Origin of the sequence: Bradyrhizobium sp. CCBAU 11361 (assembly GCF_028128935.1) — a bacterium.
Classification (GTDB): Bacteria; Pseudomonadota; Alphaproteobacteria; order Rhizobiales; family Xanthobacteraceae; genus Bradyrhizobium; species Bradyrhizobium niftali.
Genome location: NZ_LBJZ01000189.1, coordinates 54,820 through 111,527, shown reverse-complemented (window position 1 = coordinate 111,527; position 56,708 = coordinate 54,820). Strand labels below are relative to the sequence as shown.

Below are 56,708 nucleotides of genomic sequence, written 5' to 3'. Positions count from 1 at the left end.
TCGCCTTCTATCGCGACATGAACGCGCCGGAGCGCCGGACGTTCTGGGCCTGCGCGGCGGGCTGGGCGCTCGACGGCATGGACTTCATGATCTATCCGCTGGTGATCGGCACTATCATCGCGCTGTGGAAGGTCGACGCGGCCTCGGCAGGTCTCGCCGGCACGGTGACGCTGCTGGCCTCTGCGATCGGCGGCTGGCTTGGCGGCTACCTCTCCGACCATATCGGACGGGTCAGGACGCTCCAGATCACCATCATCTGGTTCTCGTTCTTCTCGCTGGTCTGCGCCGTCGTGCAGAATTTCGACCAGCTCCTGATTGCACGCGCCGTGCTCGGCCTCGGCTTCGGCGGCGAGTGGGCGGCGGGCGCCGTGCTGATGGGCGAGGCGATCCGGCCGCAATATCGCGGGCGCGCCGTCGGCTCGGTGCAATCGGGCTGGGCGGTCGGCTGGGGTCTCGCCGTGCTGTCGCAGGCGATCCTGTTCTCGGTCTTGCCGGCCGAGTCGGCATGGCGCTGGATGTTCGTGATCGGCGCGCTGCCGGCGCTGCTGGTGTTCTACATCCGCCGCTCCGTCACCGAGCCCGAGATCGCGGCTGAAGCCCGGGCCAAGCAGGCCGCGAGCGGCGATCGCCCGGCGATCTGGGAAATTTTCTCCGGCCCGATCCTGAAGACCACGATCCTGGCCTCGCTGATGGCGACGGGTTGCCAGGGCGGCTACTACGCCGTCACCTTCTGGGTGCCGCAGTTCCTGACCAAGGAGCGGCACCTGTCGATCGTCGGTTCGACCGGCTATCTCTCGACGCTGATCATCGGCTCTTTCATCGGCTACCTCGTCGGCGCATGGCTCGCGGACCGCATCGGCAGGCGCAATCTGTTCCTGATCTTCTCGCTCGGGGCCATGGCCGTGGTGCTGCTCTACACGCAGCTGCCGCTGACCAACGAGATCCTGTGGGTGCTCGGCTTCCCGCTGGGCTTCTTTGCCTCGGGCTATTTCTCAGGGATCGGCGCGTTCCTGACCGAGCTCTATCCGACGCGGCTGCGCGGCTCCGGCCAGGGCTTCTGCTACAATTTCGGCCGCGGCGTCGGCGCGCTGTTTCCGTTCCTCGTCGGTGCGCTGTCGGCAACGACGTCGCTCGCGAACGCAATCGCGATGTTTGCGGTGGTGGCCTACGCGCTGTTCTTCATCGCCGCCTTCGCGCTGCCGGAGACGCGCGGTCGCGTGCTGCACGCGGACTGACTACTCGGCGTCATCCCGGGTGGCTCGAAGAGCCGAACTATGGTGCGCAATTGCGCACCTGAGGATCTCGAGATTGTGGCGCGAGATTCCGGGTTCGGTGCTGCGCACCGCCCCGGAATGACGGGAGAGTGGCTTACCGCCCCACCTGGTACGGCCCGCCTTTTTCCAGCGCCCTGGCGTAGGCCGGCCGCGCATGGATGCGCTCCAGGAACGCCATCGCCTTGGGATGGCCCTGCTCCAGCCCGCCGCGCGCTTGCGCGGCTTCGAGCGAGAAGCTCATCTGGATGTCGGCTGCGGTGAACTCGTTGCCGGCGAACCACTCGCTCTTGGCAAGCTCGCCTTCCCAGTAGTCCATGTGCTGCTTGAGCTGCGGATTGACCAGCGCGGTGAGCGCCTGGTTCGAGACCTTGCGCACCAGCGGACGAAGCAGCGCCGGCGCACGCTTCGGCATCAGCGTGAACAGCAGCTTGAGCAGCAGCGGCTGCATCGCCGAGCCTTCCGCGTAGTGCAGCCAGTAGGTGAAGCGCAGGCGCTCGGGCGTGTTCGGCGGCGGGATCAGCCGGCCGTTGCCGTAGGTGGCGACGAGATATTCGATGATCGCCCCGGATTCCGCGATGGTGTTGCCGTTGTCGGTAATGACGGGCGACTTGCCGAGCGGATGGATGGCGCGCAGCTCCTTCGGCGCGCGCATGTCCGGCTGGCGCTGATAGCGCACGATCTCGTAAGGCACGCCCAACTCCTCGAGCAGCCACAGCACGCGCTGCGAGCGGGAGTTGTTGAGGTGATGGACGGTCAGCATCGGTGAGTCCCCAGGCTAGGCGTGGTCAGTTGGCCGCGTTCGTGCCAGCCCGGGAACGCAATGTCGAGCCATCCGGACGGATATTTTCACCCGGGTATATTGACGTAAGCAATTTACCCGGGTATTAAAGAGCCAACGTCATCAATTATGGCAATGATTCCAATGCAAAGGACTTTCACAGCTTTTCAGGGCCAGCGCCGCCTGGCGTCCGGGCCCGCAGGAGAGGTCGCGCTGGTCGTCAAGCGGATCGCGCCACCGCCGAACGAGCCCATCATCATCTTCGAGGACTCGACGGGCCGATCGATCGACTTCGATCTGCGCGGCGGGGATCGCGAGGTGCTGGCGCGGGTGACGAAGCTCGTCCCGCCCCCGGTGGAGGAAACCCCACCGCCGGCCGAGCCGCGCGGGCGCGGCAGGCCGAAGCTCGGCGTGGTCGCGCGCGAGGTGACGCTGCTTCCGCGGCACTGGGAGTGGCTCAACGCGCGGCCAGGCGGCGCCTCGGTCGCGCTGCGCAAACTCGTCGACGAGGCAAGGCGTGCCAGCGGCGACAAGGACCGCGAGCGGCAGGCGCGCGATGCGGCCTATCACTTCATGTCGACCATGGCGGGCAACCTGCCGCAGTTCGAGGAAGCCTCACGGGCATTGTTCGCCGATGACCGGCGGCGCTTCACCGGGCTGATCGCGGACTGGCCGACTGACATCCGCGACCACATCGTCAAGCTCGCCTACAGCGACCGCGCGTAAACCGCGCGGCGCTTTCTCTCAACCCTATCGACGGCCGAAGCCGCGCCTCGCGCGGCAACGGCTTCGCACGCCCTGATGAAAGGCCAATCCATGTCCGCCGCCAAGCCGCTCTGGACAACATTCCTCCGCTTCCTCGCGCCCCTGATGCTGAGCAACGCACTGCAATCGTTGTTCGGCACCGTCAGCAACGTCTATCTCGGCCAGATGATCGGCGTCGACGCGCTCGCGGCGGTCTCGGCGTTCTTCCCGGTGATGTTCTTCCTGTTCGCCTTCGTCATGGGCCTGAGCACCGGCGCCACCGTGCTGATCGGCCAGGCGTTCGGCGCCGGTGAACACGGCAGGATCAAAATCGTTGTCGGCACGACGCTCGCGGTCGGCCTGCTGCTCTCGATCTCGATTGCGCTGGTCGGCGGCCTGTTGAGCCGGCCATTGATGATGGCGCTCGCGACGCCCTCAGACATTCTCGATCAGGCCTCCGCTTATGCGCGCATCATGCTGCTGACGATGCCGCTCGGCTTCGTCTTCCTGCTGATGACGGCGATGATCCGCGGTGTCGGCGATGGGCTCACGCCTCTGCTGGCGCTGGCGTTGTCGACCGCGATCGGCCTGATCCTGACGCCGATGCTGATCCGCGGCGCGTTGGGATTGCCGGCGGCCGGCATCGCCAGCCCGGCATGGGCGGCCGCGATCGCCAATGCGCTGACGCTGATTGCGCTGGCCGTCTATCTGCGGCGAAAGCAACATGCGCTTGCTCCCGATGCCGCGCTGCTGCGTCATCTGCGGCTCAACAGATCCGTACTCGGCAAGATTCTCGGCATCGGATTGCCGAGCGCGATCGGCATGGTGGTGATGGCGATCGCCGAGCTCGTGCTGCTCGGCCTCGTCAACGGCTTTGGCTCCGACGCCACCGCCGCCTATGGCGCCGTCAACCAGGTGATGGGCTATACGCAGTTCACGGCGATGTCGATCTCGATCGCGGTCTCGATCCTCGGCGCGCAGGCCGTCGGCGGCGGCGACAGAGCCCGGCTCGACGGCATCGTGCGCACCGGCCTCGCCTTCAACCTCGTCCTGACCGGCGGCCTCGTGGCGTTGATCTATCTCGCGCCACGCGCCGTGCTCGGCATCTTCATCACCGACGGCGCCGTGCTCGATCTGGCGAAGGAGTTGCTCACCATCGCCTTGTGGAGCTCGGTGCCGTTCGGCCTGGCAACGGTGTTTTCCGGAGCCATGCGCGCCGGCGGCGTGGCGCTGACGCCGATGCTGCTCTCGATCTTCGCGATTCTCGCGATCGAACTGCCGGCTGCGGTCATCCTGAGCCGCACGATTGGCCTGAAGGGCGTATGGGCCGCCTATCCGATCGTGTTCTGCGCCATGTTCATTTTGCAGATGGGCTATTACCTCCTGGTGTGGCGCAGGCGGGCGATCCGTCGTCTGATCTGACCGGATCATCAAGGTATTATGACCATCATTAAACGGTGGACCCGTGGCGCGCGCTGCGCCACAATGGATGAAAAGCCAGAGCAAAAGTCAGGTCAGGGAGAACGAATTTGACCCGCACCGCCCCGCAATTCCTGTTCGATTTCGGCAGCCCGAACGCCTATCTCAGCCATCTGGCGATCCCGGCGATCGAGCAGCGCATCGGCGTCAAATTCGAATATGTGCCGATCCTGCTCGGCGGCATCTTCAAGTCGACCAACAACAGGTCGCCGGCCGAGACGCTCGCCGGCGTCAAGAACAAGCGCGAATTCCAGGCGGTCGAGACCGAGCGCTTCATCAAGCGCTTCAAGGTCCAGCCTTACGTCTTCAACCCGCACTTCCCCGTCAACACGCTGAACCTGATGCGCACCGCGATCGCAGCGCAGCTCGAGGGCGTGTTCGAGACATATGTCGAGGCCGCCTTCCACCACATGTGGCGCGAGCCGAAGAAGATGGACGACCCTGAAATCGCGGCGAAGGCGCTGGCGTCCTCCGGCCTCGATGCGCAAAAGCTGTTCGCGCGCGCCCAGGAGCCCGAGGTGAAGGGCAAGCTGATCAAGAACACCGAAGAGGCGGTCGCGCGCGGCGCGTTCGGCTCGCCGACCTTCTTCGTCGGCAACGAGATGTTTTTTGGCAAGGAGCAGCTGCGCGAGGTCGAGGAGATGGTATCGGGAAAGTGATTCCCCGATCGTGCGCGGAACGAGCAATCTCCTCACCGTCGTCCTGGCCTAGTGGGCAATTGCGCAACTAGGCCAGGACGACGGCAAGAGAAAACAAGGACAATCCCATGCGTATCCTCGTGGTCGGCGCCGGCGCCATTGGCGGCTATTTTGGTGGCAGGCTGTTGCAGGCCGGCCGCGACGTCACCTTCCTGGTCCGGCCGCGCCGCGCCGCCGAGCTGGCGAGCGCCGGCCTCGTCATCAAGAGCCCGAACGGCGACGTGACGCTGAAGGCTCCGCCGACGGTCGAGGCCGACAAGCTCAAGGACAAGTTCGACGTCGTGCTCCTGAGCTGCAAGGCGTTCGATCTCGACGATGCCATCAAGTCGTTCGCAGCGGCGGTCGGGCCTGATACCGCGATCATTCCGATGCTGAACGGCATGAAGCATCTCGACACGCTCGATGCCAGGTTCGGCAAGGAGCGCGTGCTCGGCGGGCTCTGCGCCATCGCCGCGACCTTGAACGAGAAGCGCGAGGTGGTGCAGCTCCAGCCGATGCAGGCGATCAGCTACGGCGAGCGCGACGGCAAGCCGTCCGACCGGGTCAAGACGATCGACGAAGCCTTCAAGAGCGGCATCGTTGGTGCCACGGCCAGCCAGAACATCATGCAGGACATGTGGGAGAAGTGGGTGTTCCTCTCCTCGCTCGCGGCCTCCACCAGCCTGATGCGCACCTCCGTTGGCAACATTCTCGCCGCGCCCGGCGGCCGGGACTTTTTGCTGGGCATGCTGGACGAGACCAGCGCGATCGCCACCGCGTCAGGCTATCCGCCGGGTGGCCCGTTCTTCGAGCGGGTGAAGGGCAACCTCACCACCGAGGGCTCGCCGATGACGGCGTCGATGTTCCGCGACATCAAGGCCGGCCTGCCGGTCGAGGCCGATCACGTCATCGGCGATCTCATCGCACGCGGCGATGCCGCCAAGGTGCCGGTGCCGAAGCTGCGCATCGCGTATACGCATTTGAAGGCGTATGAGAAGCAGCGGGCGGGGTAGCGGCCAGCCACGCGCTCGGTGTCGTCCCGGACAAGCGTAAGCGCAGATCCGGGATCCATAACCACAAGATTACATCGTACGCGAAGTCGTCACTCCGAGTCCCCGTAACCACATCTTCCTGTGGGTATGGGTCCCGGACCTGCGCGCGCTTGAGGCGGGCTTGTCCGGGACGACAGCGGAGTTTACCGCTACACTTCCCGCACTACTGCAAATGCGCCAGATAATGCGCGACCGCCGTAATCTCTTCTTCGCTCATCGCATAGGCGACATCGGCCATCGCGGCGACGCCGCCGCCGACGCGCTGGCCGGCCTTGTAGTCGTGCAGCGCCTTCGCGAGATACTCCTCGCGCTGGCCGGCGAGGCGCGCGACGGCTTTGGTGCCCGCGTAGGTGTCCGTGTGGCATGAGGCACAGCGGCGGCCGGCGGCGACTTGTGCGCCTTTCTTCGACAGATCGGGGTCCTTGTCCTCCGGACCCTTCGGCGGCGCGAGCTGCGAAAAGTAAGCCCCTAGACTGCGGATGTCCTCGTTACCGATCTCCTCGACGATCGGCTGCATCTGGTCGTTCTTGCGCGAACCGGCGCGGAAGAACACGAGCTGCCATTGCAGGAATTGATCGGGCTGGCCGGCGAGCGAAGGAACGTTCTCGGTTTGCGAGATGCCGTTGTCGCCGTGACAGCCGGCGCAGGCGGCGGCCTTCTCCTTGATCGCCGCATTGTCGGCGGCGCTTGCGGAGAGAGCGCCGAGCGCGACGAGCGCAACCGTGCTGATTGCGTGCGAGATGAACTGCCGGCGCATGGTAGGGATTCCGATCTATCGAAGTCGTCATTCCGGGGCGCGCCGCTTGGCGCGAGCCCGGAATCCATAACCACGAATCGGGGTTATGGATTCCGGACTTCCGCGCAAGCGGCGCGCAAGTCCGGAACGACAGCATTGGACTGTGAAAAATGAACGAGGCTGCGGCCGTCACCCGGTCGCAGCCTCGTAAACGTGTCGCGCTACTTCTTGCTGTAGCTGATGCGATAGATCGCGCCGGCCCAGTCGTCGGCGACGAGGATCGAACCGTCCTTGGCGAGGATGATGTCGTTGGGACGGCCGAGATAGCCCTGGTCGCCCTCGATCCATCCGGAGGCGAACACCTCCTGCTTGGCGTTCTTGCCGTCGGGCCCGACGATCACGCGCATGATGCGGCCGCCCTGGTACTTGTGACGATTCCAGGAGCCGTGCTCGGCGATCAGGATGTTGTTCTTGTACTCGGCGGGGAATTGATCGCCGGTGTAGAACTTCATGCCGAGCGGAGCGACGTGCGCGCCGAGATTCAGCACGGGCGGCGTGAACTCGGAGCATTTGTGACCCATCGCGAACTTCGGATCGGGCAGGTCACCCTGGTGGCAATAGGGATAGCCGAAATGCTCGCCCATCTTCGAGATCATGTTCAGCTTGTCGCTGGGCAGATCGTCGCTGACCCAGTCGCGCGCGTTCTCGGTGAACCAGAACTTGCCGGTACGCGGATCGACGTCGCCGCCGACCGAGTTGCGAACGCCGAGCGCATAGATTTCGGCGTTGCCGGTCTTGGGATCGACGCGCCGGATCTGCGAGACGCTGGTCGGGGGGACGCCGACGTTGAAGGGCGGTCCGAACGGCAGGTAGAACCAGCCTTCCTTGTCGACCGCGATGTACTTCCAGCCATGCGCGGCATAGGAGGGCATGTCATCATAGACGACCTTGCCGTCGCCGAGCTTGTCCAGATTGGCTTCCGCGTTGTCGTAACGGATCAGCTTGTCGACCGCGATGACGTAGAGCGCGCCGTCCTTGAAGGCGAGACCGGTGGGCATGTTCAGCCCCTTCAGGATGGTCTTGACCTCCTTCTTGCCGTTGTTGTCCTTGATGGCATAGACGTTGCCGAGGCCGAACGAGCCGACGAACAGCGTGCCCTTGTCACCCCAGGCCATCTGCCGCGCGGCGAGCACGCCGGGCGCATAGACCTCGATCTTGAAGCCCGCCGGCAGCTTGATCTTCTTCATCATCGCCGCGAGCTCGGCCTCCGATGCGCCGGTCGGCGGACCCGACGGCGGCGCCAGGCCCTTCTGCGCCTCGGTCTCGTCGCCCAGGAACCAGTCGTCCGGCGGATGGGTCCAGAATTCCTTGGTGCCGGATTCGTACTTCTTCAGCTGCCGGTTCTTGTCCTGTTGCTGCGCATTGACAACGCTGGTCCCGGCAAGAAGGGCAACCGCTGCAAGCGCCAACACGGATCGATGGAACATCGATGTCATCGCGTCACTCCCCTAAGGCAGCCGTCAGGGCTGCACGTTATTTTGTTATGGCTAGTCGAGAGGCGAAGTTTTGAGTCCGCCCGGGAGGCAGACGCAAAAAGGTTAGCACATCTGCGAGCGGTGAGAAGCGCGTGGCGCGCACTGCGGTTGCGCTCAATAAGAATTGAGACGGATTTCTTCGGACGTTGGCACAGCAGACGCAATGATCTCGCTGCAACGCGGAATCAACATCGCGCGCGGCTGATTTTCAGGCAGCCGAAGGGGCGGTCACACAAAAAACGCGAAAACAACCCCATGCACAGTAGAACGGCAAAGACCATGTTGCGCCCGGTGACGGCACGCAGACATTTGATGCATCGAGCAAAACAGCAACAGCGGCGCTTACGAGGCGACGGGGTAAGGTCCGTCGTCGAACACCGTGTCATGATAGCCTTTCGACCCGACCTCGCGCGCCAGCGTGCTGCGAAAATCCCGTCCCGCACCGAGGCTTTGCAGCGCATGCGCGAAGTCGAATTCGGGCCGCCAGCTCAATTCGCGCCGCGCGCGATCGTTGACGTAGACGCGGTCGATCTGCGGAAACAGGCGCCAGCTATGCGCCGCATAGAGCTGCGCACAATCCGGATAGAGCTCGCGCACGACACCCGCCGCGTCGCGCGCCAGCGCCGCGAGATGGTGCGGCTCGAACGGACTCGTGGCCGACACGATGTAGCGGGCGAAGCCGATGTCGGGCGCGCGTTCGACGGCGAGCAGATGGGCGCTCACAGCGTCCGCTATATCCAGCCGGCGATAGAGCAGCTCGTTGGCCTGCGCGTTCTCCAACGTGTAGGCCGTGCGCATCGCCGGATCGTCGTCGTCTTCCGGAAAGAAGCGCGAGGTTCGCAAGATGAGGACGGGCAGGCCGCGCTCGCGGAAGAACAGCTCGCACAGACTCTCCGCCATCAGCTTGGTCGTGCCGTAGATGTTCTTCGGCACCGGCGGCAGATCCTCGGTGACCCACACCGCGGCCTGACCGGCCTCAGGGCGAAGCTGCGAGCCGAACGCGCTGGTCGTGCTGGTGAAGACAAAGCTGCGCACGCCGGCGCTTACCGCCGCCTCGAGCAGATTGAGCGTGCCGGTGACGTTGGTGTCGACGAAATCCTGCCTGCCGTGGGTCGCCACATGCGGCTTGTGCAGCGTCGCGGTGTGGATCACGGCGGTGACGCCGTCCATCTGGCGCCGCACGAAATCCGGATCGACGATGGAGCCGACGGCATCGGTGAAGGACGACGGCTTCAGATCGACCCCGCGCACAGGTGACCCGCGCCCGCGGAGCGTGCGGAGAAGGGCCTCCCCGAGATGGCCCGCGCTGCCGGTGACCAGAATTGTCATTGCAGACCCAATACAGCCGCCAGCGGCGTGGAAAACCACGGCCCGACCCGGTTTGGCTGGATGCTCTGGGAAAAATTGGAGCGGGCGAAGGGGCTCGAACCCTCGACCCCGACCTTGGCAAGGTCGTGCTCTACCACTGAGCTACACCCGCATCCTGTGTCGGTCGCATGACGCGCCGGCAACGGCTGTCGTATGCCAAAAGCGGGAGGGGAATGCAACAGCTACCGGCGGCATAGATTCGCAATCCGGGGCCCTATATGGGCCCCGAATGCGACCAAATCGCCCGAAAACGCTCCGGAACCGCCGAATCGGCCCTGACGGATTGAAATTCGGCCGTCCCGGCCCAATTTAGGAGCCGACAACGAAGCATATGCATTGGCGACGTGCTAAAGACCCGCCATTCCAGACATGACGAGGGGATCCCGTGACGATCATCGACCAGGGTAACGGAGCGGCGGGCCCGGCTGCGGCCGATCTGATCAAGGACACCACCACCCAGACCTTCGTGAAGGACGTCATCGAGGAATCGAAGCGCCAGCCGGTGCTGATCGATTTCTGGGCGGAGTGGTGCGGGCCCTGCAAGCAGCTCACTCCCGTGCTGGAAAAGGCGGTCAAGGCGGCCAAGGGCAAGGTCAAGCTGGTCAAGATGAACATCGACCAGCACCCGGCGATCCCGGGCCAGATGGGCATCCAGTCGATCCCGGCCGTGATCGCCTTCGTCAACGGCCAGCCGGCCGACGGCTTCATGGGCGCGGTGCCGGAGAGCCAGCTCAACGCCTTCATCGAAAAGCTGACCAAGGGCGTGACGGCGCCGGGCGAGCCCAATATCGCCGAGATCCTGCAAGAGGCCGAGGCGGTGCTCGCCGAGGGCGACGCCGCCGCCGCGGCGCAGATCTATGCCGAGGTGCTGCAGCACGATTCGACCAACATCGCGGCGCTCGCGGGCCTCGCCAAGTGCTACGCCGTCTCCGGCGCGATGGAGCAGGCCAAGCAGACGCTGGCCATGGTGCCGGAGTCCAAGCGCAACGACCCCGCCGTGAAGGCCGTGCAGACCGCGATCGATCTCGCCGAGCAGGCGGAGCAACTGGGGCCGGTGGCGGAGCTGGAACAGAAAGTCGCCGCAAACCCGCTCGATCATCAGGCACGCTTCGACCTTGCGACCGCGCTCAACGCGCAAGGCAACCGGTCGGCGGCGACCGAGCAGCTGCTCGCGATCATCAAGCGAGACCGCAAATGGAACGACGACGGCGCCCGCAAGCAGCTCGTGCAGTTCTTCGAGGCCTGGGGCGGCACGGATGATGCGACGATCGAGGGACGCAAGCGCTTGTCGACGATCCTGTTTTCGTGAGGGCCGCTATTTTTTGAGCATGATCTTGTCGGAAAACCGCTTCGCACTTTCCAGGATCATGCTCTAGCGCTAACACCGGCAGCGGGGACCAGATGCCGATCAACATCGAATATCGCGGGCCCGCCGACCTTCCGGAGATCATTCCGGTATTTCCATTGCCGGGCGCGCTCTTGCTGCCGCGCGGCCAGATGCCGCTCAACATCTTCGAGCCGCGCTACCTCGCGATGGTCGACGACTCTTTCCGAGACGGCCATCGCCTGATCGGCATGATCCAGCCCGATGTGGCGCATTCGCCGAAGAACTCCGACAAGCCGACGCTGTTTCGCGTCGGCTGTGTCGGCCGCATCACCCAGCTCGCCGAATCCGGCGACGGCCGCTACATCCTGGAGCTCACCGGCGTCTCGCGCTTCAAGATCGTCGAGGAGCTCGAGGTGCTCACCGCCTACCGGCAGTGCAAGGTGGATTTCTTCACCTATGTCGACGACTTCACCGCGCGGATGGGCGAGGACGAGGTCGATCGCGAGGCGCTGCTGTCGGTGCTGGCGGACTTCTTGAAGGCCAACAATCTCAAGGTCGACTGGGAGGGCGTCGAGAGCGCGCCCAACGAGGCGCTGGTCAACGCGCTGGCGATGATGTCGCCCTATGGCCCGGCGGAAAAGCAGGCCATGCTGGAAGCTCCTGACCTGAAGACCCGCGCCGAGATCCTGATCGCGGTGACCGAGATGGATCTCGCCAAGAAGCGCACCAGCGGCGATCCGCCGTTGCAGTAAAGGCCTGACTGCTCAGGCAGCGCGGACGGCTGCTCCGGCACCTCGCCGCAGCATTCTGGCGACGTCGGATGCAGGCATTGGCCGGCTGAAATAGTAGCCTTGCGTTTCGAGGCACCCCTCTTCGTGGAGGATATCCAGCTGCTCCTTGGTTTCGACGCCTTCGGCGGTCGTCGTCTTGCCGAGGCTGACCGCGAAACGAACCACCGCCCGCGCGAGATGATGCGCCTCTGCCCTCGCGCTGGACAGTTCGTTGACGAAACTGCGGTCGATCTTGATCTTGTCGAACGGGAACTTTTGCAGAAAGCTCAGCGATGAATAACCGGTGCCGAAATCGTCGAGGGCGATTCGCACACCGAGGTCGCGCAATTGGCCGAGCACTGCGAAAACAGCTTCGCTGTCATGCATGATCACCGTCTCGGTGACCTCGAGCTCGAGCCTGTGCGGCGCAACTCCCGAACTCGCCAGCGCGCCGATGACGACCTGAACAAGCTCCTTGCTCCTGAATTGAGCGGGAGACAGGTTGACCGCGATCCTGACATCCGCCGGCCATTTGGCGGCTTCCGCACAGGCGGTTCTCAAGACCCATTCTCCCAGCGGCACGATCAAGCCGGTCTCCTCCGCAAGCGGAATGAATTCGCCCGGCATGACCAGACCTTGCTGCGGGTGATGCCAGCGTAGCAGGGCCTCGAAGCCGTTGACCTTGCCGGTCGCGGGGCTGACGAACGGCTGGTAGTGGAGCTCGAATTGACGGCCGGCAATCGCAACCCGCATGTCGCGCTCCAGGTTGCGTCGCGCATGCATGAGCTCGTCGAGTTCCGGCTCGAAGAAACGGAATGCGCCACGTCCACCACTCTTGGCCGAGTAGAGAGCGAGATCCGCGCTCTTCATGATCACGTCGGAATCGTTGCCATCGCGCGGCGCGATGGCGATGCCGATGCTGGTGCCCACCGTGACCCGGTGATCGCCGAGATCGAACGGCTCACAAAGCGCCTTTCTGATGTTCTCGGCAAGGGCGGCGGCCTCCACGGCCGGGTTGGTCACGTAATCGATCACGGCGAACTCGTCGCCGCCCAGTCGAGCTATCAACGCGGTTTCCGTGGTGCATTCGCGCAACCGCGCAGCGACGGCGCGCAACAGGGAATCACCCGTCGGATGTCCTAGCGTGTCGTTGACTTCCTTGAAGCGGTCGAGGTCGAGCATGAGCACGGCCAGATCGAGGCCGCCATTGCGCGTAACTGCAATGGCATGCTCCATCCGCTCTCTGAGCAGCACGCGATTTGGCAAATCGGTCAACGCATCGTGTTGTGCCATATGAGCGATCTTGGCCTCGGACCGGCGTTGCTCGGTGACGTCAAGATGCGTGGCCACCCACCCGCCGCTGGCCATTGGCTGCCGCGTCACGCAGATCAACCGACCATCCGTGAACTCGTCGATTCTGCTCGAGACCGCATCGAACGGCAACGCGGCCAGCTTCGAGAGGAATTGCTCGGCAGCGCCTTCGCTGGTGTCGCTCTTGAGGATGCCGGTCGCGACGCGATGCCTGATGATGTCGGCGTGCGGTGTCCCGGTCTTCAGCAGTTCCGGCGGCAGCCGATAGAGTCGGGCATAACGCTCGTTGCAGACGACAAGCCGCTTCTCGGCATCGAACATGCACAGGGCCTCGACCATGTTGTTGATGGCCGTATCGAGCCTGAGTTTCTGGTCCTGGATTGCCTGTTGCGAATCTTCCACCTGTTGCCTGGCGAGCGAGAGCTCACTGATGATTTGCTCGAATCGGCTGGTTCTGGTCGCAAGGCGGCGATCCGCCAGCACGCCGACGAAGCTCATCCCGAGCACCGACAGGGCCACGCCCGCAATTGCCACGGCGAGGAAGGTCGGAGAAAGCGACAATGTATCGCTTGCCAGCGTAGGGTCTGGAACGATCTGCACGGCCCCCATGGCCGTGAAATGATGCGACACGATGGCGAGCGTCAGCAGCAGCGCCGCAGCAAAGGTCCCCCGCTTGTCCTTGCGGCCCAGGGCAACGGCGAGCGCAGCGTAGCCCAGGACCATGCCGAGGACGATCGAGATCAATACCAGCCCCGGCGACCAGGTCACACGACCCGGCACCTCGAGGGCCCACATGCCGATATAGTGCATGCTTGCAATGCCGGCGCCGATAATGCCGCCACCGGCAGCTGCGCGCCACCGGCCGGAATTGTTGACTGCAACGCCAAAACCGCCTGAGGTCAGGATCATCGCCGCGGCGAGCGACAGCGCCGTCAGGACGAGGCCGTAATTGGTCGAGACGCCGGGCTCGTAGGCGAGCATTGCGACAAAATGCGTTGCCCAGATTCCGTAGCCGATGGCGGCGCCGGCAATCGCAATCCAGATCACCCGCGCCCAGGCTCGCGAGGCGACCGCACGATGAAAGATGCTGACCGCAACGATACTTGCGACGAAGCAGACCAGGCCGGCAAGCAGGACGAGACGCCAATCGTGCTCGACCGTAAGGCAGGAATAAACACGGAACATCCAATACCGCTCCCCTCGTCCATATCGCGATGGTGGATCGGCTAAACGCTGATCGCGTTAATTTTGTGCAACGCCTGATTGCGTGCTTACCAGCGGGTTAACGCTGCCTGTGGAATTTACGGAAATTTGCGTTTGAGGTGTCGCGCCATCGACGGCAGGCGGACGTGCGCAGTGATCGGCAACGAACGTCTAGAGGTGAGTGCGGATACGCTTGCGTCCGGTGATCATCGCGCGGATCAAGTTCTCGCGCTGGAGAATCCCCATCAGCACCACGCCCACGACGTGCAGCACGACCAGGACGATGACCGCGTCCGATGAATAATGGTGGGTGTCTTCGACCCACCAGACGCCGAAGAAGGTGACGGTTACCGACATCGCTCCCGTGATCGTCGAGACGGCGAGCGAGGCCAGCAGCGCTACCAGCATCAACGTGCCGGCGGGATTGAGACCGATATAGCGGCCGGTCATGCCGCGGCGCAGGTTCCAGAGATAGCCTGGCGCCGCGCGAAGCCTGACGCCGACCATGCGGAAGCGCGAATAGCGGCTTCCCCAAAAGCCCCAGACCAGGCGGAAGGCCAGCAGCCCAAGCACCGTATAGCCGACGATGCGGTGCAGGCGGTCATAGACGGTGGGGGTGAACCACGCGGCCAGAACACAGACCGCCAGGGCCCAGTGCCAGAGGCGCAACGGGAGGTCCCAGACCGCGATCGTCCGCGGAGCAGTTTTATCCGCGGGGGTCCTGTCGGACGCCCCGCGCGCTTCTGGCACCGCTTCTTCGATCAAGCGAACACCACCCTCAAGCCTTACTTTGCGCAGATCACTTCGCGCAGGTTACTTCGCGAAAATTATTTCGCGACCGTGTGCTTCAGGCTGAGGTCTTCAGGGCTGTAGAACAGCTCGTAGAGCTTGCCTTCCTTGACGCCATAGACCTCATAGCACGAGCCTTCGATCTTCGAGCGCCGCACTTCGTAACCGAGCGCCTTGGCCTTGGCTTCGGCTTCGCTCGCCGGCTTCCACGACGCCTTGTCGAGCTTGGTGCAGTCCTTGAAACCGTCGGCCATGGCCGTCGATCCCGCGCCAATCCCGATCGTCAGTGCCATGGCAACAACACGAATGACCTTCACGAACCTCTCCTCCTTTGTCGTGGGCGCTGCGCGGGAAGCCGCGGAGCGAGACCGAAGGAAGCGAAGGAGGAGGTGAAGTCAATCCGGTTCGGGCATGGATTGCTTTAGATAAGTTCTAACGTCGGCCAAAAGCTGAGTGCTCTCCGTAAGCAGTGTGCTTTTGGCGGGCCTCTGCGGCCTTACGTCTCACGGGCCGCAGGCGCGCCGGTCAGGCCGGTCATCGCTGGGTCGTGCTTCGCGCAACGGGATAGTTGCGTTGCAGCCAATCCGTCCAGGAGAGCCGACCGCGAACGCCGTGGCTGACGACGAAGCCCATGCCGCGCGCCTTCGCGTCCGAAAGGTTCATCGGCAGGATTTTTCGATGCAGTCGCCTCGCGTCCTGATACCGGCGAGCCAGCGAGACGAGCTCGAGGTCTTCGGGACCGCCAATCTCTGCGCGCTCGCCACGCATCCCGTCGAAGGCGCAGGCCACGACGTGGTCGGCGACATCCGAGGTATCGACGGGATTGAACAGCGTCGTCGGCACCGGCCACACCGGAAGCCAGGCGAGGCCCGAGAGCAGCCTGTCGAGCAGATAGTAGAACGGCATCGCGCGGACCACCGACCAGGACAGAGCCGACGCACGCACCAGCCGTTCGCCGGCAAGCTTGACGCGCGCGTAGGGCAGGGTTGCCTCATCGAGGCCGACGATCGAGACGTGGAGGAAGTGCCGCACCCCGGCTTCCCCGCAGGACGACAGTAACCGCCCGGTGCCCTCGACGTCCACGGCGGAGGGCGACGTGAAGAGGTCTGTCGGGCGGATGCCGCCGCGCCGCGCGATCGGCGAATGGGTCGCCGCATTGATGACCGTATCGACATCATGCAGCGCTTCCCGCAACCCTGCGCCTGTAGCAAGATCGCCGGTCGCCCATTCGACGTCCGATCGCGTGCCCGGCGATCGCGCAAACACCCGGACGTGACGTCCATCGCGAACGAGACGATCGACGATATCCCGGCCAAGATGGCCTGTGCCTCCGGTGACGAGTGTCAGAGCCATGCTTGAAGCTCCATCTGTAACGGCTCGCCGTTCGCCGTGGCGAGAAGCCGATCATTCGCGAGGCTCAATAGCCGGCAACCGCCATGGCAACGACCGCGCTGAGCGCCATCCAGCCGAAATGCCGGCCGCGCGTGGCCCAGGCGTTGGCGCAGGCGGAGAAGCCGAACACGCAGGCCATGGTGATGACGATCCAGTGGCGCGCTGGCGCCGAATCCATCCAGGGCGCCGCGATCAGGAGCACGCCACCGCCGATCCAGGCGACGGTCGATGCCTGCCAGACCAGGCGGATCAGGGTGCGCAGCCGTTCCGGCTCGATGCTCGCGCGAGGAAAGACCTTGGTCTCGCCGAGGATGCCATGGATGAAGGCCACGACGATGGTCAGGACGCCGGCGCACTGAAGCAAGAGATCACGCATCGATATCTCCATACATAACTGTACGGAGACATAGGGACTGGCCTGCCGCCTGTCAATACAGTACTGTATGGTCCGATTCCGGAACCCGCCATGACCGAACAGCTCTCCGCCGACGACTGGACCCGCCAGGGCCTGAAGGCCCTCGCGAAAAGCGGTTTCACCGCGCTGAAGGCCGATCCGCTCGCGAAGGCCATCGGCGTCTCGCGCGGCAGCTTCTATTGGCATTTCGCCGATCTCGGCGCGTTCCATGCCGCCGTGCTGAAGCGCTGGCGCGAGATCGCGGCCGAGCAGATCATCGCCGATGTCGAAGCCGCCAGCGACGAGCCGCTGAAGGCGCTGCTGCGCAGGTCCTTCGGCGCGCGGCTCGATCTCGAACGGGCGGTCCGCAACTGGGCGGCATTCGATGCCGCCGCGCAAGCCGCGGTGCGCGCGATCGACCGCCGCAGGATCGACTATATCGAGCAGCTCCTCGACAAGCGCGGGCTTGACCCGGCGACGGCGCAGGCTCGCGCGCAGATCCTCTATTGGACGTTTCTCGGCTTCGCCCTGTCGGGCCCGCCGGTGCCGGCGGCACGGCTCCAGGGCCTGCTCGACGAGCTGCTGCGGATGATCTCCGCCGATTGACGCTAACCGGTACCCACTTCGCTCGAAAACGCTCTGGCCGGCGTGATGGGCGGACGCGAATTTCTGTGCTAGAGGCAGCCAATCGCCGGAGACCCCAATGAACGCGCCCACCGAACGCCCCGAAACCAGCGTCGATCCCAAATTGCTGGAGATTCTGGTCTGCCCGCTGACCAAGGGCCCGCTCGAGTTCGATTCCGCAAAGCAGGAGCTGATCTCGCGCAGCGCCAAGCTCGCTTATCCGATCCGCGACGGCATCCCGATCATGCTGCCGGAAGAGGCGCGCAAGATCGATTGAGGAACTTGTAGCCCGTTGGTCGTTTGGCTCGACGGCCGGTCCACCAACTCGGTGTCGTCCCGGCGGAGGCCGGGACCCATAACCACAGGAAGTGGTTGCGGCGGCAAAACCGGTAACTCCGAGTCTTCGCAAAACGATTGCTGCGGCGTATGGATCCCGGATCTGCGCGCGCTTGGGGCACGCTTGTCCGGGATGACGGGCGGAGTTTAGAGCGGCGACATTTTCCTAAAGCGCCTCGCCCTTCAACAACCTTGGCACCTCGCCCGTCAGCCCCGCGGCCTGGCGGATGAAGAGATTCTTCAGCGGCGGAGCGCGGTCGACGAGGCCGAGGCCGATGTCGCGCACGGTGCGCAGCAGCGTCGACTGGTTGGAGAACAGGAAATTCAGCGAGTTGGTGGCAAGGCCCATCGCCATGGTGTCGAAACGGCGCCAGCGCTGGTAGCGCTCGAGCACGTCGGCCGCGCCGAGATCCATGCCGAGCCGCGCCGCATCGACCACGACCTCGGCCAGCGCCGCGACATCCTTCAGCCCCATGTTGAGGCCCTGGCCCGCGATCGGGTGGATGACATGGGCGGCATCGCCGACCAGCGCGAGGCGCTCGGCGATGAAGGAGCGCGCCACGAAATAGGACAGCGGAAATGCGCGCGGCTTGTCGAGCGCCTTCACCTCGCCGAGATGCAGGCCGAAGCGCTGCTCGAGCTCGCCGTGAAACTCCTCTTCGCTCAGGGCGATGATACGCGCGGCTTCAGTGCGGCCCTCGGTCCAGACCAGCGAGGAGCGCTTTCCGGATAGCGGCAGGATCGCGAAGGGACCTGCGGGCAAGAAGTGCTCTTCGGCGCGGCCTTCGTGATCGCGCTCATGGCCGACGGTGACGACGATGCCGGACTGGTCATACTCCCAGCCATGGGTGGCGATGCCGGCGCGCTCGCGCAGCTTCGACCTCGCACCATCGGCGGCGACCAGCAGGCTGGCCGCGATCACGCTGCCGTCGCCAAGGGTCACGTCGATGCCGTCGGAACGCGCGTCGTAGGAGGCAACCGTGGTGGCGCGCAGATCGATGCCCTCGGCCTCGGCACGCACCACCAGCGCGTCGATCAGGCGGCGGTTCTCGACCATGTGCGCAAAGGGCTCGCCCGGCGCGACGTCGCCGGCGAAGTTCAGGAACACCGGACGCGTGGCGTCTTCGAGCTTGGAATCGGTGACGACCATGTCGAGGATCGGCTGCGCCTCGCCCCTGACGTCGTCCCAGGCGCCGATCGCCTCGAACAGGCGGCGGCAGGCGGCCACGATCGCGGTCGCACGCGGATCGCGGCTCGGACGCGTGCTGAGGGCCGGGTCGGCGACGATGACGGGAATCTCCGGCCCGAGCCCCTGACGCACCGCGAGCGCCAGCGCCAGGCCCGCAAACGCGCCGCCGCCAATGACAATGCTACCCTGTACTGACATACCCGAATTCCCGGCTAACTCTTGGTCTTGCTAGCAGACTTGAGCTGGGCGAAACAGTGCGGTGAAACAAGGGCGGAACGGCCCAATTCCGTCATTCCGGGGCGCGCGGAAGCGCGAGCCCGGAATCCAGAGGTTATCGCTCGTGATTCCGGGTTCATCGCTGGCGCGATGCTCCGGAATGACGAGGCATTTGAAAGCACCACCATGTCCAAGAGCCTGATCGACCTCATTTCGATCCTCGACCTCGAACAGCTCGAGGTGAACCTGTTCCGCGGCAACAGTCCGAAGACGAGCTGGCAGCGGGTGTTCGGCGGTCAGGTGATCGGGCAGGCGATGGTTGCGGCCTGCCGTACCGTCGAAGGGCGCCTGCCGCATTCGCTGCACTGCTATTTCATCCTGCCGGGCGATCCGCAGATCCCGATCATCTACCAGGTCGAGCGCCTGCGCGACGGCAAGAGCTACTCGACCCGCCGCGTCACCGCGATCCAGCACGGCAACGCGATCTTCTCGATCATGGTGTCGTTCCATGCCGAGGAGGAGAGCGCGTTCGATCACCAGGACAAGATGCCGGATGTGCCGCCGCCGGAAAAGCTGACGGCGGAGGAGGTGGCGAAGCAGCCGCTGTTCAAGGAGATGCCGGAGTTCATTCGCCGCTACTACGAATCCGACCGTCCGATCGAGCTGCGCCCGGTCGAGCTCGGCCGCTATTTCGGCCAGAAGATCGAGGACGGCCGCATCCATGTCTGGATCAAGACCGCGGCGAAGCTGCCCGACGATCCGGCGCTGCACATGTGTGCGCTGGCCTACGCATCGGACTTTTCGCTGCTCGATGCGATCATGGCGCGCTACGGCCGCACGCTGTTCGACAAGCGCATGATGCCGGCGAGCCTTGACCACGCGATGTGGTTTCACCGCCCGTTCCGGGCCGACGAATGGCTGCTCTACGCCCAGGATTCGCCGAACGCGCGCGGCGGCCGCGGGTTGACCCGCGGCTCGATCTTCAAGCCCGACGGCACGCTCGTCGCCTCCGTCGCGCAGGAAGGCTCCGTGCGCGAGCGGAGATAGCGCTCAATAGGCGCGAGCTGCCGCGCCGCGGTCGACCAGCGCGAATTGCGACACGAACCAGCGGCCGTACCAGCGCAGCATCCACGGAATCGGGATGAGGAGGCTGCACGCCAGCGAGAACACCACCGATCGCCACAGGATCTGCCAGCCGCTGCCGTTGAATACGACCTCGCGCCGCGTGCCCTCGATGTTCCGGCAATTCCAGCGCATCCAGAACGCGATCACCCAGGCCCAGCCGATGATGGTGATGGTCGAGATCATCATCAGCAGGTACCAGCCGACATAGCCGATCGCGCTGCCCTGGAAGGAGAGCGGCAGGCGCTCGCCGTTCGAGGTGAGGTTGGCAACGATCCAGCGCAGGATCACCCAGGCGAGAAACGCATTGGCGATCACTGCAAGGAGCGGCGCGAACGATATGCCGGTCGCGCCGGCGTAAGTCAGGAGCGCGTTGGCCATCAAGGCCCACCAGATGTCCATCGGCTGGCCGGCAAAGCCGAAATTCGGACGGCCCGGAACCTGGATGTGCGACGTGATGTATTTGTAGAACCAGACGGTGACCCAGGGTGCGGGGATCACCAACAGGATGCCGATCACGAACACGATGCTGCGGCCGAGAAGGCCGAACGCGCTGAAATCAGCCGTCAGCGATCCCCCGGCAGCACCGCCATAGCCACCGCCGCCCATCATCGGCGGGCCGCCAGCCGGCATCATCGGCGGTGCGCCGCCGCCGGCCAGGCCGGGGATCTCGGCGGCCTTCTGCCAGCCGGCCATGCCCTCGGTCCACACCAGCGTGTCCGGGCGCACGACGCCCTGGGCGATCAGATCGCGGAATTGCCCGTCCGGAAAGGGTCCCTGCTGCTTGCCCTCGGATGCGTAGAACCAGCTCGCCATGAAGCGTCCCCCTTAAACATACTTATGTACCGGCTGGGACGCTTCGGTTCACCGCATCCATGCCAAAAATGCATTGTGAAGGATGAACGGCTGCCCTGTACAGAGGCGGCCGTTCACAACGCCAAACGTTTTTCCGCTTCAATCTGCAACTTTTTTATGCCATTTGCCCGGAAAGATGCCAGATTGACGCTGCGCCGGGGACATACGGCGCGGCGCATCCCGGGGAATAGGCCTGACCATGAAACTCGTCGTCGCGATCATCAAACCCTTCAAGCTCGATGAGGTCCGCCAGGCCCTGACGGCGATCGGCGTCCACGGCATGACCGTGACCGAGGTCAAGGGTTATGGCCGCCAGAAGGGCCACACCGAGATCTATCGCGGCGCGGAATATGTCGTGAACTTCCTGCCGAAGCTGCGCATCGAGATCGCGGTCGCCTCCGATGTCGCCGACAAGGCGGTCGCCGTGATCACCGCGACCGCGCGCACCGGGCAGATCGGCGACGGCAAGATCTTCGTCACGCCGATCGACCACGCGCTACGCATCCGCACCGGCGAAACCGACAGCGACGCGCTCTAAAAAGACTTCTTCTTCGATCGCACCGGGCAACGGCGCCACAGCGTGCGACGTCATCACTGTGCTGGGGGAAACGACATGGCGGGATTGTTGCGCCGCGCGGCTGCTATGGCCGCGCCGATCGGGTTTGCGTCGGTCATCGCGTCGCCGGCGCACGCTGCAGGCTCCGAGATCAACACCGCCGATACCGCCTGGATGATCGTCGCCACCGCGCTGGTGCTGATGATGACGATCCCCGGCCTTGCGCTGTTCTATTCCGGCATGGTGCGCAAGAAGAACGTGCTGGCGACGATGGCGCAGAGCCTTTCCGCGGTGACGCTGATCTCCATTCTCTGGGTCGCGTTCGGCTATTCGCTCTGCTTCGTCGGCGAAGGCCCATGGATCGGCACGCTCGATCGCTGGTTCCTGGCGGGCATGACGCTCGACAGCGTCAACCCGGCGGCGAAGACGATCCCGGAATCGCTGTTCATGCTGTACCAGATGACGTTTGCGATCATCACGGTGGCACTGGTCGCGGGCTCGGTCGCCGACCGGATGCGGTTCTCCGCCTATCTGCTGTTCTCCGTCGCCTGGTTCATCTTCGTCTACATTCCACTGGCGCATTGGGTCTGGGGCGGCGGCTTCCTCGCCAGCATGGGCGTGCTGGATTTCGCCGGCGGCCTCGTGGTGCATCTGTCGGCCGGCACCGGCGGCCTCGTTGCCGCGAAGGTGATGGGACGCCGTCACGGCTACGGCACCGAGAATCTCTCGCCGTTCGACCTCTCGCTCGCCGTGATGGGCACCGGCCTGTTGTGGGTCGGCTGGTTCGGCTTCAACGGCGGCTCGGCGCTCGCGGCCAACTCGCGCGCGGTGATGGCGATCATCGCGACGCATCTGGCCGCCTGCGCCGGCGCGCTGACCTGGGGCGCGATCGAATGGTCGACGCGGCGCAAGCCCTCGGTGCTCGGCATGATCTCCGGCGCCGTGGCAGGCCTCGGCACCATCACGCCGGCCTCGGGCTTCGTCGCGCCGTGGCATGGCATCGTCATCGGCGTGATCGCCGGCGTCGTCTGCTACTGGGCCTGCACCTGGCTGAAGCACCGCTTCGACTATGACGATTCGCTCGACGTGTTCGGCGTCCACGGCATCGGCGGGCTGACCGGCACCCTGCTCGCCGGCGTGTTCGCAACCAGCGCCATCGGCGGCACCGCCGGCCTGATCGAGGGCCATCCGCAGCAACTTCTGATCCAGCTTTATGGGGTCGCCGTCACCTTCGTCTGGTCGGCGGGGGTGAGCTTCATCCTGCTCAAGCTGGTCGGCCTGTTCGTGCCATTGCGCGTATCCCGTGAGCACGAGCTCGAGGGACTGGATATTTCGCAGCACGGCGAGGCGTTGCAATAGGCCGCGAGCGGCGGGTTCGAAGCACGGAGCAACCTCGGCTCACTCGGGCCTTGCGCGACACATAAGCCTGTGCTTATGTGTCGCCATGATCGAAGCCGACATCTTCAAGGCGCTGGCCGACCCGACGCGTCGAAAGGTCTTTGAGAAGCTCGCTGGCGGAAGCCTGAATGCGAGCGCCTTGCGCGACGGGCTGGAGATCAGCCAACCGGCGATGTCGCAGCACCTCGCGGTGCTGCGCGCGGCAGGCCTGGTGCGTGAACAGCGGCAGGGCCGCTTTGTGAATTACGAAGTCGACCCGGACGGAATCGTCGCCATCGGGGCATGGCTTGCGCGCTACCGCGCCTACTGGCCGCAGCGCATGGAAGCACTCGCCGATCTCTTGAAGGACATGGATCAATAAGAATCTGGACCAATAAGGACCTGGACCGATGAGCGACGCCGCGAAGCCTGATCGTCCCGACGAAGCCCTGGTGCTTGAATATGATTTCGATGCGCCGCCAGCAAAAGTCTGGCGCGCCGTGACCATTCCGGCCTTGCGCGAGCGCTGGTTGCCGGATTGCGACCTTGCGGGCGCCGAGCCGGAATCGACGATCGCAGGCGAAGAGGTGCGCTACCGACTTCGCGATTCGGAGCCGCCGTTTCGCGAGAGCCACGTCATCTTCCGGATCGAGCCGAATGAGGACGGCGGCACCCGCTTCCGCATCATCCAGCAAGCCTGCGACGACCTCGCGAAACTGCCGCAGCCGGCCAACACCAATTGCTGCCTGATGATGGCGGCCTAACAGCAAAAGACTTCATCACCTGCAAACATGGAGGTCGCCAATGCGCGACATGCTTCAGCTCGTCCCTATGGTGGTCGAACAGTCCACCCGCGGCGAGCGATCCTTCGACATCTATTCGCGGCTCTTGCGCGAGCGCATCATCTTCCTCAACGGCGAGGTCAATGATGCGATGTCCGGACTGGTCTGCGCGCAACTCCTGTTTCTGGAGGCGGAGAACCCGAACAAGCCGATCAATCTCTACATCAATTCCTATGGCGGCGTGATCACCAGTGGACTGGCGATGTACGACACCATGCAGTTCATCAAGGCGCCGGTCCATACGCTGTGCATGGGCACCGCACGCTCCATGGGTTCGTTCCTGCTGATGGCCGGCGAACCCGGTCACCGCGCCGCCCTGCCCAATGCCAGCCTTCACGTGCATCAGCCACTCGGCGGCTTTCAAGGCCAGGCGTCTGACATCCTGATCCATGCCACCGAAATGCAGGACACCAAGCGGCGCATCATCCGGCTCTATGCGCAACATTGCAGGCGTCCCGTGGAGGAGGTGGAACGGACCCTGGATCGCGACCACTTCATGACCGCACAGCAGGGGGTCGAGTGGGGATTGATCGACAGGGTTTTCGCGGAGCGCGACGCCGCCTGATGGTCCGACGCGGCCCTCAGCCGGATACCCGTCCGGCAAGCTTTGCCTGCGCATGCTGGTCGGTCTGTTGCGCGTATCCCGTGGGCACGAGCTCGAGGGACGGGATATTTCGCAGCACGACGACGCCCTTCAGTGAGCTTCCCCTGTAATAAAATACCTTTCGGCTGCCCGACACATGAGCAACATTGTGTCGGCAGCCTGTCGTGCATTTATTTTGAGCAGTAGTGGTCAGCATTTGAGCGCGACGTAATAGCGCACTGCACTGCAGCACGCGTCAAACGCGAAAACCCCCGCTTTCATAGTCCGTTAGGCAACACGCCCGTTCTGGCACGGCATTTGATTCTAGGGGTCCGGCTGTGCCCGCGTAGTGAAACTTCTCCCTCGTGGCAAACCAGTCGAGAAACGCCCGGCCACGTCCGGACCGGGCCCAAGCGGGGATAGGACCCATGAAAATTGTTATGGCGATTATCAAGCCATTCAAGCTGGAAGAAGTCCGTGACGCCCTGACCGCCATCGGCGTTCACGGTCTCACGGTGACGGAAGTCAAGGGATATGGCCGGCAGAAGGGCCATACGGAAATCTATCGCGGCGCTGAATATGCCGTGAGTTTCCTGCCCAAGATCAAGATCGAGGTCGCTGTCGCCTCCGACCAGGTCGACAAGACCATCGACGCCATCACGTCCGCTGCGAAAACCGGACAGATCGGCGACGGCAAGATCTTCGTCATCAACCTCGACCATGCGGTTCGTATCCGCACCGGCGAGGCCGATGCCGCGGCCCTCTGATTTCGCGCTCAACCTTATCCAATCAGGAGTAAATAATATGACGTTTAAGCGTCCCTATGGCGCGGGATTGGCGGCTCTCGCAGTCGGCCTGTTCGCTGCGACCGCAGCCTATGCCGAGCCAACGGTCAACAAGGGAGACAACGCCTGGATGCTGACATCGACAGTCCTCGTGCTGTTGATGACGATCCCGGGTCTTGCGCTGTTCTACGGCGGTCTCGTCCGTTCCAAGAACATGCTCTCGGTCTTGATGCAGGTCTTCTACACCGTCTGCGTCGTCACCGTGATCTGGGCCGTGTACGGCTACAGCCTCGCTTTCACCGGCGGTTCCGACTTCATCGGCGGCTTCTCCAAGGCCTTCATGATGGGCATCACCACCGACTCGAAGGCCGCGACCTTCTCGGTCGACGCCAACATCTCGGAGCTCGTCTATGTCTGCTTCCAGATGACCTTCGCGGCGATCACGCCCGCCCTCATCGTCGGTGCCTTTGCTGAACGCATGAAGTTCTCGGCGATCGCTCTCTTCATCCCGCTCTGGGTCACCCTGATCTACTTCCCGATCGCGCACATGGTCTGGTACTGGCCCGGCCCGGACATGATCCAGGACGCTGCCAAGGCTCTGGCTGCGGCGACTGATGCGGCGGCGAAGACCGCGGCGCAGGCCAAGCTCGACGAGATCAACGCCGACGCCGGCTGGATCTTCAAGAAGGGCGCGATCGACTTCGCTGGCGGCACCGTGGTGCACATCAACGCCGGCATCGCAGGTCTCGTCGGCGCTCTCTTGATCGGTAAGCGCACCGGCTACGGCAAGGAGCTGATGGCTCCGCACTCGCTGACCATGTCGATGATCGGCGCCTCGCTGCTCTGGGTCGGCTGGTTCGGCTTCAACGCCGGCTCCAACCTCGAAGCCAACGGCGGCGCTGCCCTCGCCATGACCAACTCCTTCGTCGCCACCGCGGCCGCCGCGCTGTCGTGGATGTTCGCGGAGTGGATCGTGAAGGGTCACCCGTCGGTGCTCGGCGTCATCTCCGGCGCTGTCGCGGGCCTCGTGGCCGTCACGCCTGCCGCCGGCTTCGCCGGTGTGATGGGTGCGATCGTCCTCGGTCTCGTGGTCGGCGTGGTCTGCCTGTTCTTCTGCACCGTCGTGAAGAACGCGATCGGCTACGACGACTCCCTCGACGTGTTCGGCGTGCACTGCATCGGCGGCATCGTCGGCGCTCTCGGTACCGGCATCCTGGTGAACCCCGCTCTCGGCGGCGCCGGCATCATCGACTACACGGCGATCCCGCCGAAGGTTGCCGATTACGACTTCGCGGCGCAGATGGTGTCCCAGCTCTGGGGCGTCTGCACCACGCTGGTGTGGTCGGGCATCGGTTCGGCGATCCTTTACAAGGTCGTCGATGTGATCGTTGGCCTCCGCGCCAATGTCGAGACCGAGCGTGAAGGCCTCGACATCACCGAGCACACCGAGCGCGCCTACAACATGTAACTCTCCTCCCGGGGCGCGGTCTCCTCGGAGGCCGCGTCCACAACTACGGTTTGGGGCACGTACCCGGCAATGCCCCGACCGTTGAGGGGCTCCAGCGCAAGTTGGAGCCCCTTTCTTTTTGCCTGATCCCGGCGAAGAAAAAGATTGCCATTCCGGACAACCGGCGCAGAAATATCGACCACAACGAACAACAAACAGGGAGGTCGTCATGCGTTTGGAAGGTGGATGCTATTGCGGCGAGGTGCGCTATGTGGCCGAAGGCGACCCGATGATGCAGGCGCAGTGTCATTGCCGCGAGTGCCAGTACATCTCGGGCGGCGCGCCCAACACCTTCATCGCGATGCCGGTGGCCGGCTTCAGCTACATCATCGGGCAGCCCAAGCAATTCACCCGCAAGGACCTCGAGCGCGCCGTGACGCGCGAGTTCTGCGCCGAATGCGGCACCCATCTGGTGACCAAGGTTCCGGGCCTTCCCGCCGCGATCCTGAAGGTCGGCACGCTGGACGAGCCGGAGCAGTTCCATCCGCAGATGGCGATCTACACCTGCGACAAGCAGGAATTCCACGCGATCCCCGCCGGCATGGCGACGTTCGAGAAGCTGCCGGGGCACTGAACGCCTATACCGCGAAACTCGTCATGCCCGGGCTTGTCCCGCCTGCGCGGCCGAAGCCGCTCCTGCGAGGCGAAGGCCCGGGCATCCACGTTCTTTGACGCCGCCGGAAAGGCCGTGGATGGCCGGGACAGGCCCGGCCATGACGTCGCCGAAATATTCACCTCCCGGCAGGAGTATGATCAAGCTCCGCGAGCCGCCTCGAACGGCGCCATGCATCCCGTTGTTATCCGGCCCCAAAATTCCCGCTCTGGACGGGGGCGGCGACCGATGGTTAATCGCGTCTTAACCTCGCCCTATCTATGGTGAACTGAACCGCTTCCCGCCGGCGCCTTGGTGCGACCGGCTGTTCCAAGAGTGCTGGCGTCCAGAATGGCTATGATCGCTTCATCCCGTGCGCCCCTGGAAGCTGGAAGCTCCGACAGCGAACGCTCGCCCTTCGTCCGGCTGAACGAGCTGCTGGCACCCCATCAGCCCGGCAAGCCCTTGATTACGCTTGCAGTCGGCGAGCCCCAGCATCCCGTGCCTGATTTCGTCGGCCCGGTGCTGGCCAAGCACATCGCCGATTTCGGCCGTTACCCGATGAACCAGGGCACCGAACCGTTCCGGAAAGCGGCGAGCGCCTGGTTGTCGTCGCGCTTCAAGCTGCCGCGGCCGCTCGACCCCGCGGGCGAGATTCTCGTCCTCAATGGCAGCCGCGAGGGGCTGTTCCTCGCCGCGATCACGGCCGCGCGCTATGTCGGCCCGCGCCCCGGCAAGCCCGCCATCCTGATGCCGAACCCGTTCTATCCGGTCTACGGCGCCGGCGCGCGCGCCGCGGCCTGCGAGCCGGTCTATCTGCCGACCACCGTCGAGAACGGCTTCCTGCCCGATCTCGACGCCATCGACGAGGCGACGCTGGCGCGCACGGTCGCGTTCTACCTCGCCTCGCCCGCCAATCCGCAGGGCTCGGTCGCCAAGCCCGATTATTTCAAGCGGTTGAAACAGCTCGCCGACCGCTACGGCTTCGTCATTCTCAGCGACGAGTGCTATTCGGAGATCTACACCCGCGAGGCCCCGGGCAGCGCGCTGGAATGCGCCGGCCCCGATTTCACCCGCGTGGTTGCGTTCCAGTCGCTGTCCAAGCGCTCCAACCTGCCGGGCCTGCGCGTCGGCTTCGCCGCCGGCGACAAGAAATTCATCGGCATGTTCCTCGAGCTGCGCAACATCGCAGCGCCACAGGTGCCGGTGGCGCTCCAGCATGTCGCAACCGTCGCCTATGGCGACGAAGCGCATGTCGAGGAGAATCGCAGGCTCTACCGGATCAAGTTCGACCTCGCCGACCAGATCATCGGCAACCGTTACGGCTATCGCCGGCCCGACGGCGGCTTCTGCGTCTGGCTCAACACGTCCGAGCTCGGCGACGACGTATCCATCACGCTCAGGCTCTTCAAGGAAGCCGGCGTGCGCGTGGTGCCCGGCAGCTATCTGGCGCGGCTCCAGCCCGACGGCTTCAATCCCGGCGCAGGCTACATCCGCCTCGCGCTGGTGCAGGATGGCGAGACCACGGCACAGGCGCTGCACCGCCTGGTCGAGACTCTGGGTTAGGCGGGGCCCGTGAGCATGTCGGCAATCGAACGTGTCATTCCACTGGTCGGCCATCTGCCGCCGTCGATCCGCGAGGCGCTGACGCGGCGCGTGCGCGAGCTCGCCGGCCTCGGCCTGATCGCGCTGTCGGGGCTCGCCTCGGCCGCGCTCATGACGTGGTCGGTGCAGGATGCAAGCCTCAGCCACGCGACCTCGCGGCCGATCCGCAACATCCTCGGCTATGCCGGCGCGATCGGCGCGGACCTTGCGATGCAGATCCTCGGGCTCGGCGCGATCATGCTGGTCCTGACGGTCGCGGTCTGGGGCTGGCGCATGATGACCCATCGCCCGTTCGACCGCGAGGCGCTGCGGCTCGGCTCCTGGATTCTCTGCACCGTGATCGCCGCGGGCTTCGTCAGCTGCTGGCCGCACGGCGGCGCATGGCCGCTGCCGACCGGGCTCGGCGGCGTGGTCGGCGATGCCCTGGTGCGCGCGCCCGCGGTGATTTTCGGGCCGCCCGGCACGATCTATCGCACGGTGCTCGGTGTGATCCTGTTCGCGGCGATGGCCGCGACTTTCCTGATCGCCTGCGGTCTTGGCGCGCGCGAGCATGACGACGAGCTCGCCGAGATCGAGGATGACGACAAGCCGCTCGATGAAGACGAGGAGAGCGATCGCGGTTCGGTGTCGCTGGGCTGGCTGTTCCATGCGCTGATGAGCACCAAGGCACGCCTGATCTGGCTGTGTGGTGCCGCTTACCGCTCGCTGGTCTCGAGCGGGCCGAAGACCAAGGCCGCTGCGTTCAGCCGCCAGGAGCCGAATCTCGGCGGCCGCGCCGCGCCCCCGATCTCGCCGCAGTCCGAAGACGAGGACTACGAGCACGAGGAAGAGGAAGACGAGGAGGAAGAGGAGGAGCCTGCCGCGCGCGCGCCGCGCAAGAAGGCTGCTCCGAAGGCTGCGGCCAAGAAATCCTCCGACAAGTTCGAGCTTCCGTCCGTGTCCGTGCTCGCCGCGCCCAAGGCCGGTGATCGCCAGCCGCTCAGCAAGGCCGAGCTGGAAGCCAATTCGCGCGCGCTCGAAGGCGTGCTGCAGGACTTCGGCGTGCGCGGCGAGATCGTGAAGGCCAATCCGGGTCCCGTCGTCACGCTGTACGAGCTGGAGCCGGCGCCCGGCATCAAATCGTCGCGCGTGATCGGACTTGCCGACGACATTGCCCGCTCGATGAGCGCGCTGTCGGCGCGCGTCGCTGTCGTGCCCGGCCGCAATGCCATCGGCATCGAATTGCCGAACGCCCATCGCGAAAAGGTCTATCTGCGCGAGCTGCTGGTCGCCAAGGAAACCGTCGACACGGTTGCCAAGCTGCCGCTCTGCCTCGGCAAGACCATCGGCGGCGACCCCGTCATCATCGACCTCGCGCGCACCCCGCACATGCTGATCGCCGGTACCACCGGCTCGGGCAAGTCGGTCGCCATCAACACCATGATCCTCAGCCTGGTCTACCGGCTGCGTCCTGACCAGTGCCGCCTGATCATGGTCGATCCGAAGATGCTCGAACTCTCCGTCTATGACGGCATTCCTCATCTGCTCACGCCGGTCGTCACCGACCCGAAGAAGGCCGTGGTCGCGCTGAAATGGGCCGTGCGCGAGATGGAAGAGCGCTACAAGAACATGGCCAAGCTCGGCGTGCGCAACATCGACGGCTACAACACGCGTCTGCTTGAGTTGAAAGCCAAGGGCGAGGAGCCGACGCGCACGGTGCACACCGGCTTCGACAAGGAGACCGGCAAGGCGATCTACGAGGAAGAGAAGCTCTCGCTCGACCCGCTGCCCTACATCGTCATCATCGTCGACGAAATGGCCGACCTGATGATGGTCGCCGGCAAGGACATCGAAGGCGCGGTGCAGCGCCTCGCGCAGATGGCGCGCGCCGCCGGCCTGCACGTGATCCTGGCGACGCAGCGTCCGTCGGTCGACGTCATCACCGGCACCATCAAGGCGAACTTCCCGACCCGCATCGCCTTCCAGGTCACCTCCAAGATCGACAGCCGCACCATCCTGGGCGAGATGGGTGCCGAGCAGCTGCTCGGCCAGGGCGACATGCTCTACATGGCCGGCGGCGGCCGCATCAGCCGCGTGCACGGACCGTTTGCGTCGGACGACGAAGTCGAGAAGGTGGTGCGCCACCTCAAGACGCAGGGCCAGCCGGAATATCTCGAGGCTGTCACGGCCGAAGAGCCGACCGAGGACGAGGACGGCGGCGCCGTGTTCGACGCCAGCGGCATGGGCGCGGATGGCGGCGGCGATCTATTCCAGCAGGCCGTTGCCATCGTCAAACGCGACCGCAAGGCCTCGACCAGCTACATCCAGCGCCGCCTGCAAATCGGCTATAACCGCGCCGCATCGCTGATGGAGCGCATGGAACTGGAAGGCATTGTCGGTCCCGCCAACCACGCCGGCAAACGCGAGATCCTGGTCGAGGAAGAAGACAGCCATATGTGAGGCGAGCCGCCTCAAAACACTATTTCACGCAAAATCGATATCTGCTTTTGCCCGAAATCACGCTAAAAGGCGCCTAGCCATACAGGACGACGCGTTGATCAGACATCCGGACATTCGATTCGCTGCCACCATCGCCGCGCGAAGCGCGCGCATGGCCGGCGTGCTTCTCGTCACCGCCGCGATGGTGACCGCGGCGTCGTCCGCGCAGAACGTGCCCGTGCCGAAGCCCGCGCCGAAGGGACGCGACAACGGTGCGGCCGCCGGCGGGCCCGCGGTCACCGGCGCGACCCAGACGCCGCCGAACCCGATCATCCCGGATCCGCGCCGCAACGTGCCGAGCAGCATCTTCCAGACCTTCGACGCCAACCAGAAGGCACAGGCGGCCAAGGTCAGCGCCTATCTGTCCTCGCTGTCGACGCTGGTCGGGAATTTCGTCCAGGTCGGCCCCGACGGCAGCAAGACGCAGGGCGATTTCTACATCCAGAAGCCGGGCAAGGTGCGCTTCGAATATGACGCGCCGAGCCCGATCGACATCGTCGCCGACGGATCGTCGCTGGTGGTGCGCGACCGCAAGCTCGCCACCCAGGACGTCTATCCGCTGTCGCAGACGCCGCTGCGCTTCCTGCTGTCCGATCGCATCGACCTGATGAAGGACACCAATGTCGTCAACGTCTCGGCCGACGACGTCTTCGTCAGCGTCACCATCGAGGAAAAGCAGGCGCTGGTCGGCACCAGCCGCCTCTTGCTGATGTTCGGCGCCAAGGACGGCCAGCTGAAGCAGTGGACCGTCACCGACCCGCAGGGCTACGACACCACGATCGCGATCTACAATCTCGACGCAACCAAGAAGCTCGATCCCGGCATGTTCAAGATCGACTTCACCAATTACGGCCCGTCGCCGGGCTAGGTGCCGTAGGGTGGGCAAAGCGGAGCGTGCCCACCATGCGCATCCCGAGCTCGAAAAGACGGTGGGCACGGCGCTTTGCGCCTTTGCCCACCCTACGAGAGCTTGCTAAGACGCATCTCTCATGCGTCTTTCCCTGACAACCTGGAACATCAATTCGGTGCGGCTGCGCATCGATCTGGTCGCGAAATTCCTCAAGAGCGCGCGGCCGGACGTGCTGTGCCTCCAGGAAACCAAGTGCATCGACGACGCCTTTCCGCTGAAGCGTTTCAAGCGGCTCGGCTATGAGCATGTCGCGCTGAACGGGCAGAAGGGCTATCACGGCGTCGCCATCGTCTCGAAGATCCCGTTCGAGTCCAAGGACATCCGCACCTTCTGCGACAAGGTGGATTCGCGCCACATTTCCGTGTCCTTCGGCGACAAGGCCAGCATCGCAAAACCGCTGGTGCTGCATAATTTCTATGTGCCGGCCGGCGGTGACATTCCCGATCCCGCGCTGAACGAGAAGTTCGATCACAAGCTGCGCTTCCTCGACGAGATGAAGGCCTGCGAGCCGCTGCATCCACGCGGTGATGACCGCCACATCCTGGTCGGCGATCTCAACGTCGCCCCGCATGAGAACGACGTGTGGTCGCACAAGCAGCTTCTGAAAGTGGTCTCGCACACGCCTGTCGAAACCGAGAAGCTGAAGGCGGCGCTCGCAGCCGGCGAGTGGATCGACGTCGCGCGCGAGCGCATCCCGATGTCGGAAAAGGTCTACACGTGGTGGAGCTACCGTTCCGCCGACTGGACCGTCGGCGACCGCGGCCGCCGTCTCGACCACATCTGGGTCTCGCGCGCGCTGAAGGATGCGGTCCAGGACTTCAAGATTCTCCGCGACGCGCGCAGCTGGGAGCGGCCGTCGGACCATGTGCCTGTCACGGTGACGCTGGAGGTCTAGCGTCACGTCATTCCGGGGCGCGCGCAGCGCGAGCCCGGAATCCATAGAGCTGCAGAGTTGGTGGATGAATGGATTCCGGGTTCGCGCGTCGCGCGCCCCGGAATGACGAGTGGAGAGACCTACGTCGTCAGCTTCGCACCGGCCATCAGGATATCGCTCGCGATCTGGCTGGAGCGAACTGCGAATTCGTCGCGCAGGCGAACGGCGGCGGCGGGGTCGCTTTCGAGCACGCGCTGAAACAGGCTGCGCGCGACGCGGATGACGGAGGAGTGCTCCAGCGCGATCGCGCTCGACGGCCGCTTCATCGGCACCACCAGCGCGAGCTCGCCGATCAGCGCGCCGGGACCTGCGATCATCTCGGCGCCGGCGCCATCCTCGACCCGGAAAGCGCCGCGCTGGACCACGAAGCCGGCATCGGCGTCGTCGCCGAGATTGAACAGGATGTCGCCGCGGACGAAGTCACGCTGCTCGGAGCCAATCGCCAGCATGCGCAACGAGGCGTCTCCCAACAGGCGCAATGTCGGGACCCGCTCGAGAAGCGCTACGTCGTCGTCGATTGACATTCAGATCCGAGGCTCAAAGGCACGCGATCTAAAACGATTCGCACGCCCCTGAAGCGTATCACGGCACCAGCTTGTAGCCACCGGCTTCCGTGACCAGGATCTCCGGGTTGGCGGCGTCCTTCTCGATCTTCTGGCGGAGGCGGTAGATGTGGGTTTCCAGCGTGTGGGTGGTGACGCCGGAATTGTAGCCCCAGACCTCCTGGAGCAGGGTCTCGCGCGACACCGGCATCTGGCCGGCGCGGTAGAGGAAGCGGAGGATGGCGGTTTCCTTCTCCGTCAGCCGGACCTTGCGCGCATTGGCGGCGGTCAGCATCTTGGAGCCGGGCCGGAAGCTGTAGGGGCCGACCGAGAACACGGCGTCCTCGCTGGCCTCGTGCTGGCGGAGCTGGGCGCGGATGCGGGCCAGCAGCACGGCGAAGCGGAAGGGTTTTGCGACGTAGTCGTTGGCGCCGGATTCCAGGCCCAAAATCGTGTCGGAATCGGTGTCATGCCCGGTCAGCATGATGATGGGGGCCTTGAAGCCGCCCTTGCGTAAGGAGCGGACCACCTCGCGGCCATCGGTGTCGGGCAGGCCGACATCCATCAGGACGAGATCGGGGGAATTGGCCTTTGCGGCGCTCGCGCCCTTGGCGCCGGTATCGACGGCGGAGGCTTCGAATTCTTCGTGCAGCGATAATTGCTCCACCAACGTATCGCGCAGATCGGTATCGTCATCCACGATCAGGATCTTGCGGGCATTGGCCATAGGGTATCATCCTTTTGGGGTCCGGCTCGGCGCGCATGCATGCCGCGCCCAGCCGCGAGGGGAAGTTTAGGGGTCGCCGTTATTATTGTTGTTCGTGTTGAAGTAGTGGGCTGTTACCGATTCACAAGCCAGAAGCACTCTAACCTAGAATAGCAGGGCGTCTTGATGAATGTCCTGTAATGAATGCGACATCGCACGGTCACATGAAAAACAACGCTGCTTCAGCTACTTACACCAAGACCGGAACCTCCGGGCCGCTTCGAACGATCCGCGTTAAGCCTGCCGCTGGTAATCCGCGCCGGGGCTGGCTGACCGCCGGAGCGCTGACGATTCCGGTGGCGCTAGGGCGGGGCGGCATTCTCGCCAACAAGCGCGAGGGCGACGGCGGCACGCCCAAGGGCAGCTTCCGGCCGCGACGACTGTGGTGGCGGGGCGACCGGCACAGCCGGCCGCAGACCTTCCTGCCGGCGCGGATCATCACCGGCGAGGACGCCTGGTGCGAGGATCCCCGGGATCGTCACTACAACCAGGGAATCCGGCTCGGCGAGGGGCAGGGCGGTGACCGGCTCAAGCGGGCCGACCATCTCTATGACTTCATCATCGAAATCGACCACAACACGCGCCCGCGTATCGCCGGCCGCGGCAGCGCGGTGTTCCTGCATCTGACCCGCGACAATTTCGGGCCGACCGCGGGCTGCGTCTCCATGACCAAATCCGCGATGCTGCAATTGCTGCGGCGGCTGGGCCCGCGAACAAGAATCATCATCGGGTGAGGGCACATGCTCGAGACGGATCAGATCGCCGCCGCATCGCGGGTCCTCGTTCAACACTGGCGTGACGGCACCAAGCTCGACGCGCTGGAGAGACATCTGCGGCCGCAGACCCGCGCCGAGGGCTACGCCATTCAGGCCGCGCTCGAAGCGCAATCGCCCGGAAAGCTGTTCGGCTGGAAGATCGCGGCAACGAGCTTGTCCGGACAGAAGCACATCAATGTCACGGGACCGCTGGCCGGGCGCATCATGAGCGACACCGTGATCGCCGATGGCGGCATGGCGTCGATGAAGGGCAACGCGATGCGCGTCGGCGAGCCGGAATTTTGCTTCCGCATGGGACGCGATCTGGCGCCGCGCGCGGTGCCGTTTGCCGTCGACGAGGTACTGGCCGCCGTCGACAGCCTGCATCCCGCGATCGAGATTCCGGATTCACGCTTCGTCGATTTCGCCGGCGCCGGCGAGGCGCAGCTCATCGCCGACAATGCCTGCGCGCATCTGTTCGTGCTGGGTGCAGCGACGCCTGCGAACTGGCGCGCGATGGATCTCGTCGCGGAACGGCCGCAGATCACGCTGCGCGGCGAGCGCTATATCGGCCACGGCAAGAACGTGCTCGGCGATCCCCGCGTTGCGCTCGCCTGGCTCGCCAACGAGCTGCGCGGGCTCGGCATCACCTTGCGGGCAGGGGAGGTGGTGACCACAGGCACGTGCCATCCGCCGCTGCCGATCCAGGCCGGCGATCACCTGGCGGTGGATTTCGGCGTGTTGGGGAAGGCGTCGGTGGGGTTTGCGTAGACGGCGCACACGCTGCTGTCATTGCGAGCCCATCTCTCTCCACACGTCATTGCGAGCGCAGCGAAGCAATCCAGAATCTTTCCACGGAGGAACTCTGGATTGCTTCGCTACGCTCGCAATGACGAATTTGAGAGCTTGTATGGCTCCCGGCCCTCGCTTACGGCAATCACCGATGCCCGAAGATCGCGCTGCCCACGCGCACATGCGTGGCACCTAACATGATCGCGGTGGCGAAATCCGCGCTCATGCCCATCGATAGATTGTTCAATCCATTGCGCGCGGCGATCTTGGCGGTCAGCGCGAAATGCGCCGCCGGCGGCTCGTCGACCGGCGGGATGCACATCAGTCCGGAGATCGTCAGCCCATAAGTGTCGCGGCAGCTTGCGAGGAAAGCATCGGCCTCGCCGGGCGCGACGCCGGCCTTCTGCGGCTCCTCGCCGGTGTTGATCTGGACGAAGAGCTGCGGATGTTTCTTCTGGGATTCGATTTCCTTGGCTAACGCCTGGCAAATGCTCGGGCGGTCAACCGAATGGATGGCGTCGAACAGCGCGACCGCCTCTTTCGCCTTGTTGGATTGCAGCGGCCCGATCAGATGCAGCGCGATATCGGGGTAAACGGATGTTAACGTGGGCCACTTGCCTTTGGCCTCCTGCACCCGATTCTCGCCAAATACGCGCTGTCCGGCGGCGATGACCGGGGTAATTGCATCCGCGTCGAAGGTCTTGGACACCGCGATCAGCGTGACGGAGGCGCGATCGCGCCGCGCGTCCTTGCAGGCGCGCGCGATTTCGGCTTCGACTGCGGCGAGCGCGTTTGGTGAATGGCCGGTTACCGGCGCGGCGTTGGCTTCTGTCATGACATCGATTGGCTGTGGTCGTAACCGAGGTAAGTCCAATTTTACCGAGTTCAAGAAAGAGTTTTTGAACCCTTCGCTTTACCTTGGCCCATGGGGTGGGCAGCGAAGATGGCAAACGTCAGTTTCAACCGTAAGCGAGCAAAACTCAAGCAGGTCCTGGGAATCCGGGCGCGGCTTGCGTTGCTCGCTGTGATTCTGGTGGCGCCCTTGATGCTCGAGCGCATCCGTTCGCTCGAGGACACGCGCAGGAGCCAGATCGCGCAGGCCGCGGCCGAGTTCAACACCGTCGCAAGGCACAGCGCCGATGCGCAGCGCGAGGTGATCTCGTCGGTCGAGACCATCCTGAAATCGGAAGCCTTCATCCGCGCCTCCGTCGGCGGCATCAGCAAGAGCTGCGACGTGCTGCGCGCGAGCCTGCCGTCGAACCTTCCATGGATTCGCACGCTTTTGATCGCCGGTCAGGACGGACGCATCCAGTGTGCCACCAACAACATGTATGTCGGCCTCGACCTCAGTGACCGGCCTTACTTCCAGCAGGCCCAGGAAACCGGCCGTTTCGTGCTGAGCGATTTCATCCTGTCGCGGCCCGTGCAGACGCCGACTGTCATGGCGGTGTACCCGGTATCCGCGTTCAGCGGCGTGTCCGACGCCGTGGTGCTCGCCACCGTCAATCTCGACTGGATGTCGAAGGTCATGAGCAATCTCGGCGGCCGCGCCGGCATCACCGCCGTGCTGGTGGACAGCGCCGGCACCGTGCTGGCCGCACCGGCCGATCAGCACGGCGTAGTGGGTCGTCCGCTCGACAACATGCCGCTGATGTCTGCAATCGCCGACAGGGCGCTGCGGTCGGACCAGGATGAGGGCTCGCTGTCTTTCCTTGCCGCCGACGGCTCCCGCCGCGCGGTCAGCTACATCCGCATCGCCGGCACCAACGCCCGCCTGATCGCCAGCATCGACGAGGACAAGGTGTCCGCGGCGGTGAGCCGCGACATCCGCACCGCCTATCTCCAGCTCGCTTTCGTCGTCTTGTTCGTCCTGCTCGGCGCGCTGATCGCCGCCGAAAAACTGGTGATCAAGCCGATCGAGATGCTCGCCGACATGGCCAAGCGGCTCGGCGAGGGCGATCTGTCGGCGCGCGCGGCGCGCAATCGCCTGCCGGCCGAATTCGTGCCACTGGCCCGCGCATTCAATGCGATGGCCGCACAGCTGAGCCAGCGCGAGCGCGAGCTGATCGCGAGCAACGACCGCCTGACCGTGATGGCCTCGATCGACATGCTGTCGGGGCTCGCCAACCGCCGCGGCTTCCAGAGCCGGCTCGACTTCGAATGGATGCGCGCGCAGCAATATGGCAGCGACCTCGCGCTGCTGATGATCGACGTCGACCACTTCAAGCTCTTCAACGACACCTACGGCCATCTCGAAGGCGATTCCTGCCTGACCAGGCTTGGCGAGTCGCTGTCCGGCATCGCCGCCGACACGATGGGCTTTGCGGCGCGCTACGGCGGCGAGGAATTCTGCCTGTTGCTGCCGAACACCGACGTGAATCGCGCCGTGGAGATCGGCGAGCTGGCGCGTGCCGCCGTGCTGAAGCTCTGCCTGCCGCACATCACGTCCGCCCACATGATCGTCACCGTCTCGATCGGCGTTGCCGCAACGAGGCCCAACGAGGCCTTGCGCCCCGGCGACCTGATCGAAGCCGCCGACGCCGCGCTCTACGCCGCCAAGCACCGCGGCCGCAACAAGGTCGTCGAGCACGGCGTGCAGGCGATCGAGACCGGCGCGCCTGGTATGATGATGGCGGGCTGACGGCTGGCCCGCGGCCTCGGTGCGATCGAGGTCGTCTCCCGTCCCCACGCGATTTCGCCACGGGCGGCAAGTTCGGCGCCTGGCAGCCACGGGTATCGAGGTCTTGGCCAGCCGCGTCCTCGCATTGACCCCTTGATCACCCCCAACGGCGCCCTCGGTATTTGCGCGGGCGGACCAGCAGCCCTGCCCCTTGCGGCAACCCGTTGACCCCACGGCTGCTTTTGTGGCCTAGTCCGCCGTCTTCAGGACGGCCGAACCCACGAAAAAACCAACGATTCCATGACCTCCGAACGCTATAACGCCCGCGATTCCGAACCGCGCTGGCAAGCCGCCTGGGACGAAAAGGCGATCTTCGTCTCCAGGAACGACGATTCGCGGCCGAAATACTATGTGCTCGAGATGTTCCCCTACCCGTCCGGGCGCATCCATATCGGCCATGTCCGGAACTACACGCTCGGCGACGTGCTGGCCCGCTTCATGCGCGCCAAGGGGTTCAACGTGCTGCACCCGATGGGCTGGGACGCCTTCGGCCTGCCGGCCGAGAACGCAGCGATCGAGCGCAAGGTCGCCCCCAAGGCCTGGACCTACGACAACATCGCCGCGATGAAGAAACAGCTCCGCTCGATCGGGCTGTCGCTGGACTGGAGCCGCGAGATCGCGACCTGCGATCCCTCCTACTACAAGCACCAGCAGAAGATGTTCCTGGACTTCCTGCGGGCGGGCCTTGCCGAGCGCGAGAAGCGCAAGGTGAACTGGGACCCCGTCGACATGACCGTGCTCGCCAACGAGCAGGTGATCGACGGCAAAGGCTGGCGTTCCGGTGCCGTCGTCGAGCAGCGGGAAATGAACCAGTGGGTCTTCAAGATCACGAAGTACTCGCAGGAGCTCTTGTCCGCGCTGGATACGCTCGACCGCTGGCCCGACAAGGTGCGGCTGATGCAGCGCAACTGGATCGGCCGCTCCGAGGGTCTCCTGGTCCGTTTTGCGCTGGACCAGGCGACGACGCCGGCCGGCGAGAGCGAGCTGAAGATTTTCACCACGCGCCCCGACACGCTGTTCGGCGCGAAGTTCATGGCGATCTCGGCGGATCACCCGCTGGCGACGGCCGCCGCCGCGAAGAACCCTGAGCTTGCGGAGTTCATCGCCGAGATCAAGAAGATCGGCACCGCGCAGGAGATCATCGACACCGCGGAGAAGCAGGGTTTCGACACCGGCATCCGCGCGATCCATCCGTTCGACCCGAGTTGGAAGCTGCCGGTCTATGTCGCCAACTTCGTGCTGATGGAATACGGCACCGGCGCGATCTTCGGCTGCCCCGCGCATGACCAGCGCGACCTCGACTTCGTCAACAAGTACAGCCTCGGCAACACACCGGTGGTGTGTCCCGAAGGCCAGGATCCGAAATCGTTCGTCATCACCGACACCGCCTATGACGGTGACGGCCGCATGATCAATTCGCGCTTCCTCGACGGCATGACCATCGAGCAGGCCAAGGACGAGGTTGCAAAACGCCTCGAAAACGAGCTGCGCGGCAATGCGCCGGTCGGCGAGCGCCAGGTGAATTTCCGCCTGCGCGACTGGGGCATTTCGCGCCAGCGTTACTGGGGTTGCCCGATCCCCATCATCCATTGCCCGACATGCGACGTGGTGCCGGTGCCGGACGCCGACCTGCCGGTGAAGCTGCCTGACGATGCGACCTTCGACAAGCCGGGCAACGCGCTCGACCATCATCCGACCTGGAAGCACGTCAGCTGCCCCAAATGCGGGGCCAAGGCTCAGCGCGAAACCGACACCATGGACACCTTCGTGGATTCGTCCTGGTATTTTGCGCGCTTCACCGATCCCTGGAACGAGAACGCGCCGACGACGCCCGCGGTCGCCAACCGGATGCTGCCGATCGACCAGTATATCGGCGGCGTCGAGCACGCGATCCTGCATCTGCTCTACAGCCGCTTCTTCACCCGCGCGATGAAGGCGACCGGGCACGTTGCGCTGGACGAGCCGTTCGCCGGCATGTTCACGCAAGGCATGGTGGTGCACGAGACCTACCAGAAGGCCGACGGCACCTATGTGCAGCCGGCCGAGGTCAAGATCGAAGTCGGCGGCAACGGGCGCCGCGCAACCCTGCTGACGACGGGCGAAGACATCCAGATCGGCGCGATCGAGAAGATGTCGAAGTCGAAGAAGAACACCGTCGACCCCGACGACATCATCGAGACCTACGGCGCCGACGTCGCACGCTGGTTCATGCTGTCGGACTCCCCGCCCGACCGCGACGTGATCTGGAGCGACGAGCGCGTCCAGGGCGCCTCGCGCTTCGTGCAGCGGCTGTGGCGGCTGGTGAACGATTCCGTTGAACTCGGCAAGGCCGCGCCGGCGGCCCGGCCGGCCGCGTTCGGGGCGGATGCGACCGCCTTGCGCAAGGCCGCCCATGGCGCGCTGGACAAGGTCACCATCGGGATCGAGCGGCTGCACTTCAATGTCTGCCTCGCCCATATCCGCGAATTCGCCAACGCCCTGTCCGAGGTACTCCAGCGCCCCGGCCAGCCGGCGGCTGACCTCGCCTGGTCGATCCGGGAGGCCAGCCAGATCCTGGTTCAGCTGTTCTCCCCGATGATGCCGCATCTGGCCGAGGAGTGCTGGCAGGTGCTGGGCCAGACGGGGCTGGTTTCGGAGGCCAATTGGCCGCAAATCGAACGCGATTTGCTGGTTGAAGACAGCGTGACCCTGGTGGTGCAGGTCAACGGCAAGAAGCGGGGTGAGGTCACAGTTGCAACAGCGGCCCAGAATCCGGAAATCGAGGCTGCCGTTTTGGCCCTCGATGCGGTAAAACTGGCCCTGGACGGCAAGCCCGTCCGCAAGGTGATCATCGTCCCCAAGAGGATCGTGAATGTTGTCGGCTAGGATCCGTATCGCAGCCCGCTTGCTGGCGGTGGCCGCTCTGGCGACGCTGACAGCCGGCTGCTTCCAGCCGATGTATGCCGAGCGTACCGACGGCACCCCCGGGCTGCGCGAGAAGCTGATGGGGGTCGAACTCCCGCCGATCAACAAGATCAATGCCTCGCGCGAGGCCCGTGTCGGCGTCGAAGTCCGCAATGCCCTCGCCTTCAAGCTCTACGGCACGGCCACGGGCATGCCGCCGACCCACCGCCTGGATATCCGTTTCGCCTCCAGCCGGTCGTCCCTGATCGTCGATCCCAATACCGGTCTGCCGAGCAGCGAAAACTACGGCATCGACTGCCAGTACAACCTGGTCGAGGTCGTGACCGGCAAGTCGGTGATGACCGGCACCACGTTCTCGCGCGTGTCCTACGACATGCCCGGCTCCTATCAGCGCTTCTCCCGGAACCGCGCCGTGCGCGATGCGGAGGATCGTGCCGCCAACGAGATCGCCGAGAATATCAATACCCGGCTCGCCGCATTCTTCACCGCGGGCACCTGAATCAGTTCCATCATTCCGGGGCATGCGAAGCATGAACCCGGAATCTCGATCCCCAATCTCCGGATTCTCCGGTGCGCAATTGCGCACCGTAGTTCGCCTCTGACGAGGCGCCCGGAATGACAATTAGGCCCGATGGTCGCGCTGCGCGGAAAAGAGATCGACGCCTTCCTCGCCCGCCCCGATGCGGGCCGGCCGATCATCCTGCTCTACGGTCCCGACGCTGGCCTCGTGCGTGAACGCGCCGATGCGCTGATCGCCTCCGCTGTCGACGATCCCAACGATCCGTTCTCGCTGGTGAAGCTCGACGGCGACGAGCTCTCCGCCGAACCGTCACGTCTCGTCGACGAAGCCATGACGGTGCCGCTGTTCGGCGGCCGCCGCGCCATCCGCGTGCGCGCCGGCTCGCGCAGCTTTGCCAGCGGCATCGACACGCTGGCCGAGATGAGCGTGAAGGATTGCCGCATCGTGATCGAGGCCGGCGAGCTGCGGCCGGAGTCGCCGCTCCGCAAGGTTTGCGAGCGCGCCAAGACGGCCGTTGCGATCGGCTGCTATCCCGACACCGAGCGCGACCTCGCCAAGCTGATGGACGACGAGCTCCGCATCGCGAACTTGCGCATCGCGCAGGATGCCCGCGCAGCGCTGATGTCGTTCCTCGGCGGCGACCGCCAGGCCTCGCGTAACGAGCTGCGCAAGCTGACGCTCTATGCACATGGCAAAGGCGAGATCACGCTGGAAGACGTGATGGCGGTGGTCGCCGATGCTTCCGAGCTGAAGCTCGATCCGATCGTCGACGGCGCGTTCGCCGGCCGGCCCGACATCGTCGAGACCGAGTTCGCCAAAGCCATGATCGCCGGCACCTATCCCGGCGTGATCATCTCGGCCGCGCAGCGCCAGGCCGCGTGGCTGCACAAATCCGCGCTTGCGATCGCCGACGGCCAGCCGGCCTCCGCCGTGCTCGACGGCGGCTTTCCGCGGTTGCATTTTTCACGAAAGCCTATGGTCGAAACGGCACTGCGCAATTTCAGCGTGGCGCGGCTCGCCGCCATCATCGAGCAGCTCGCGACCGCCGCGCTCGACACCCGCAAGCAATCCACCCTCGCCGCCGCCATCGCCCAGCGCACGCTTATGGCGATCGCCGCGAACGCGAAGCGGCGGGGCTAGGCCTCCGCTCTCTCGACGTGTCGGGACCAGCACAACTCTCTCTGCGCGTCATTGCGAGCCCAGCGAAGCAATCCAGAGACCCTCCGCAGAAAGATTCTGGATTGCTTCGCTGCGCTCGCAATGACGATGTGGAAGCAGACGCGCCCGCAATGACGGAGCGAAGCGCTAAATCCGTCATCCTGAGGTGCGAGCCGCGCGGCGCAACGCGGCGCGCGGGGAGCCTCGAAGGATGAACGGCCCCGATGCGGCCGGGCCGTCGCCCTTCGAGGGCCGCTGAAGAAGCGGCCACCTCAGGGTGACGGTGATAGAGAGTCGGTGCGTCTAGAACGCGCCCTTCGCCAGCCGCTTCATCACCTCGTCGAGCTGATCGAGGTTGCGGTAGTTGATCTGGACCGAGCCGCCGGGGTCGCGGTGATTGACGGTGACCTTGAGACCAAGCGCGTCGCTGACGCGCCTTTCAAGGTCGATCGTGTCTGGGTCCTTTTCCTTGCCCCCGGTGCTGCGCGCCTTCTGCGGCTTGCGCTCCGGCACGCCCTCTTCATGCGCGAGCGCCTCGGCCTGACGGACGTTGAGGCCCTCCTCGACGATGCGCCTTGCTGATGCGAGCGGATCGGGCACGCCGATCAGCGCGCGGGCGTGACCGGCGGTCAGCTCGCCGCTCGTGATCAAGGCCTGCACTTCGGCCGGCAGTTTCGTCAGCCGCATCATGTTGGCGATGTGGCTGCGGCTCTTGCCGACGACCTTTGCGATGTCGTCCTGGCTGCGTTTGAACTCGTTGGCGAGCGCGTGATAGCCCAGCGCCTCTTCCATCGGGTTGAGGTCTTCGCGCTGCACGTTCTCGACGATCGCGAACTCCAGCGCGTCGCTGTCGCTGATGTCGACCGGCACGATCGGCACTTCGTGCAGGCCGGCCATTTGCGACGCGCGCCAGCGCCGTTCGCCGGCGATGATCTCAAAGCGGTCCTGCGCGCCCTTCACCGGACGCACCACGATCGGCTGGATCACGCCGTGCTGCCTGATCGAATCGCTGAGCTCCTTGAGCTCCGTTTCCGAAAATGCGCGGCGCGGGTTGCGCGGATTGGGCTTGATGAATTCGATCGGCACCTTGCGCTGCGCGCGCGGACGATCGACGTGCTGAGCCTCGCCGCCGACGTCACCGATCAGACTTGCAAGACCCCGGCCCAGTCGCGAACGCGCTTCGTCGGCCATCGCCAGCTCCCTTGGATTCACGGTGCAGCACTCCAGAACTGAATTTCGAATCGTAGGGTGGGTTAGCGAAGCGTAACCCACCATTGGTTTGTTCGAGGCGGCAGAATTGGTGGGTTACGCCTTCGGCTAACCCACCCTACGGGCCGGTGTTGAATCAATGCGTCGTGCGCAGCTCGCGCTCGCGCTGGATCACTTCGGTGGCGAGTCGCAAATAGGCTTCGCTGCCGACGCATTTGAGATCGTAAACCAGCACCGGCTTGCCGTAGGACGGCGCTTCCGAGATGCGCACGTTGCGCGGGATCATGGTCTTGTAGACCTTCTCGCCCATGAACTGGCGGACGTCGGCGACGACCTGGTTCGAGAGGTTGTTGCGCGAGTCGAACATGGTCAGCACGATGCCGTGGATCGACAGGTTCGGATTGAGCGTCGAGCGCACCTGCTCCACCGTCTGGAGCAATTGCGACAGACCTTCGAGCGCGAAGAACTCGCACTGGAGCGGCACCAGGATCGCGTCGGACGCCGCCATCGCGTTCACCGTCAGAAGGTTGAGCGAGGGCGGGCAGTCGATCAGCACATAGGTGTAGTCGGCATCCGGCGAGACGTTGTTGTTGAGCGCGCCGATCGCATCGCGCAGCTTGAAAGCGCGGCCGGGCGTGGTGCCGAGCTCGAGCTCGAGGCCGGAGAGATCCATGGTCGAGGGCGCGATGTGCAGCCGCGGCACCGCGGTCGAGACCACGGCTTCGCGCAAGCTCGATTCGCCGATCAGCACGTCGTAGGTCGAACAGGAGCGGTTGCGGCGATCGATGCCGAGGCCGGTCGAGGCGTTGCCCTGCGGATCGAGATCGACGATCAGAACGCGCTCGCCAATCGCAGCGAGCGCCGTGCCGAGGTTGATCGCTGTGGTTGTTTTTCCCACACCGCCCTTTTGATTCGCCAGCGCGAGGATGCGCGGATGGCCCTGCGGGACCGCAGCCTGTTCCTGGGCGGTCTGCTCTTGCTGCGGCTCGTCAATCACGCTCATCGCAATTCCCCATTCGCCCCAGAACGTCTCAGCTGCGCCGTTCGGCGGCATTGAGCTCCACGATCCAGCCGTCACCCGTGCGGCTTTGGTGGAGCTGCGGCTGAATATTCCAATATTTAGCGGCTTCGGTCAATTCAGCCTCTACATCTTGACCCTTCGGAAACAACGCCTTTGCGCCCTGGCGCATCAGCGGCTCCGCAAAGCCGATGAGTTGATGTAGCGGAGCCAGCGCACGCGCGGTGACGCAATCGACGGGGCCGGTGATTCTATCCACATTATCCCCGATCTCAGCGAGATGTACGACTCCCGGAGATGCGGTGATGCGAATTGCTTCGCGCAGGAACGCCGCCTTCTTGGCGATTCGCTCGACGAGATGGACACGTGTGCCCGGTGTCTCCGCCATGGCGCAGGCCAGGACGACGCCCGGAAATCCACCGCCGCTGCCAAGGTCGGCCCAGCGCCTGGCCGACGGGGCGAGATCGACGAGCTGAAGCGAGTCGGCGATGTGCCGCGTCCAGAGGTGCGGCAGGGTCGAGGGCGCCACGAGATTGGTCTTGGCCTGCCACTCTCGCAGCAGCGCGATGTAGCGATCGAGCCGGGCCTCGGTTTCACGTGAAACGGAAGCGAGCTTCAGCGCTGCGATCTTGTCGGCCGCTATGACCGAGTCCAACGACGGATCATTGGCGCTGGCCTTGTCGATTTTCGGTGTGATCGGTGCAGGTTCGGCTCGGCGCCGAGCGCCCTCACCCGCCGAGGGTTTCCCTGATGACGGTCTGCCGCCGGCCGGTCCGCGCTGTTTCACGTGAAACGCCTATGCAATTGCTTTGGAAGTCTTCCGTGCTTCGCGGCGAAGATACGCCGCGAGGATGCCGAGCGCCGCCGGCGTCATGCCGTCGATCCGGCCGGCCTGGCCAACGGTGAACGGCCGCGCCTTCTCCAGCTTGGCGCGGACCTCATTGGAGAGACCGGGGACCAGCTGATAATCGACCTCTGACAGCACCAGCCCCTCGTCGCGCCGGAAGGCTTCGACGTCGGCGCTCTGACGCTCCAGATAGACATCGTACTTGGCGTCGATCTCGAGATGGGTGGCGATCACAGGGTCGATCGCCGACAGCTCCGGCCAGATGGCGCGGACCTGACTCCAGCCGATGTCCGGATAGGCCATCAGCTCAAAGGCCGAGCGGCGCTGACCATCCCGGTTCAGGGACAGGCCGTGCTTGATCGCCTCGTTCGGGGTGATGGTCAGAGACTTCGACAGTGCTCGGGCGGCATTCAGGGCGTCCATCTTGGCGCGGTGATGCCGAGTTCGGGCCCCACCAACGCAACCGAGCGCGATCCCCTTCTCGGTCAGGCGCTGATCGGCGTTGTCAGCCCGCAGCGTCAGCCGGTACTCGGCCCTGGAGGTGAACATCCGATAGGGCTCGCTGATCCCGCGGGTGACGAGGTCGTCGATCATCACCCCGAGATAGCCATCGGCGCGGTCGAACACCGTCAGCGCGGCGCCACTCGCGGCCAGCGCGGCGTTCAGGCCGGCGACGATGCCCTGGCCGGCGGCCTCCTCGTATCCGGTGGTACCGTTGATCTGCCCGGCTAGGAACAGGCCGCGCAGACGCCTGGTCTGGAGGGTCGGATCGAGCTCGCGGGGATCGATGTGATCGTATTCGATGGCGTAGCCCGGACGGACCATCTTGACCTGCTCCAGACCGGGAATGCTGGCGAGGATCGCGAGCTGGACCTCCTCCGGCAGCGAGGTCGAGATGCCGTTGGGATAGACAGTGCTGTCGTCGAGCCCTTCCGGCTCCAGGAAGATCTGATGGCCATCACGGTCGCCGAAGCGGACGATCTTGTCCTCGATCGAGGGGCAATAGCGGGGGCCGGAGCTCTTGATCTGCCCGGAGTACATCGGCGAGCGATGGACATTGGCCCGGATCACCTCATGGGTCGCGGGCGTGGTCCGGGTGATCCCGCACTGGATCTGCGGGGTCGTGATCCGCTCGGTCATGACCGAGAACGGCTCCGGCGGCTCGTCTCCGGGCTGCATTTCCACCGCGGACCAGTCGATCGTGGTGCCGTCCAGACGCGGCGGCGTCCCCGTCTTCAATCGTCCCAGGGTGAAGCCTGCGCGCTCGAAGGAGCCTGAGAGACCCATCGCGGGGGCCTCACCGACCCGGCCGGCGGGCCAATTCTTCTCGCCGAGATGGATCAGACCGCGCAGGAAGGTGCCGGTGGTGACGACAATGGCCCCGGCCCCGAACTTCCGGCCATCGGCCAGGCGAAGTCCGGTCACCCGGCCCTCGACCACGATCAGCTCGTCGGCCTCGCCCTCGATGACGGAAAGACCCTCGGTCTCCCGGATCGCGGCCTGCATCGCGGCGGCATAGAGCTTCCGGTCGGCCTGGGCCCGGGGGCCGCGGACCGCGGGGCCCTTGCGGCGATTGAGAACGCGAAACTGGATGCCGCCGGCATCGCCGACCCGGCCCATGAGACCGTCCAGCGCATCGACTTCCCGGACCAGATGGCCCTTGCCGAGACCGCCGATGGCCGGATTGCAGGACATCGCGCCGACAGTGGAGAAACGATGCGTCACCAGGGCGGTCGTTGCGCCCATCCGGGCGGAGGCGGCCGCAGCTTCACAGCCGGCGTGGCCGCCGCCAATCACGATGACGTCGAAACTCTCTCGCTCTGTTCGCATGGGCCGATCTTCTAGCTCAGAGGCGGAAAAGCCGGAAGTGGAAACTGGGGGCGGGGTGTTTCACATGAAACAGGACAACTTTGGGGGTGTCGCGCATTTTCGCGAAAACAACCCCATGCACAGTAGAAGGCGCATTGTTCTGGCTGGTGTTTCACGTGAAACAAGACGGGGTCCACGCGGAGAGAAAGTGTGATGGCGAGGCCCTCGCGCTTCCTTCGGCGCGGATCGTCAGAGCAGTAATAACGACCGGCGCGCTCCGTCATTGCGAGCGCAGCGAAGCAATCCAGAATCCTTCCGCGGAGACAGTCTGGATTGCTTCGTCGCAAGGGCTCCTCGCAATGACGAGATTGAGGCGCGCGCCCCCGCACTCGAACGTCACGGCATGAGGCGAGATCCGATCGTAGGACCGACCTGTGAAACCTTAAGCGATGGGAGCCGTCCAGTGTTTCACGTGAAACAGCAAGGAATGGAACAAGCGCTAGTTCTACAATGAAGAACTAGCGCTACTTTCCGATACAGAATTTCTGGAAGATCGCCCCAAGGACGTCTTCGACATCCACCCGGCCTAGCAGCCGGCCCAGGGCATAGGCGGCGGAGCGAAGCTCCTCGGCCGCCAGTTCTTCGCCCTCTTCTACAAGCTCGAGACTCCGGCGCAAGCTGTCTGATGCCTGGCGCAACAGATCGCGTTGGCGGGCTCGGGTCACCAATGCCCCCTCACTGGTTCCAAAGAACTCGGCGGCGAACGTCACGAGGCCGTCGACCAGCTGGCGGATTCCGTCGCCCTGGCTCGCCGAGATCCCGAACTCACCCAGCCGTCCGGCTTCCCCGCCCCCGCCGAGATCGATCTTGTTGCGCACGATCCAGACCGAGCCCCCGGACGGATGGCTGCCCTCGCCGGACGTCCACAGCGAACGCATCGCCTCCGGATCGGTGGCCTGCTCCCCCTCGACCAGCCACAGCACGAGGTCGGCATCCTCGGCGCGGGCTCGCGCGCGGCGCACACCCTCCTGCTCCACCGGATCATCGGTCTCACGAATGCCGGCGGTGTCGATGACCGTGACGGGATAGCCGTCGAGATCGAGCTGCACCTCGATCACGTCGCGCGTGGTGCCGGCATGCGGCGAGACGATCGCGACCTCGCGACGCGCGAGCTGGTTGATCAGCGTCGACTTGCCGACATTCGGCTCGCCGGCGATGGCGACCACCAGGCCATCGCGTAGACGTTCAGCTTGTCCCTGTGCCGCAAGGACTTCTGCAATTTCGCCGTGCAGCGCCTTGATCGCCTTGACCGCCGGCGCCATCAATTCCGCGGGCACGTCGCCCTCGTCCGAAAAATCGATGCCGGCCTCGATCAGCGCCGAAGCCTCGATGATGCGCTCGCGCCAGTCGCGCGCGCGGTTGCCGAGCAGGCCTTGCAATTGACGCAACGCCTGGCGGCGCTGGCGGTCCGTGTCGGCATGGATGAGATCGTCGAGGCCCTCGGCTTCGGTTAGGTCGAGCTTGCCGTTCTCGAAGCCGCGCCGCGTGAACTCGCCAGGCTCGGCCGCCCGCGTATTCGGAATTACAGAAATCGCGGCCAGGAGCGCCGCCAGCACCGCGCGTCCGCCATGGACATGGAATTCGGCGATGTCCTCACCGGTCGCGCTCGCCGGCCCCGGAAACCAGAGCACGACCGCATCGTCGATCGGCTGGTTCGCGGCGTCACGGAGCAGCCGGCGGCTCGCCTGCCGCGGTGCCGGCAGCCTGCCCGCGAGCGTTGTCAGCACCAGGCCGGCCTGGGCGCCCGAGACCCGCACCACGGCGATCGCGCTCGGCGGACGGCCCGACGACAGTGCAAAGATGGTCTGGTCTCGCGGATGCATGGCCTATTTGTCCGGCCGCCGGGGAAAAGGCAAATATCCGTTTCGGCCGATGCGCCCGGACGATTTTGCTGCACCATTTCCCGCAGCAAAAGCGCTTATTGCATCGCAGCATTCTGCTGCAAGAGTCGCTCGGCCTCGAGCGGACCGACCCAGCGCTAGATTCAAGTATTACTGAGATATATCAACGCATTAATAGAAAATCAGATCGGGCAGCGAACCGCTCGCCATGCTGCACCTCGCCGCAACAAGGCTGCACAAAAGAAAAAGGGCGCCCGAAGGCGCCCTCCAATCCTTTGCTGCACTGCACTCAGGTGTTCATCGAGTCGAAGAACTCCGAATTGCTCTTGGTCGAGCGCAGCTTGTCGAGCAGGAAGTCGATCGCGTCCATGGTGCCCATCGGGTTCAGGATGCGGCGGAGCACGTACATCTTCTTGAGCACCTGCGGATCGGTGATGAGCTCCTCCTTGCGGGTACCGGAGCGCGAGATGTCGATCGCCGGGAAGGTCCGCTTGTCCGAGACCTTGCGGTCGAGGATCAGTTCGGAGTTACCGGTGCCCTTGAACTCTTCGAAGATGACCTCGTCCATGCGGCTGCCGGTATCGACCAGCGCGGTCGCGATGATGGTCAGCGAGCCGCCCTCCTCGATGTTGCGGGCGGCACCGAAGAAGCGCTTCGGGCGCTGGAGCGCGTTGGCGTCGACACCGCCGGTCAGCACCTTGCCGGATGACGGCACCACGGTGTTGTAGGCGCGGCCGAGACGCGTGATCGAATCAAGCAGGATCACGACGTCGCGGCCATGCTCGACCAGGCGCTTGGCCTTCTCGATCACCATCTCGGCGACCTGAACGTGGCGCACCGCCGGTTCGTCGAAGGTCGAGGACACGACCTCGCCCTTCACCGAGCGCTGCATGTCCGTGACTTCTTCCGGACGTTCGTCGATCAGAAGCACGATCAGATAGCATTCGGGATGATTGTGCGTGATCGAATGCGCGATGTTCTGCATCAGCACGGTTTTACCCGTGCGCGGCGGCGCCACGATCAACGCGCGCTGGCCCTTGCCGATCGGCGCGACGATGTCGATCACCCTTGCAGAAAGGTCTTTTCGCGTCGGATCGTCGATTTCCATGCGGAAACGCTGGTTCGGAAACAGCGGTGTGAGGTTGTCGAAATTGACCTTGTGCTTGGCCTTTTCCGGGTCCTCGAAATTGAGCGTGTTGACCTTCAGCAGCGCGAAATAGCGCTCGCCCTCTTTCGGGCTGCGGATGTGACCTTCGATGGTGTCGCCGGTGCGCAGGCCGAAACGGCGGATCTGCGAGGGCGAAACGTAGATGTCGTCCGGACCCGGCAGATAATTGGCATCGGGCGAACGAAGAAAGCCGAAGCCGTCGGAGAGCACCTCGACGACGCCTTCGCCAACGATGTCGGTCTCAGCGAGCGAAAGCTGCTTGAGGATGGCGAACAGCAGCTCCTGCTTGCGCATGGTGCTGGCATTCTCGACCCCATTCTCTTCCGCGAACGAGACGAGCTCGGCCGGGGTCTTCGACTTGAGGTCCTGGAGTTTAATTTCCCGCATTGGGGTGGTCCTGTGGGGTAACCTTAGGGAGGGGGTGCGAGGAGGCTCTGAAATGCGGACGTGAGAAGATAGGGTCCGCAGGTCTGGCAAGGTGAGTGCCGGTGGGGGCTTCAAACCTGATGCGGTGTCCGGCCTCTGGAAAGCTCGGAAACAACCACATCCGCCTGCGTTGGGTGGGATATTGCTAATATAGAAAATCGCCCTTCACTGTGCAAGCCGAAGCGCTGAGCGATCAATCGAGATCGTTGCCTAGAACGGCTTCACGATCACCATGATGACGATGAAGATCATCAGGACTGTCGGCACCTCATTGATAATCCGATAGAATTTCTGACTTCGCGGACGCCGGTCGGCAGCGAAATCTTTCAGCCAGCGCGAAAAAAAGCCGTGGACCGCGGACAGCGCCAGGACCAGTGCCAGTTTTACGTGCAGCCAACCGGAAGCAAACCAATGGCCGGACCAGGCGAGATAGAGCCCGGCAAGCCAGGTGATGGTCATGGCCGGGTTGATGATCGCCTTGAGCAGCCGGCGCTCCATGATCTTGAACGTTTCCGACTGCCTGGAGCCGATTTCGGCCTCGCAATGATAGACGAACAGCCGCGGCAGATAGAGCATGCCCGCCATCCAGGAGATGACGGCGATCACGTGCAGCGCCTTGATCCACTCGTACATGCCGGCGGTCTCCCTTTTCTCGTTTCAAAGCGTTTTCTCGCGGCGAACCGGAATCCGCTTCGCTCGAAAACGCTTCTGCTCACCAAACGGTGGATGGAATGAGCCCGGTAAGAATTCATTCATAGATGGGAGCGCAGACTTATCCGAGCGCTCGGCTTATCTAAACCTAAACTTTTAGAATCTTAAGGTTTGAGTCTTAGTGACGGTGGATTGGACTCACACAATTCCGTCCGCCACTTCGCCCGCGCTTGTTCACATCCATCAACATATCCCGCGCAGGCCTTACCCGTTTCGATAAGTCGTCCGGGCTCAAGGGCTTGCGTGCGCCTGTCGGCAGTTTATCAAGGGGGTTATCCGCGCAATCCCGCTCCCCTCTCGGCGGGCTGCCGGACTTGTTCTTACGGGCAGTGGTGTGAAGAAAATTGGCGGTTGTCCCGCCCCTGGTGTCGCGCAACCCTTTCCAAGGGGTTAAGCTCCACAGAAATCCACACACCACACCGTCCTCATACAAAGAGTTTTTGTGCCGACCTCGAACAATTATTTCCATCTGCACCTCGTGTCCGACTCCACCGGCGAGACGTTGATCACCGTCGCGCGCGCCGTCGCCGCGCAGTACGCGAACGTCACGCCGGTCGAGCATGTCTACCCGCTGGTGCGCAGCCAGAAGCAGCTCGACCGGGTGCTCGACGAGATCGAGGAGGCGCCGGGCATCGTGCTGTTCACGTTGCTCGAGAAGGATCTGGTCTCCCGGCTCGAGGACAAGTGCAAGGGGATCAATGTTCCGAGCCTGTCGATCATCGGCCCGGTGATGCAGCTGTTCGAGGCGTATCTTGGCGCCGCGACCACGGGGCGCGTCGGCGCTCAGCACGTGCTCAATGCGGAATATTTCAAGCGCATCGATGCGCTGAACTACACGATGATCCATGACGACGGTCAGCATGTCGAAGGTCTCGACGATGCCGACGTGGTGCTCGTCGGTGTGTCCCGCACCTCGAAGACGCCGACGTCGATCTATCTCGCCAATCGCGGCATCCGTACCGCCAACGTGCCGCTGGTGCCGGGCATTCCGGTGCCGGCGCAATTGGAAACGTTGACGCGGCCGCTGGTGGTGAGCCTGCACGCGACGCCGGAACGTCTGATCCAGGTCCGTCAGAACCGCCTGCTCTCCATGGGCGCCGATTCCAGCAGCGACACCTATACCGACAAGCAGTCGGTCGCCGAGGAGGTGGCGTTCGCCCGCAAGCTCAGCGCCAAGCACGAATGGCCGCTGCTCGACGTCACGCGGCGCTCGATCGAGGAAACCGCCGCGGCGATCATGAAGCTCTACAGCGATCGCCAGCGCAACCGGCCCTCGGAATAGTTTTCGCGATGGGTCTGTGGCGCGGCAAATCTCCGTTGATCCTGGCTTCGCAAAGCAGCGCGCGAAAGATGCTGCTGGCGAATGCCGGGCTGGAATTCATAGCGATTACGGCCGATATCGACGAGCGCGGCATTCAGGCTGCGTCGAAGCTTTCGAGTCCGCGCGACATCGGTCTCTTGCTGGCGTGCGAAAAGGCCAAGGCTGTCTCGGCCAACCATCCGGGAAGCCACGTCATCGGCGCCGACCAGACCCTGGCTCTGGGCGATCGTCTCTTCAACAAGCCCGCCGGCCGCGCGCAGGCGATGGCGCAATTGCGCGATCTGGCCGGCAAAAGCCATGAGCTGAATTCGGCGGTGGCCGTGGCGCATGACGGCAAGATCGTCTTCGAGGACGTCTCGGTGGCCCGCATGACCATGCGACGGATGAGCGAGGCGGAGCTTTCGGCCTATCTCGATGCGGCCGGCGATGCAGTGACGACCAGCGTCGGCGCCTATCAGCTCGAAGGTCTCGGCATTCATCTGTTCGAGCGCATCGAGGGCGACCACTTCACCATTCTCGGCCTGCCGCTGCTGCCGCTGCTTGCCTTCCTGCGGCGCGAGCGGCTAGTTGCGGTGTGAAATGACAGAGATGGCTGGGCGCTGATGCGGATCCTGGGACTGACCGGCTCGATCGGGATGGGCAAATCGACCACCGCGAAATTGTTCGCGGAAGCCGGCGTCCCCGTCTACGACGCCGATGCCGCCGTCCATCAGCTCTACGAGGGCGAGGCCGCGCCTGCGATCGAAGCCGCCTTCCCCGGCACCACCGCGAACGGCAAGGTCGATCGGACAAAACTGTCGGCGCGCGTCGTGCACGATCCCGCCGCGATCAAGCAGCTCGAGCAGATCGTTCATCCGATGCTCGGTGCCTCCCGGACGAAATTCTTTGCCGACGCCGAAGCCGCCAACGCGCCGGTCGTGGTGCTGGATATTCCGCTGCTGTTCGAGACCGGCGGCGAGAAGCGCGTTGACGCCGTCGTTGTGGTCTCGACCTCGCCGGAACTGCAGCGCGAGCGGGTGCTGGCGCGGGGCACGATGGACGAGGCCAAGCTCGACGCCATCATCGCCAAGCAGACGCCCGACGCGGAAAAGCGCAAGCGGGCCGATTTCGTAGTGGATACGTCGCACGGACTTGAACCGGTGCGGGCGCAAATTGCGCACATCCTGGCCGAGGTCGTTAAGATGCCGCAGCGGCGAGCCTGATTCGCCGTCCCACACGGCCTCCTGATCATGCGCGAAATCGTCCTCGACACCGAAACCACCGGCCTCGATCCGCTCCGCGGCGATCGCCTGGTCGAAATCGGCTGCGTCGAGATGTTCAACCGCATGCCGACGGGACAGACGTTCCACCGCTACATGAACCCCGAACGGGACATGCCGGCGGAGGCGTTTGCGGTGCACGGGCTGTCGGCCGAATTCCTGGCGACGAAGCCGTTGTTCGACGAGGTCGTCGACGAGTTCCTGGAGTTCATCGGCGATGCGCCGCTGGTGATCCACAACGCCTCGTTCGACATCAGCTTCATCAATGCCGAGCTCGACCGGATCAAGCGCGCCGCGATCCCGCGCGAGCGCCTGGTCGACACGCTGCTGCTGGCCCGGCGCAAGCATCCGGGCGTGTCCAACCGGCTCGACGATCTCTGCTCGCGCTATGCGATCGACAATTCCCACCGCACCAAGCACGGCGCGCTGCTCGACGCCGAGCTTCTGGCCGAGGTCTATGTCGATCTGGTCGGGGCGCGGCAGTCGCAGCTGCTGCTGGCTTCGGAAGGCGAGGAAATCCGCATCAATGCGGCTGGCGATGCGCCGCGGCGGCAGCGGCTGACACCGCTTGCGCCGCGGATTTCCGACGCCGAGCGCGAGGCCCACAGGGCCTTCATCGCAACGCTCGGCGACAAGGCGATCTGGAACGAGTTTTTGCCCGCTCCAGCTGCCGTCGATCCGGCTGGTTAGGCCTGACCGGCCTGACCACCGGCGGCCATTTGCCGCTCCATGTTCTGGCGATAGAGACCGACGAAATCGACCGGGTCCAGCATCAGCGGCGGGAACCCGCCGTCGCGCACGGCCGTGGCGATGATCTCACGGGCGAACGGGAACAGCAGACGCGGGCACTCGATCATGACCAGCGGGTGCAGGTTCTCCTTCGGCACGTTGACGATCCGGAACACGCCGGCATAGGCGAGCTCGAACGAGAACATCACCTTGCCCGCGGTCTCGGCCTTGCCCTCGACCGACAGCGTCACCTCGAATTCCTGTTCGCTGAGGTTATTGGCGCCGACATTGATCTGGATATTGATCTGGGGAGCCTGGCCCTGCTGCTGGAGCGAGCTCGGCGCGTTGGGATTTTCGAACGAAAGGTCCTTGGTATATTGCGCCAGCACGTTGAGCTGGGGAGCCGGGGCCGCCTCGGGAGGGGTGCCGTTACCGTTGGTCATGAAAGTCTCTCCTTACCCGATTGGGGGCTGAATTTCGCGGCGGTTGGCTAACATAGGGCTACCTCGTTCCACAAGGACGAACGGTCCCGGATCGGGCGGCCGGGCCGCAGCCACAACTGTGACGTTCTGCCCGGCCTCCCGGCCAAATCGCGCCTTAAACGATTGAAGATGCGCGATTTCCGGCCACGATCGGGTTTCCCCTTAAGCATAAAACGCGCTACACTCGGTGCTGTGCCAAAAGGCGCCATTGGCCGGGCAAGATTTCGTGCCTACATCCCACGGACCTGACGTGCGGACCGAAATGGTGATGTAGACTTGCCGTTCCCGTATGGAACGGTCTACTGGCCGGATTGATTTTCCCGGCGACGACCTTCTAGGCGGCCCCTTCGAGAGAAGACCAGAAAGCGAAT

At 64.4% G+C, this 56,708-nt stretch carries 54 protein-coding genes and 1 tRNA gene (1 of these 55 running past the window's edge); 32 read left to right on the top strand and 23 right to left on the bottom strand.

The window, feature by feature from the left end:
• A protein-coding gene (locus XI08_RS29630) for an MFS transporter (RefSeq protein ID WP_271577093.1) crosses the window boundary here: on the top strand, positions 1-1,235 show its 3' portion. 61 nt of this gene lie to the left of the window's left edge; 1,235 of the gene's 1,296 nt are visible here — the last part of the coding sequence; the start codon falls outside the window, past its left edge; it ends in the stop codon at positions 1,233-1,235.
• A gap of 133 nt (positions 1,236-1,368) precedes the next feature.
• Here the strand turns inward: XI08_RS29630 and XI08_RS29625 are convergent, their stop codons facing one another.
• The gene (locus XI08_RS29625) at positions 1,369-2,034 is read right to left on the bottom strand and encodes a glutathione S-transferase family protein (protein WP_271577092.1); all 666 of its coding nucleotides are present in this window, start codon (positions 2,032-2,034) and stop codon (positions 1,369-1,371) included.
• Between the two features lie 162 nt (positions 2,035-2,196).
• Here XI08_RS29625 and XI08_RS29620 point away from each other — a divergent pair, with 162 nt between their 5' ends.
• The 4 genes from XI08_RS29620 to panE all read left to right on the top strand — a co-directional run bounded on the left by XI08_RS29620 (position 2,197) and on the right by panE (position 5,965).
• A complete protein-coding gene (locus tag XI08_RS29620; protein WP_442869873.1) occupies positions 2,197-2,778 on the top strand; it encodes a DUF2239 family protein in 582 nt (193 codons plus the stop codon).
• Positions 2,779-2,853: 75 nt separating this feature from the next.
• Complete coding sequence (locus tag XI08_RS29615; RefSeq protein WP_271577090.1) at positions 2,854-4,218, top strand: MATE family efflux transporter; 1,365 nt, start codon at positions 2,854-2,856, stop codon at positions 4,216-4,218.
• Between the two features lie 107 nt (positions 4,219-4,325).
• Complete coding sequence (locus XI08_RS29610; RefSeq protein ID WP_027543831.1) at positions 4,326-4,934, top strand: 2-hydroxychromene-2-carboxylate isomerase; 609 nt, start codon at positions 4,326-4,328, stop codon at positions 4,932-4,934.
• Positions 4,935-5,041: 107 nt separating this feature from the next.
• Positions 5,042-5,965: a 2-dehydropantoate 2-reductase gene (gene panE, locus XI08_RS29605; protein ID WP_271577089.1), complete on the top strand. Its 924-nt coding sequence runs from the start codon at positions 5,042-5,044 to the stop codon at positions 5,963-5,965.
• Between the two features lie 202 nt (positions 5,966-6,167).
• On the opposite strand, the gene XI08_RS29600 is transcribed toward panE, so the two are convergent.
• The 4 genes from XI08_RS29600 to XI08_RS29585 all read right to left on the bottom strand — a co-directional run bounded on the left by XI08_RS29600 (position 6,168) and on the right by XI08_RS29585 (position 9,755).
• Positions 6,168-6,761 carry a c-type cytochrome gene (locus XI08_RS29600; RefSeq protein ID WP_271577088.1) on the bottom strand — a complete coding sequence of 198 codons (594 nt, stop codon included), beginning with the start codon at positions 6,759-6,761 and terminating at the stop codon, positions 6,168-6,170.
• A gap of 200 nt (positions 6,762-6,961) precedes the next feature.
• Positions 6,962-8,236 (bottom strand): PQQ-dependent sugar dehydrogenase, encoded by a 1,275-nt coding sequence (locus XI08_RS29595; RefSeq protein ID WP_027543828.1) that lies wholly within the window; start codon positions 8,234-8,236, stop codon positions 6,962-6,964.
• A 381-nt stretch (positions 8,237-8,617) separates the two neighbouring features.
• Complete coding sequence (locus XI08_RS29590; protein ID WP_271577087.1) at positions 8,618-9,604, bottom strand: NAD-dependent epimerase/dehydratase family protein; 987 nt, start codon at positions 9,602-9,604, stop codon at positions 8,618-8,620.
• Between the two features lie 76 nt (positions 9,605-9,680).
• Positions 9,681-9,755: transfer RNA gene (locus XI08_RS29585), tRNA-Gly, on the bottom strand.
• Positions 9,756-10,028: 273 nt separating this feature from the next.
• On the opposite strand from XI08_RS29585, the gene trxA reads away from it, so the two are divergent.
• Together trxA and XI08_RS29575 are read left to right on the top strand one after the other, a co-directional pair.
• Positions 10,029-10,952, top strand: coding sequence for a thioredoxin (trxA, locus tag XI08_RS29580; protein WP_271577086.1), 924 nt, complete (start codon positions 10,029-10,031; stop codon positions 10,950-10,952).
• Between the two features lie 92 nt (positions 10,953-11,044).
• Positions 11,045-11,722 carry an LON peptidase substrate-binding domain-containing protein gene (locus tag XI08_RS29575; protein WP_271577085.1) on the top strand — a complete coding sequence of 226 codons (678 nt, stop codon included), beginning with the start codon at positions 11,045-11,047 and terminating at the stop codon, positions 11,720-11,722.
• A 12-nt stretch (positions 11,723-11,734) separates the two neighbouring features.
• Here XI08_RS29575 and XI08_RS29570 read toward each other — a convergent pair whose 3' ends face one another.
• From XI08_RS29570 to XI08_RS29550, 5 genes are all read right to left on the bottom strand, one after another.
• Positions 11,735-14,236, bottom strand: a complete 2,502-nt coding sequence (locus XI08_RS29570; RefSeq protein ID WP_271577084.1) for an EAL domain-containing protein — start codon at positions 14,234-14,236, stop codon at positions 11,735-11,737.
• 189 nt (positions 14,237-14,425) lie between these two features.
• A complete protein-coding gene (locus XI08_RS29565) occupies positions 14,426-15,019 on the bottom strand; it encodes a cytochrome b/b6 domain-containing protein (RefSeq protein WP_271577083.1) in 594 nt (197 codons plus the stop codon).
• A 62-nt stretch (positions 15,020-15,081) separates the two neighbouring features.
• Positions 15,082-15,360: a PepSY domain-containing protein gene (locus tag XI08_RS29560; protein ID WP_027543822.1), complete on the bottom strand. Its 279-nt coding sequence runs from the start codon at positions 15,358-15,360 to the stop codon at positions 15,082-15,084.
• A gap of 217 nt (positions 15,361-15,577) precedes the next feature.
• Positions 15,578-16,396 (bottom strand): SDR family oxidoreductase, encoded by an 819-nt coding sequence (locus XI08_RS29555; RefSeq protein ID WP_271577082.1) that lies wholly within the window; start codon positions 16,394-16,396, stop codon positions 15,578-15,580.
• A 64-nt stretch (positions 16,397-16,460) separates the two neighbouring features.
• Positions 16,461-16,811, bottom strand: a complete 351-nt coding sequence (locus tag XI08_RS29550; protein ID WP_027543821.1) for a hypothetical protein — start codon at positions 16,809-16,811, stop codon at positions 16,461-16,463.
• A 90-nt stretch (positions 16,812-16,901) separates the two neighbouring features.
• Here XI08_RS29550 and XI08_RS29545 point away from each other — a divergent pair, with 90 nt between their 5' ends.
• Entirely contained in the window at positions 16,902-17,435 is a 534-nt protein-coding gene (locus XI08_RS29545; RefSeq protein WP_271577081.1) for a TetR/AcrR family transcriptional regulator, read from the top strand.
• A 97-nt stretch (positions 17,436-17,532) separates the two neighbouring features.
• Complete coding sequence (locus XI08_RS29540; RefSeq protein WP_011083431.1) at positions 17,533-17,730, top strand: Trm112 family protein; 198 nt, start codon at positions 17,533-17,535, stop codon at positions 17,728-17,730.
• A gap of 225 nt (positions 17,731-17,955) precedes the next feature.
• Here XI08_RS29540 and XI08_RS29535 read toward each other — a convergent pair whose 3' ends face one another.
• Complete coding sequence (locus XI08_RS29535) at positions 17,956-19,176, bottom strand: ubiquinone biosynthesis hydroxylase (protein ID WP_271577080.1); 1,221 nt, start codon at positions 19,174-19,176, stop codon at positions 17,956-17,958.
• Between the two features lie 204 nt (positions 19,177-19,380).
• Here XI08_RS29535 and tesB point away from each other — a divergent pair, with 204 nt between their 5' ends.
• Complete coding sequence (gene tesB, locus XI08_RS29530) at positions 19,381-20,241, top strand: acyl-CoA thioesterase II (RefSeq protein WP_027543817.1); 861 nt, start codon at positions 19,381-19,383, stop codon at positions 20,239-20,241.
• Positions 20,242-20,244: 3 nt separating this feature from the next.
• Here the strand turns inward: tesB and XI08_RS29525 are convergent, their stop codons facing one another.
• Positions 20,245-21,132, bottom strand: a complete 888-nt coding sequence (locus XI08_RS29525; RefSeq protein WP_271577079.1) for a DUF4339 domain-containing protein — start codon at positions 21,130-21,132, stop codon at positions 20,245-20,247.
• A 238-nt stretch (positions 21,133-21,370) separates the two neighbouring features.
• Here XI08_RS29525 and XI08_RS29520 point away from each other — a divergent pair, with 238 nt between their 5' ends.
• From XI08_RS29520 to xth, 12 genes are all read left to right on the top strand, one after another.
• Positions 21,371-21,709 (top strand): P-II family nitrogen regulator, encoded by a 339-nt coding sequence (locus XI08_RS29520; RefSeq protein WP_008142802.1) that lies wholly within the window; start codon positions 21,371-21,373, stop codon positions 21,707-21,709.
• Positions 21,710-21,784: 75 nt separating this feature from the next.
• Positions 21,785-23,086: an ammonium transporter gene (locus tag XI08_RS29515; RefSeq protein ID WP_271577078.1), complete on the top strand. Its 1,302-nt coding sequence runs from the start codon at positions 21,785-21,787 to the stop codon at positions 23,084-23,086.
• Between the two features lie 85 nt (positions 23,087-23,171).
• A complete protein-coding gene (locus tag XI08_RS29510; protein ID WP_135178620.1) occupies positions 23,172-23,486 on the top strand; it encodes an ArsR/SmtB family transcription factor in 315 nt (104 codons plus the stop codon).
• Between the two features lie 28 nt (positions 23,487-23,514).
• Entirely contained in the window at positions 23,515-23,868 is a 354-nt protein-coding gene (locus XI08_RS29505) for an SRPBCC family protein (RefSeq protein ID WP_271577077.1), read from the top strand.
• Between the two features lie 40 nt (positions 23,869-23,908).
• The gene (locus XI08_RS29500) at positions 23,909-24,511 is read left to right on the top strand and encodes an ATP-dependent Clp protease proteolytic subunit (protein WP_135178622.1); all 603 of its coding nucleotides are present in this window, start codon (positions 23,909-23,911) and stop codon (positions 24,509-24,511) included.
• A 446-nt stretch (positions 24,512-24,957) separates the two neighbouring features.
• Positions 24,958-25,296, top strand: coding sequence for a P-II family nitrogen regulator (locus tag XI08_RS29495; protein ID WP_008142813.1), 339 nt, complete (start codon positions 24,958-24,960; stop codon positions 25,294-25,296).
• Positions 25,297-25,333: 37 nt separating this feature from the next.
• Positions 25,334-26,782 carry an ammonium transporter gene (locus XI08_RS29490; RefSeq protein ID WP_271577076.1) on the top strand — a complete coding sequence of 483 codons (1,449 nt, stop codon included), beginning with the start codon at positions 25,334-25,336 and terminating at the stop codon, positions 26,780-26,782.
• A 208-nt stretch (positions 26,783-26,990) separates the two neighbouring features.
• Entirely contained in the window at positions 26,991-27,395 is a 405-nt protein-coding gene (locus tag XI08_RS29485; protein WP_092189269.1) for a GFA family protein, read from the top strand.
• 369 nt (positions 27,396-27,764) lie between these two features.
• A complete protein-coding gene (locus XI08_RS29480) occupies positions 27,765-28,979 on the top strand; it encodes an aminotransferase class I/II-fold pyridoxal phosphate-dependent enzyme (protein WP_271577075.1) in 1,215 nt (404 codons plus the stop codon).
• 9 nt (positions 28,980-28,988) lie between these two features.
• On the top strand, positions 28,989-31,457 hold the full coding sequence (locus tag XI08_RS29475) for a DNA translocase FtsK (protein ID WP_271577074.1): 2,469 nt from the start codon (positions 28,989-28,991) through the stop codon (positions 31,455-31,457).
• 151 nt (positions 31,458-31,608) lie between these two features.
• The gene (locus XI08_RS29470) at positions 31,609-32,364 is read left to right on the top strand and encodes an outer membrane lipoprotein carrier protein LolA (protein ID WP_271577143.1); all 756 of its coding nucleotides are present in this window, start codon (positions 31,609-31,611) and stop codon (positions 32,362-32,364) included.
• Between the two features lie 121 nt (positions 32,365-32,485).
• On the top strand, positions 32,486-33,301 hold the full coding sequence (xth, locus tag XI08_RS29465; protein WP_271577073.1) for an exodeoxyribonuclease III: 816 nt from the start codon (positions 32,486-32,488) through the stop codon (positions 33,299-33,301).
• Positions 33,302-33,420: 119 nt separating this feature from the next.
• Here the strand turns inward: xth and XI08_RS29460 are convergent, their stop codons facing one another.
• On the bottom strand, positions 33,421-33,864 hold the full coding sequence (locus tag XI08_RS29460; RefSeq protein WP_135178627.1) for a cyclic nucleotide-binding domain-containing protein: 444 nt from the start codon (positions 33,862-33,864) through the stop codon (positions 33,421-33,423).
• 58 nt (positions 33,865-33,922) lie between these two features.
• On the bottom strand, positions 33,923-34,609 hold the full coding sequence (locus tag XI08_RS29455) for a response regulator transcription factor (RefSeq protein ID WP_008142830.1): 687 nt from the start codon (positions 34,607-34,609) through the stop codon (positions 33,923-33,925).
• Positions 34,610-34,812: 203 nt separating this feature from the next.
• On the opposite strand from XI08_RS29455, the gene XI08_RS29450 reads away from it, so the two are divergent.
• Both XI08_RS29450 and XI08_RS29445 read left to right on the top strand, forming a co-directional pair.
• Positions 34,813-35,382 carry a L,D-transpeptidase family protein gene (locus XI08_RS29450; RefSeq protein WP_271577072.1) on the top strand — a complete coding sequence of 190 codons (570 nt, stop codon included), beginning with the start codon at positions 34,813-34,815 and terminating at the stop codon, positions 35,380-35,382.
• A 6-nt stretch (positions 35,383-35,388) separates the two neighbouring features.
• Positions 35,389-36,174: a 2-keto-4-pentenoate hydratase gene (locus XI08_RS29445; RefSeq protein ID WP_271577071.1), complete on the top strand. Its 786-nt coding sequence runs from the start codon at positions 35,389-35,391 to the stop codon at positions 36,172-36,174.
• A gap of 166 nt (positions 36,175-36,340) precedes the next feature.
• Here XI08_RS29445 and XI08_RS29440 read toward each other — a convergent pair whose 3' ends face one another.
• A complete protein-coding gene (locus XI08_RS29440; protein ID WP_271577070.1) occupies positions 36,341-37,030 on the bottom strand; it encodes a YggS family pyridoxal phosphate-dependent enzyme in 690 nt (229 codons plus the stop codon).
• Positions 37,031-37,138: 108 nt separating this feature from the next.
• Between XI08_RS29440 and XI08_RS29435 the strand changes: the two genes are divergently transcribed.
• The 4 genes from XI08_RS29435 to holA all read left to right on the top strand — a co-directional run bounded on the left by XI08_RS29435 (position 37,139) and on the right by holA (position 43,439).
• Positions 37,139-38,836, top strand: coding sequence for a diguanylate cyclase domain-containing protein (locus XI08_RS29435; protein ID WP_271577069.1), 1,698 nt, complete (start codon positions 37,139-37,141; stop codon positions 38,834-38,836).
• Between the two features lie 279 nt (positions 38,837-39,115).
• A complete protein-coding gene (leuS, locus tag XI08_RS29430; protein WP_271577068.1) occupies positions 39,116-41,740 on the top strand; it encodes a leucine--tRNA ligase in 2,625 nt (874 codons plus the stop codon).
• Positions 41,727-42,278: an LPS assembly lipoprotein LptE gene (locus tag XI08_RS29425; protein ID WP_271577067.1), complete on the top strand. Its 552-nt coding sequence runs from the start codon at positions 41,727-41,729 to the stop codon at positions 42,276-42,278. The genes leuS and XI08_RS29425 overlap by 14 nt, the downstream gene beginning before the upstream one ends.
• Before the next feature lie 132 nt (positions 42,279-42,410).
• Positions 42,411-43,439: a DNA polymerase III subunit delta gene (gene holA / locus XI08_RS29420; RefSeq protein WP_027543797.1), complete on the top strand. Its 1,029-nt coding sequence runs from the start codon at positions 42,411-42,413 to the stop codon at positions 43,437-43,439.
• Between the two features lie 321 nt (positions 43,440-43,760).
• On the opposite strand, the gene XI08_RS29415 is transcribed toward holA, so the two are convergent.
• The 7 genes from XI08_RS29415 to hemJ form a co-directional block, all read right to left on the bottom strand.
• Positions 43,761-44,648, bottom strand: a complete 888-nt coding sequence (locus XI08_RS29415) for a ParB/RepB/Spo0J family partition protein (RefSeq protein ID WP_271577066.1) — start codon at positions 44,646-44,648, stop codon at positions 43,761-43,763.
• A gap of 154 nt (positions 44,649-44,802) precedes the next feature.
• Positions 44,803-45,669, bottom strand: a complete 867-nt coding sequence (locus tag XI08_RS29410) for a ParA family protein (RefSeq protein WP_271577065.1) — start codon at positions 45,667-45,669, stop codon at positions 44,803-44,805.
• 28 nt (positions 45,670-45,697) lie between these two features.
• Positions 45,698-46,381, bottom strand: a complete 684-nt coding sequence (rsmG, locus tag XI08_RS29405) for a 16S rRNA (guanine(527)-N(7))-methyltransferase RsmG (protein ID WP_442869874.1) — start codon at positions 46,379-46,381, stop codon at positions 45,698-45,700.
• 99 nt (positions 46,382-46,480) lie between these two features.
• Complete coding sequence (gene mnmG, locus XI08_RS29400; protein WP_271577063.1) at positions 46,481-48,361, bottom strand: tRNA uridine-5-carboxymethylaminomethyl(34) synthesis enzyme MnmG; 1,881 nt, start codon at positions 48,359-48,361, stop codon at positions 46,481-46,483.
• A 503-nt stretch (positions 48,362-48,864) separates the two neighbouring features.
• The gene (gene mnmE, locus XI08_RS29395; protein WP_271577062.1) at positions 48,865-50,223 is read right to left on the bottom strand and encodes a tRNA uridine-5-carboxymethylaminomethyl(34) synthesis GTPase MnmE; all 1,359 of its coding nucleotides are present in this window, start codon (positions 50,221-50,223) and stop codon (positions 48,865-48,867) included.
• A 307-nt stretch (positions 50,224-50,530) separates the two neighbouring features.
• Positions 50,531-51,796, bottom strand: a complete 1,266-nt coding sequence (gene rho / locus XI08_RS29390) for a transcription termination factor Rho (protein ID WP_011083462.1) — start codon at positions 51,794-51,796, stop codon at positions 50,531-50,533.
• Positions 51,797-52,045: 249 nt separating this feature from the next.
• A complete protein-coding gene (gene hemJ / locus XI08_RS29385; RefSeq protein ID WP_027543791.1) occupies positions 52,046-52,468 on the bottom strand; it encodes a protoporphyrinogen oxidase HemJ in 423 nt (140 codons plus the stop codon).
• A 520-nt stretch (positions 52,469-52,988) separates the two neighbouring features.
• Between hemJ and XI08_RS29380 the strand changes: the two genes are divergently transcribed.
• From XI08_RS29380 to dnaQ, 4 genes are read left to right on the top strand one after another with little or no spacing between them, the layout of a single operon-like run.
• Positions 52,989-53,828: a pyruvate, water dikinase regulatory protein gene (locus XI08_RS29380; RefSeq protein ID WP_027543790.1), complete on the top strand. Its 840-nt coding sequence runs from the start codon at positions 52,989-52,991 to the stop codon at positions 53,826-53,828.
• 8 nt (positions 53,829-53,836) lie between these two features.
• A complete protein-coding gene (locus tag XI08_RS29375) occupies positions 53,837-54,445 on the top strand; it encodes a Maf family nucleotide pyrophosphatase (protein WP_271577061.1) in 609 nt (202 codons plus the stop codon).
• Positions 54,446-54,469: 24 nt separating this feature from the next.
• Entirely contained in the window at positions 54,470-55,069 is a 600-nt protein-coding gene (gene coaE, locus XI08_RS29370) for a dephospho-CoA kinase (RefSeq protein ID WP_271577060.1), read from the top strand.
• Positions 55,070-55,096: 27 nt separating this feature from the next.
• The gene (gene dnaQ / locus XI08_RS29365) at positions 55,097-55,816 is read left to right on the top strand and encodes a DNA polymerase III subunit epsilon (protein WP_271577059.1); all 720 of its coding nucleotides are present in this window, start codon (positions 55,097-55,099) and stop codon (positions 55,814-55,816) included.
• Here dnaQ and secB read toward each other — a convergent pair.
• A complete protein-coding gene (secB, locus tag XI08_RS29360) occupies positions 55,813-56,298 on the bottom strand; it encodes a protein-export chaperone SecB (RefSeq protein WP_027543786.1) in 486 nt (161 codons plus the stop codon). The genes dnaQ and secB overlap by 4 nt on opposite strands.
• Positions 56,299-56,708 lie beyond the last annotated feature (410 nt).

Bases quoted from the DNA above. Each gene is read 5' to 3' on its own strand.
- XI08_RS29625 (WP_271577092.1), bottom strand. From the start codon at position 2,034: ATGCTGACCGTCCATCACCTCAACAACTCCCGCTCGCAGCGCGTGCTG.
- XI08_RS29620 (WP_442869873.1), top strand. From the start codon at position 2,197: ATGCAAAGGACTTTCACAGCTTTTCAGGGCCAGCGCCGCCTGGCGTCC.
- XI08_RS29615 (WP_271577090.1), top strand. From the start codon at position 2,854: ATGAAAGGCCAATCCATGTCCGCCGCCAAGCCGCTCTGGACAACATTC.
- panE (WP_271577089.1), top strand. From the start codon at position 5,042: ATGCGTATCCTCGTGGTCGGCGCCGGCGCCATTGGCGGCTATTTTGGT.
- XI08_RS29600 (WP_271577088.1), bottom strand. From the start codon at position 6,761: ATGCGCCGGCAGTTCATCTCGCACGCAATCAGCACGGTTGCGCTCGTC.
- XI08_RS29595 (WP_027543828.1), bottom strand. From the start codon at position 8,236: ATGACATCGATGTTCCATCGATCCGTGTTGGCGCTTGCAGCGGTTGCC.
- XI08_RS29590 (WP_271577087.1), bottom strand. From the start codon at position 9,604: ATGACAATTCTGGTCACCGGCAGCGCGGGCCATCTCGGGGAGGCCCTT.
- XI08_RS29575 (WP_271577085.1), top strand. From the start codon at position 11,045: ATGCCGATCAACATCGAATATCGCGGGCCCGCCGACCTTCCGGAGATC.
- XI08_RS29570 (WP_271577084.1), bottom strand. From the start codon at position 14,236: ATGTTCCGTGTTTATTCCTGCCTTACGGTCGAGCACGATTGGCGTCTC.
- XI08_RS29555 (WP_271577082.1), bottom strand. From the start codon at position 16,396: ATGGCTCTGACACTCGTCACCGGAGGCACAGGCCATCTTGGCCGGGAT.
- XI08_RS29550 (WP_027543821.1), bottom strand. From the start codon at position 16,811: ATGCGTGATCTCTTGCTTCAGTGCGCCGGCGTCCTGACCATCGTCGTG.
- XI08_RS29545 (WP_271577081.1), top strand. From the start codon at position 16,902: ATGACCGAACAGCTCTCCGCCGACGACTGGACCCGCCAGGGCCTGAAG.
- XI08_RS29540 (WP_011083431.1), top strand. From the start codon at position 17,533: ATGAACGCGCCCACCGAACGCCCCGAAACCAGCGTCGATCCCAAATTG.
- XI08_RS29535 (WP_271577080.1), bottom strand. From the start codon at position 19,176: ATGTCAGTACAGGGTAGCATTGTCATTGGCGGCGGCGCGTTTGCGGGC.
- tesB (WP_027543817.1), top strand. From the start codon at position 19,381: ATGTCCAAGAGCCTGATCGACCTCATTTCGATCCTCGACCTCGAACAG.
- XI08_RS29525 (WP_271577079.1), bottom strand. From the start codon at position 21,132: ATGGCGAGCTGGTTCTACGCATCCGAGGGCAAGCAGCAGGGACCCTTT.
- XI08_RS29520 (WP_008142802.1), top strand. From the start codon at position 21,371: ATGAAACTCGTCGTCGCGATCATCAAACCCTTCAAGCTCGATGAGGTC.
- XI08_RS29515 (WP_271577078.1), top strand. From the start codon at position 21,785: ATGGCGGGATTGTTGCGCCGCGCGGCTGCTATGGCCGCGCCGATCGGG.
- XI08_RS29510 (WP_135178620.1), top strand. From the start codon at position 23,172: ATGATCGAAGCCGACATCTTCAAGGCGCTGGCCGACCCGACGCGTCGA.
- XI08_RS29505 (WP_271577077.1), top strand. From the start codon at position 23,515: ATGAGCGACGCCGCGAAGCCTGATCGTCCCGACGAAGCCCTGGTGCTT.
- XI08_RS29500 (WP_135178622.1), top strand. From the start codon at position 23,909: ATGCGCGACATGCTTCAGCTCGTCCCTATGGTGGTCGAACAGTCCACC.
- XI08_RS29495 (WP_008142813.1), top strand. From the start codon at position 24,958: ATGAAAATTGTTATGGCGATTATCAAGCCATTCAAGCTGGAAGAAGTC.
- XI08_RS29490 (WP_271577076.1), top strand. From the start codon at position 25,334: ATGACGTTTAAGCGTCCCTATGGCGCGGGATTGGCGGCTCTCGCAGTC.
- XI08_RS29485 (WP_092189269.1), top strand. From the start codon at position 26,991: ATGCGTTTGGAAGGTGGATGCTATTGCGGCGAGGTGCGCTATGTGGCC.
- XI08_RS29480 (WP_271577075.1), top strand. From the start codon at position 27,765: ATGGCTATGATCGCTTCATCCCGTGCGCCCCTGGAAGCTGGAAGCTCC.
- XI08_RS29470 (WP_271577143.1), top strand. From the start codon at position 31,609: ATGGCCGGCGTGCTTCTCGTCACCGCCGCGATGGTGACCGCGGCGTCG.
- xth (WP_271577073.1), top strand. From the start codon at position 32,486: ATGCGTCTTTCCCTGACAACCTGGAACATCAATTCGGTGCGGCTGCGC.
- XI08_RS29460 (WP_135178627.1), bottom strand. From the start codon at position 33,864: ATGTCAATCGACGACGACGTAGCGCTTCTCGAGCGGGTCCCGACATTG.
- XI08_RS29455 (WP_008142830.1), bottom strand. From the start codon at position 34,609: ATGGCCAATGCCCGCAAGATCCTGATCGTGGATGACGATACCGATCTG.
- XI08_RS29450 (WP_271577072.1), top strand. From the start codon at position 34,813: ATGAAAAACAACGCTGCTTCAGCTACTTACACCAAGACCGGAACCTCC.
- XI08_RS29445 (WP_271577071.1), top strand. From the start codon at position 35,389: ATGCTCGAGACGGATCAGATCGCCGCCGCATCGCGGGTCCTCGTTCAA.
- XI08_RS29440 (WP_271577070.1), bottom strand. From the start codon at position 37,030: ATGACAGAAGCCAACGCCGCGCCGGTAACCGGCCATTCACCAAACGCG.
- XI08_RS29435 (WP_271577069.1), top strand. From the start codon at position 37,139: ATGGCAAACGTCAGTTTCAACCGTAAGCGAGCAAAACTCAAGCAGGTC.
- leuS (WP_271577068.1), top strand. From the start codon at position 39,116: ATGACCTCCGAACGCTATAACGCCCGCGATTCCGAACCGCGCTGGCAA.
- XI08_RS29425 (WP_271577067.1), top strand. From the start codon at position 41,727: ATGTTGTCGGCTAGGATCCGTATCGCAGCCCGCTTGCTGGCGGTGGCC.
- holA (WP_027543797.1), top strand. From the start codon at position 42,411: ATGGTCGCGCTGCGCGGAAAAGAGATCGACGCCTTCCTCGCCCGCCCC.
- XI08_RS29415 (WP_271577066.1), bottom strand. From the start codon at position 44,648: ATGGCCGACGAAGCGCGTTCGCGACTGGGCCGGGGTCTTGCAAGTCTG.
- XI08_RS29410 (WP_271577065.1), bottom strand. From the start codon at position 45,669: ATGAGCGTGATTGACGAGCCGCAGCAAGAGCAGACCGCCCAGGAACAG.
- mnmG (WP_271577063.1), bottom strand. From the start codon at position 48,361: ATGCGAACAGAGCGAGAGAGTTTCGACGTCATCGTGATTGGCGGCGGC.
- mnmE (WP_271577062.1), bottom strand. From the start codon at position 50,223: ATGCATCCGCGAGACCAGACCATCTTTGCACTGTCGTCGGGCCGTCCG.
- rho (WP_011083462.1), bottom strand. From the start codon at position 51,796: ATGCGGGAAATTAAACTCCAGGACCTCAAGTCGAAGACCCCGGCCGAG.
- hemJ (WP_027543791.1), bottom strand. From the start codon at position 52,468: ATGTACGAGTGGATCAAGGCGCTGCACGTGATCGCCGTCATCTCCTGG.
- XI08_RS29375 (WP_271577061.1), top strand. From the start codon at position 53,837: ATGGGTCTGTGGCGCGGCAAATCTCCGTTGATCCTGGCTTCGCAAAGC.
- coaE (WP_271577060.1), top strand. From the start codon at position 54,470: ATGCGGATCCTGGGACTGACCGGCTCGATCGGGATGGGCAAATCGACC.
- dnaQ (WP_271577059.1), top strand. From the start codon at position 55,097: ATGCGCGAAATCGTCCTCGACACCGAAACCACCGGCCTCGATCCGCTC.
- secB (WP_027543786.1), bottom strand. From the start codon at position 56,298: ATGACCAACGGTAACGGCACCCCTCCCGAGGCGGCCCCGGCTCCCCAG.